Source organism: Desulfobacterales bacterium, assembly GCA_029211065.1.
Taxonomy (GTDB): Bacteria; Desulfobacterota; Desulfobacteria; order Desulfobacterales; family JARGFK01; genus JARGFK01.
In genome coordinates, this window is the sequence record JARGFK010000017.1 from 1 (window position 1) to 56949 (window position 56949).

47 protein-coding genes and 1 pseudogene are annotated in these 56949 nt (G+C 51.2%); 26 read left to right on the forward strand and 22 right to left on the reverse strand.

What is annotated here, in order from left to right; translation table 11 throughout:
• Positions 1–155: 155 nt before the first annotated feature.
• Positions 156–1133, reverse strand: a complete 978-nt coding sequence (locus P1P89_05615) for a quinone oxidoreductase (GenBank protein MDF1590976.1) — start codon at positions 1131–1133, stop codon at positions 156–158.
• 102 nt (positions 1134–1235) lie between these two features.
• Positions 1236–1436: a LapA family protein gene (locus P1P89_05620; protein ID MDF1590977.1), complete on the reverse strand. Its 201-nt coding sequence runs from the start codon at positions 1434–1436 to the stop codon at positions 1236–1238.
• 296 nt (positions 1437–1732) lie between these two features.
• Here P1P89_05620 and P1P89_05625 point away from each other — a divergent pair, with 296 nt between their 5' ends.
• Together P1P89_05625 and P1P89_05630 are read left to right on the forward strand one after the other, a co-directional pair.
• Positions 1733–2215, forward strand: coding sequence for an adenosine-specific kinase (locus P1P89_05625; protein ID MDF1590978.1), 483 nt, complete (start codon positions 1733–1735; stop codon positions 2213–2215).
• A 772-nt stretch (positions 2216–2987) separates the two neighbouring features.
• A complete protein-coding gene (locus P1P89_05630; protein MDF1590979.1) occupies positions 2988–3176 on the forward strand; it encodes a hypothetical protein in 189 nt (62 codons plus the stop codon).
• A 126-nt stretch (positions 3177–3302) separates the two neighbouring features.
• Here the strand turns inward: P1P89_05630 and P1P89_05635 are convergent, their stop codons facing one another.
• The 3 genes from P1P89_05635 to tsaA are packed head-to-tail and all read right to left on the reverse strand — an operon-like array spanning position 3303 to position 7838.
• Positions 3303–5219, reverse strand: a complete 1917-nt coding sequence (locus P1P89_05635) for an NAD(P)/FAD-dependent oxidoreductase (GenBank protein MDF1590980.1) — start codon at positions 5217–5219, stop codon at positions 3303–3305.
• Between the two features lies 1 nt (position 5220).
• Positions 5221–7413 (reverse strand): ATP-dependent RecD-like DNA helicase, encoded by a 2193-nt coding sequence (locus P1P89_05640; GenBank protein MDF1590981.1) that lies wholly within the window; start codon positions 7411–7413, stop codon positions 5221–5223.
• A complete protein-coding gene (tsaA, locus tag P1P89_05645) occupies positions 7407–7838 on the reverse strand; it encodes a tRNA (N6-threonylcarbamoyladenosine(37)-N6)-methyltransferase TrmO (protein MDF1590982.1) in 432 nt (143 codons plus the stop codon). Before tsaA ends, P1P89_05640 begins: the two co-directional genes overlap by 7 nt.
• 143 nt (positions 7839–7981) lie before the next feature.
• Here tsaA and P1P89_05650 point away from each other — a divergent pair, with 143 nt between their 5' ends.
• The 5 genes from P1P89_05650 (at position 7982) to P1P89_05670 (ending at position 12449) form a co-directional block, all read left to right on the forward strand.
• Positions 7982–8512: a hypothetical protein gene (locus P1P89_05650; GenBank protein MDF1590983.1), complete on the forward strand. Its 531-nt coding sequence runs from the start codon at positions 7982–7984 to the stop codon at positions 8510–8512.
• 35 nt (positions 8513–8547) lie between these two features.
• Complete coding sequence (locus P1P89_05655; protein MDF1590984.1) at positions 8548–9621, forward strand: Ldh family oxidoreductase; 1074 nt, start codon at positions 8548–8550, stop codon at positions 9619–9621.
• 223 nt (positions 9622–9844) lie between these two features.
• Entirely contained in the window at positions 9845–10900 is a 1056-nt protein-coding gene (locus P1P89_05660; protein ID MDF1590985.1) for an Ldh family oxidoreductase, read from the forward strand.
• Between the two features lie 166 nt (positions 10901–11066).
• Positions 11067–11813 (forward strand): 4Fe-4S binding protein, encoded by a 747-nt coding sequence (locus tag P1P89_05665; protein ID MDF1590986.1) that lies wholly within the window; start codon positions 11067–11069, stop codon positions 11811–11813.
• 6 nt (positions 11814–11819) lie between these two features.
• Complete coding sequence (locus P1P89_05670) at positions 11820–12449, forward strand: hypothetical protein (protein MDF1590987.1); 630 nt, start codon at positions 11820–11822, stop codon at positions 12447–12449.
• A 109-nt stretch (positions 12450–12558) separates the two neighbouring features.
• Here the strand turns inward: P1P89_05670 and P1P89_05675 are convergent, their stop codons facing one another.
• The 3 genes from P1P89_05675 to P1P89_05685 form a co-directional block, all read right to left on the reverse strand.
• Positions 12559–15069 carry an MMPL family transporter gene (locus tag P1P89_05675; GenBank protein MDF1590988.1) on the reverse strand — a complete coding sequence of 837 codons (2511 nt, stop codon included), beginning with the start codon at positions 15067–15069 and terminating at the stop codon, positions 12559–12561.
• Positions 15070–15133: 64 nt separating this feature from the next.
• Positions 15134–15736, reverse strand: coding sequence for an ABC transporter substrate-binding protein (locus tag P1P89_05680; protein ID MDF1590989.1), 603 nt, complete (start codon positions 15734–15736; stop codon positions 15134–15136).
• Positions 15737–15739: 3 nt separating this feature from the next.
• Positions 15740–16543 carry a VacJ family lipoprotein gene (locus P1P89_05685; GenBank protein ID MDF1590990.1) on the reverse strand — a complete coding sequence of 268 codons (804 nt, stop codon included), beginning with the start codon at positions 16541–16543 and terminating at the stop codon, positions 15740–15742.
• A gap of 641 nt (positions 16544–17184) precedes the next feature.
• On the opposite strand from P1P89_05685, the gene P1P89_05690 reads away from it, so the two are divergent.
• The gene (locus P1P89_05690) at positions 17185–17826 is read left to right on the forward strand and encodes a histidine phosphatase family protein (protein ID MDF1590991.1); all 642 of its coding nucleotides are present in this window, start codon (positions 17185–17187) and stop codon (positions 17824–17826) included.
• Between the two features lie 42 nt (positions 17827–17868).
• Here the strand turns inward: P1P89_05690 and P1P89_05695 are convergent, their stop codons facing one another.
• Complete coding sequence (locus P1P89_05695; protein MDF1590992.1) at positions 17869–18870, reverse strand: methyltransferase; 1002 nt, start codon at positions 18868–18870, stop codon at positions 17869–17871.
• Positions 18871–19117: 247 nt separating this feature from the next.
• On the opposite strand from P1P89_05695, the gene nifJ reads away from it, so the two are divergent.
• From nifJ to P1P89_05730, 7 genes are all read left to right on the forward strand, one after another.
• A complete protein-coding gene (nifJ, locus tag P1P89_05700) occupies positions 19118–22654 on the forward strand; it encodes a pyruvate:ferredoxin (flavodoxin) oxidoreductase (GenBank protein MDF1590993.1) in 3537 nt (1178 codons plus the stop codon).
• 217 nt (positions 22655–22871) lie between these two features.
• Positions 22872–23276 (forward strand): RidA family protein, encoded by a 405-nt coding sequence (locus P1P89_05705; protein ID MDF1590994.1) that lies wholly within the window; start codon positions 22872–22874, stop codon positions 23274–23276.
• A gap of 47 nt (positions 23277–23323) precedes the next feature.
• Positions 23324–24070: an MBL fold metallo-hydrolase gene (locus P1P89_05710; GenBank protein MDF1590995.1), complete on the forward strand. Its 747-nt coding sequence runs from the start codon at positions 23324–23326 to the stop codon at positions 24068–24070.
• A 344-nt stretch (positions 24071–24414) separates the two neighbouring features.
• The gene (locus P1P89_05715) at positions 24415–25728 is read left to right on the forward strand and encodes an ATP-binding protein (protein ID MDF1590996.1); all 1314 of its coding nucleotides are present in this window, start codon (positions 24415–24417) and stop codon (positions 25726–25728) included.
• Positions 25729–25759: 31 nt separating this feature from the next.
• A complete protein-coding gene (locus tag P1P89_05720; GenBank protein MDF1590997.1) occupies positions 25760–28933 on the forward strand; it encodes a DNA methyltransferase in 3174 nt (1057 codons plus the stop codon).
• A 21-nt stretch (positions 28934–28954) separates the two neighbouring features.
• Complete coding sequence (locus tag P1P89_05725; protein MDF1590998.1) at positions 28955–29263, forward strand: nucleotidyltransferase domain-containing protein; 309 nt, start codon at positions 28955–28957, stop codon at positions 29261–29263.
• A gap of 48 nt (positions 29264–29311) precedes the next feature.
• A complete protein-coding gene (locus P1P89_05730; protein MDF1590999.1) occupies positions 29312–32545 on the forward strand; it encodes a DEAD/DEAH box helicase family protein in 3234 nt (1077 codons plus the stop codon).
• A gap of 142 nt (positions 32546–32687) precedes the next feature.
• On the opposite strand, the gene P1P89_05735 is transcribed toward P1P89_05730, so the two are convergent.
• The 10 genes from P1P89_05735 to P1P89_05780 all read right to left on the reverse strand — a co-directional run bounded on the left by P1P89_05735 (position 32688) and on the right by P1P89_05780 (position 44352).
• The gene (locus P1P89_05735) at positions 32688–33632 is read right to left on the reverse strand and encodes a fumarylacetoacetate hydrolase family protein (protein ID MDF1591000.1); all 945 of its coding nucleotides are present in this window, start codon (positions 33630–33632) and stop codon (positions 32688–32690) included.
• Positions 33633–33827: 195 nt separating this feature from the next.
• Positions 33828–34232, reverse strand: coding sequence for a secondary thiamine-phosphate synthase enzyme YjbQ (locus P1P89_05740; GenBank protein ID MDF1591001.1), 405 nt, complete (start codon positions 34230–34232; stop codon positions 33828–33830).
• Between the two features lie 177 nt (positions 34233–34409).
• Positions 34410–34727 carry a TusE/DsrC/DsvC family sulfur relay protein gene (locus P1P89_05745; GenBank protein ID MDF1591002.1) on the reverse strand — a complete coding sequence of 106 codons (318 nt, stop codon included), beginning with the start codon at positions 34725–34727 and terminating at the stop codon, positions 34410–34412.
• Positions 34728–34841: 114 nt separating this feature from the next.
• Positions 34842–35687, reverse strand: coding sequence for an FAD/NAD(P)-binding protein (locus P1P89_05750; GenBank protein ID MDF1591003.1), 846 nt, complete (start codon positions 35685–35687; stop codon positions 34842–34844).
• A 45-nt stretch (positions 35688–35732) separates the two neighbouring features.
• Complete coding sequence (locus P1P89_05755; GenBank protein ID MDF1591004.1) at positions 35733–36773, reverse strand: 4Fe-4S dicluster domain-containing protein; 1041 nt, start codon at positions 36771–36773, stop codon at positions 35733–35735.
• Positions 36774–36858: 85 nt separating this feature from the next.
• Positions 36859–37806 (reverse strand): 4Fe-4S dicluster domain-containing protein, encoded by a 948-nt coding sequence (locus P1P89_05760; protein ID MDF1591005.1) that lies wholly within the window; start codon positions 37804–37806, stop codon positions 36859–36861.
• Between the two features lie 2 nt (positions 37807–37808).
• Positions 37809–38240 carry a hydrogenase iron-sulfur subunit gene (locus P1P89_05765; protein ID MDF1591006.1) on the reverse strand — a complete coding sequence of 144 codons (432 nt, stop codon included), beginning with the start codon at positions 38238–38240 and terminating at the stop codon, positions 37809–37811.
• A 250-nt stretch (positions 38241–38490) separates the two neighbouring features.
• Positions 38491–41529 carry an FAD-dependent oxidoreductase gene (locus P1P89_05770; protein ID MDF1591007.1) on the reverse strand — a complete coding sequence of 1013 codons (3039 nt, stop codon included), beginning with the start codon at positions 41527–41529 and terminating at the stop codon, positions 38491–38493.
• A 2-nt stretch (positions 41530–41531) separates the two neighbouring features.
• Positions 41532–42407, reverse strand: coding sequence for a CoB--CoM heterodisulfide reductase iron-sulfur subunit B family protein (locus P1P89_05775; GenBank protein MDF1591008.1), 876 nt, complete (start codon positions 42405–42407; stop codon positions 41532–41534).
• A gap of 175 nt (positions 42408–42582) precedes the next feature.
• On the reverse strand, positions 42583–44352 hold the full coding sequence (locus tag P1P89_05780; GenBank protein ID MDF1591009.1) for a 4Fe-4S dicluster domain-containing protein: 1770 nt from the start codon (positions 44350–44352) through the stop codon (positions 42583–42585).
• 634 nt (positions 44353–44986) lie between these two features.
• Between P1P89_05780 and miaA the strand changes: the two genes are divergently transcribed.
• The 10 genes from miaA to P1P89_05830 all read left to right on the forward strand — a co-directional run bounded on the left by miaA (position 44987) and on the right by P1P89_05830 (position 54130).
• Positions 44987–45925 carry a tRNA (adenosine(37)-N6)-dimethylallyltransferase MiaA gene (miaA, locus tag P1P89_05785; GenBank protein ID MDF1591010.1) on the forward strand — a complete coding sequence of 313 codons (939 nt, stop codon included), beginning with the start codon at positions 44987–44989 and terminating at the stop codon, positions 45923–45925.
• A gap of 19 nt (positions 45926–45944) precedes the next feature.
• Positions 45945–46277: a hypothetical protein gene (locus tag P1P89_05790; GenBank protein ID MDF1591011.1), complete on the forward strand. Its 333-nt coding sequence runs from the start codon at positions 45945–45947 to the stop codon at positions 46275–46277.
• 137 nt (positions 46278–46414) lie between these two features.
• Positions 46415–47380, forward strand: a complete 966-nt coding sequence (locus P1P89_05795; GenBank protein MDF1591012.1) for a hypothetical protein — start codon at positions 46415–46417, stop codon at positions 47378–47380.
• Positions 47381–47491: 111 nt separating this feature from the next.
• Positions 47492–47884, forward strand: coding sequence for a cytochrome c3 family protein (locus tag P1P89_05800; GenBank protein ID MDF1591013.1), 393 nt, complete (start codon positions 47492–47494; stop codon positions 47882–47884).
• 66 nt (positions 47885–47950) lie between these two features.
• Entirely contained in the window at positions 47951–49234 is a 1284-nt protein-coding gene (locus tag P1P89_05805; protein ID MDF1591014.1) for a 4Fe-4S dicluster domain-containing protein, read from the forward strand.
• Positions 49227–50186, forward strand: a complete 960-nt coding sequence (locus P1P89_05810; protein ID MDF1591015.1) for an RnfABCDGE type electron transport complex subunit D — start codon at positions 49227–49229, stop codon at positions 50184–50186. Before P1P89_05805 ends, P1P89_05810 begins: the two co-directional genes overlap by 8 nt.
• A gap of 1 nt (position 50187) precedes the next feature.
• Entirely contained in the window at positions 50188–50781 is a 594-nt protein-coding gene (locus P1P89_05815; GenBank protein MDF1591016.1) for an RnfABCDGE type electron transport complex subunit G, read from the forward strand.
• Between the two features lie 25 nt (positions 50782–50806).
• Positions 50807–51463, forward strand: a complete 657-nt coding sequence (locus P1P89_05820; GenBank protein MDF1591017.1) for an electron transport complex subunit E — start codon at positions 50807–50809, stop codon at positions 51461–51463.
• Positions 51464–51473: 10 nt separating this feature from the next.
• Complete coding sequence (gene rsxA / locus P1P89_05825; protein MDF1591018.1) at positions 51474–52049, forward strand: electron transport complex subunit RsxA; 576 nt, start codon at positions 51474–51476, stop codon at positions 52047–52049.
• 11 nt (positions 52050–52060) lie between these two features.
• Positions 52061–54130: an FAD-dependent oxidoreductase gene (locus P1P89_05830; protein MDF1591019.1), complete on the forward strand. Its 2070-nt coding sequence runs from the start codon at positions 52061–52063 to the stop codon at positions 54128–54130.
• A 299-nt stretch (positions 54131–54429) separates the two neighbouring features.
• Here P1P89_05830 and P1P89_05835 read toward each other — a convergent pair whose 3' ends face one another.
• Positions 54430–55188, reverse strand: coding sequence for an aldolase/citrate lyase family protein (locus P1P89_05835; GenBank protein MDF1591020.1), 759 nt, complete (start codon positions 55186–55188; stop codon positions 54430–54432).
• The gene (locus P1P89_05840; GenBank protein MDF1591021.1) at positions 55185–55487 is read right to left on the reverse strand and encodes a hypothetical protein; all 303 of its coding nucleotides are present in this window, start codon (positions 55485–55487) and stop codon (positions 55185–55187) included. The genes P1P89_05835 and P1P89_05840 overlap by 4 nt, the downstream gene beginning before the upstream one ends.
• Before the next feature lie 66 nt (positions 55488–55553).
• Between P1P89_05840 and P1P89_05845 the strand changes: the two are divergent.
• Positions 55554–56161: pseudogene (locus P1P89_05845) on the forward strand (helix-turn-helix domain-containing protein).
• A gap of 531 nt (positions 56162–56692) precedes the next feature.
• Here the strand turns inward: P1P89_05845 and P1P89_05850 are convergent.
• On the reverse strand, positions 56693–56949 hold a 257-nt coding region (locus P1P89_05850; protein ID MDF1591022.1), incomplete at its 5' end, for a transposase.

Consider the following 56949-nt stretch of genomic DNA (forward strand, 5'->3'; position numbering starts at 1 on the left):
ATTTTCTTTATGGGGCTTGATACTATATGTTGAAAACTGCTGCTCAATGTCGTCCTAAAAGAGCCGCACCCAAATGATTTTTCCCCAAATGCCTTCAGGCATCATAAAAACAAAGCTAATCCTTGAAAAGCAGTTGCAGAAGATTGAAGATCAAATTAGGGAATCAGAATGGTTGATCCCGTTGTCTTACGGCCTTCAAGATCTCGATGCGCCTGGGCGGCCTCGCTCAGCGGGAAGCTCTGTTTCACAGCAATTTTGACGGCCCCGCTCTCAACAACGCTAAAAAGGTCGCGGGCATGTTCCAGCAAATCTTCCCGCTTTTCGGTATATGTCATTAAACTCGGACGGGTCAGGAATAGTGAACCTTTGAGTCCCAGAATGCCGATATCAATGGGCGCAACCGCGCCCGAAGACTGGCCAAAAGATACCAGGGTCCCTTTGGGTCGTAAACATTCCAGCGATTTCATAAAGGTTGACCGTCCAACGGAATCATACACAACGTCAACCCCTTTGCCGGCGGTGATTTCCCTGACCTTTTCTACAAAATCTTCCTCATTGTAATTAATGGGATGGTCGCAGCCGTTTGTCCTGACAATATCTGCCTTTTCCCAGGAACCGACCGTTCCAATGACGATGGCCCCGATATGTTTGGCCCATTGGCATACAATCGAACCGACCCCGCCGGCAGCGGCATGGATCAGGATGCGACTGCCGACGGCAACCGGGTAGCACCCCCGCAGCAAATAGCGGGCGGTCATCCCCTGAAGCATCATGGCGGCGCCTTGCCGGAAAGAAATATTTTCAGGGAGCTTGACGAGACGGTGCGCCGGAATTCGCCGCACCTCGGCATATGCGCCCGGCGGAACACCGGCATAGGCAATCCGGTCCCCAACTGCCGCTTCCGTTACACCTTCGCCGACTGCTTCAACAATACCGGCGCCTTCCAACCCCAGTATCGCCGGCAGGGCCGGCGACGGATAAAGACCGGAGCGTTGGTATACATCGATGAAATTCAGGCCCACTGCCTCATGGCGAATAAGCGCCTCTCTCGGCCCCGGTTTTCCCGGATCGTAATCTCGCCACTGCAACACTTCGGGCCCTCCATTTTTATCCATGATAATCGCTTTCGTCATGACAGCCTCCTTGTTTAATTGTTTTATGAATAGTTTCCGATGGGATTATAAAAATGCAATCCCTATAGCCTTGAGGGTAAAACGGTGGACTCCGGCGTTATCCTATTTTTTTCGCAAAGCATGCAGGCTGTGAAGCAGCCATCCAATGAGGAATCCGATTGCCAACAACAGAAACATCCATACCAGGCGGGACATCGAAACAGTCCAGAATAAAAAATGTAATTCCACCACAGCGGCATTTTGAATAATGAAAATCAGCGCCAAAGCAGCCAATATGAGGCTCAACCATAATTTAAAGTTCATTCACGGACCTCCTTGTTGGTTTCGATAATATGAATTGTAACACCGAAATCGTTCTCCGGTCCCAGAGACGGCCTGCCCCAGTCGCCATTTCAGACACACTCGCGCCGTTCAGGCTGTTTCATACATCGTTTATAACAAATAATAATCATCCTTAAAGACTATGCCACCGAAAAAATAAAAAAGGGACGGTCCGCATCGTTTCCCGATGCTCCCATCACAACGGGGTTTATAATTGACATGCCCGCCTATTTTTTATTATCATCTCCGGAATTAAGGACAAAAGACAGGAGGGTTATATGGATTTAAAAACAGTCAAAATTGAAAATCCCAATTCCTTGAATCTGATTTTGGGCCATTCCCATTTCATTAAATCAGTCGAGGACATTTACGAAGCCATGGTCAACGCGGTACCCATGCCGAATTTCGGCCTGGCCTTTTGCGAAGCTTCCGATAAATGCCTGATACGTCATACCGGTACCGATGAAGAACTGATAGAACTGGCCAAAAAAAATGCCGGCGCATTGTCCGCCGGTCACAGCTTTATTTTGTTCATGAAAGACATTTTTCCGATAAATGTTCTAAATGCCATTAAAAATGTACCGGAAGTCTGCCGCATCTTCTGTGCAACCGCGAACCCCGTTGAGGTCATTATTGCTGAAACGCAACAGGGTCGCGGAATTCTTGGGGTTATCGACGGGTACAGTTCAAAAGGGATTGAGTCCCAAACCGACATCGATTCCCGAAAGGATTTGCTCAGAAAATTTGGTTACAAGCAGTAAACCCGGCAGAGCCGCCCGCCCGCCGAAGGCTTGCGCTTTTATCTTGTACGAATGTCACTTCATACACCCTTTTTCATTCAGAACCTGAATCCGCCATTGGCTGGATGAAAGCGGTCCAAGATTCGAAGGCTCAAGGGATCACGGTCCGGAAACCCCGCGTGTTTTGTTTGTACATTAGGGGATTGAAGACCAAGATGTTAGGGTATTTCCTTTTGAGCCTTCTTTGCTTCCAGGCTTTTAATCACTTTTGCTTTCCAGCCTCCCCGCTTCATAACCCATTCGCATTTCAATTGAACTATAGACGCCTTTAGCTCTGGGGTTCCTGCCAGGAGCAGGCAGTCTTTCAGGATTATCAAATTATTTGGGCATTGCCAATTATTATATATAAAAACAATTGGTTGAATTATATAATACCTTAAATTACCGGCCTAAACACCGCGAAGGATTTCCCTACAAACATTGTAGTTTTTCATCAACAAATGAAATATAAACCCTTGTTAGCCCTTTCTGTAACGTTCAATTGTTATTTTTATTAATTGGAATACATAGTATAACTTATTATAAATACTGAAATAGTTTTTTTATCAGCCCAACTCGCGGCCCAATAGTCACAATGAGTGGCACAATACTTGCTTTAAATTAAAGCAAGAGTGAACGCTGGCGGTTGATAAACTATCAATCCGGCCGTTAATAAAAGAGTTTAATTTTGTATAACCAACGAGCTATCCAAAAATTATTTATGCCCAAACAGGCAAAACAGGAATCAGAAGCCATGTTGTTTAAACGTTCCGGCGCTGACCGTCGCTCAGAAGTTGACCGACGACAGGTTTACAGCATCGACTACTTCATCCAGGGTGGAGTCGAGCGGCGCAGCGGTTTGGAGCGCAGAAAAAACCGGAGGGAGCGCAGAAAAGGCTGGGTGCGGGTGAATGAATGGATCAGCGTGCCGGTAAAATCCTGATACAGAAAATAGTGTTTCTGGGACTACGCAAAAAAGCAGCTGAATACCGGCTGCTTTTTATTTTTTTCCTTTTTGCCCGGGGTTGTGGCAAAACGGAGCATAATTTAATAAAAGCCTTGTCGTCGGTCATACGGTCCCCCCCGCAACCGTTCCCTCATAAATCGCCTGTTTGATGCTCCTGGGCTCAATGCAGTCGCCAACACGATGGACTTCATAGCCTGACAAAGCGAGCTGTTGGTATAGCCTGTTATCGGGTCGATTGCCCATTGCCATCACCACCCGGTCGGCCGCAATGGAAGTTTCTGTCCCCTCATTTCCGCTGATCTGCACGCCATTATCGAGAATGCGCACCAGTTTGGCGCCCGTCAGCATCGTAACCTTGTTTTCTTCCAGTTTTTTCAGGATCACTTTGCGGGTAATGGTTTCAAGATTGACCGCCATTTCGGAAAGCATCTCCACAATGGTGACATTGCAGCCGAGTTCGGCCAGGTACAGGGCCGTCTCGCACCCACTTGCACCGCCGCCGACAATAACCGTGTTGACCCAATCGGGCTGCCGGCCGTTTTGGATATCATCGACACAAACGACCATTTTACGGTCGACACCTTCTATCTGCGGCAGCAGCGGCATGGCACCGGTAGCCAGAATGACCACATCGGGACTCGCAGCGCGTATCACGTCCGGCGTGGCTTCACAATTTAAATGAAATTTCACGCCGGCCATGCGGTTCTGTTTTATAAGGAATTTAATCAGGTTGGAGATTTCTTTTTTAAACCCGGGGACACTCCCGACAATCAGCTTTCCGCCGATAGCCTCCTTTTTTTCGAACAGGTGGACCTCATGCCCCCTTTTAGCTGCTATCCGGGCGGCATTCAGCCCGCCGGGCCCACTGCCGATCACCAGCACCTTCCTTGCTTTTTCAGCCGGCTGAAAGTTCAAGCGTTTTTCCCTTCCCAGAACGGGATTGACCAGGCACTCGACCCGACCTTTTCGAAAGATGGACGCCATACAGGTGTTGCAGGCAATGCACGACCGTATTTCTTCCAGGCGGCCTGCTTTGGCCTTTTTGGGCATCTCCGGGTCCGCCAAAAGCCCGCGTCCCATGCAGACCAGGTCGGCTGTTTTCTGCCTGATGATTTTATCGGCCAGAAGCGGATCGTTGATCCGGCCGACCGTCATCACCGGAATTTTCAGCGCGTGTTTAATCTTTGCAGCCGAATCCGCCAGGCATGCTTTTTTCATAAACATGGGCTGACAGATCCACTCGGGGGTGGCGTCATTGCCGGCGGAAACCTGCACGATATCAATTCCGGCGTTCACCAGAATTTTCAGTATCTCGATGCTTTCGGCCACCGTCAGACCGCCGGGGACGAATTCCTGAGCGCTGATTTTAAAAGAAATCGGAAAGTCGCTGCCAACCCGTTGCCGGACTTCCCGAACAATTTCCCGGGCAAACCGGGCTCTTTTGACGGTATCGCCGCCATAAAGGTCGGTGCGGATGTTTGAAAACCCCGAGAGAAACTGATTGATCAGATAACCATGGGCCCCATGGATTTCAATAAGTTCAAAACCGGCTTGGTGCGCCCTTTGGGCGGCAGCCCCGAATTTTTGGACCAGCCCATGAATACCGTCAATGCTCAGGGGGGTCACCCGGCACTGAATGGATGGGCAGGGAAGTTCCGAAGGCGCCAGGGGGTCTTGCCCGATGACCCGGGCCGATGTCTGCCGGCCGCTGTGATGGATCTGAAGCGCCGCAACTGCCCCCTCGGATCTGATCGCAGCGCTTATTTTTGCAAACCCTTCAATGAAGCCGTCATCGTAAATCCTGGCCTGGTGGGGGGAAACAATCCCTTCCGGAGAAACCGCGCAGGCCTCGGTGATGACCATGGCCGGCCCGCCGGCCGCCCGGCGGCGGTAATGTTCAACGGTCCGGTCCGTGACCGAGCCGTCCGACTCAAACAGAAACGACGCCAGCCCCGGCATCACGATCCGGTTTTCCAGCTTAAGGCGCCGAATCTGAAAAGGTGTAAACAAGTGTTTCATATCAGCAAAGCCGGGACCTCAGATGGGTAAAACGTTTCTGGGTTTTGTCGTTGCGCACCGCCATGGCCAGTGCTTTGGGGGTCCCCACCATCACCACCAGGTTGCGGCCCCTGGTGACGGCCGTATAGATCAGGTTGCGCTGCAGCAGGATATAGTGCTGGGTTAAGACCGGCAAGACCACGGCCGGATATTCAGACCCCTGGGATTTGTGCACCGACACGGCGTAGGCCAGCATGATTTCATCCAGTTCGGCATAGTCATAGACCACTTCACGTCCGTCAAATATTACGATAATTTCCTGGACATCGGCATAAATTCCGGCAATCCGGCCGATATCGCCGTTAAAGACCTCTTTGTCATAATTGTTGCGTACCTGCATCACCTTATCGCCGGTGCGATAGGTTCTTTCTCCGCGCAGCACCCCTTCCTCCCCCGGATTCAATGCTTCCTGCAGGCGGGCGTTCAGGTTTCCGGCCCCCACCACCCCCTTGTGCATGGGCGTCAACACCTGGATATCATCAACGGGATTCTTGATAAATTCCTTAAACCGGTCGTTGCGGGGGATCCTTTCTTTGACCAGGGTTAGGATAATATCCAAAACCTTTTCCGGATCTTCCTGCTGGATAAAATAAAAATCGCTTTCCAACCGATCATCGGGCGGTTCCATCGACGGGATAATCCCGCTGTTGATCTGGTGGGCAGAGACAATGATCCGGCTGGTTCGCTCCTGGCGGAAAATTTCATTTAATTCCACAACCGGCACACACTTGGAAGCAATGATGTCGTTGAGTACATTCCCGGCCCCCACGGAAGGCAGCTGATTGACATCCCCCACCAGAATCACGGTGGCATCGTCCGGCACCGATTTTAATAAATGGTGCATCAAAATGGTGTCGATCATGGAGGCCTCGTCCACGATCAAAAGATCGCAATCCAGCGGATTTTCAGCGCTGCGCTGAAATCCGCCCTTCTGAAAGCTGAATTCCAGTAGCCGGTGAATGGTTTTGGCCTCCCGCCCGGTGGTTTCACTCAGGCGCTTGGCCGCCCGGCCGGTGGGGGCTGCCAGGGCGATCTGCAGATGCAGCCGGGCGAAAATTTTGATGATCGCCTGGGTGATGGTGGTCTTGCCGGTGCCGGGACCGCCGGTGATGACCATCATCTTGTTATCGAGGGCGCTGCGGACAGCCGCCATCTGATTCCGGGCCAGGGTAATGTGAAGCTGTTGCTGAACCCAGGAGACGGCCTTGGCGGAATCGATTTTACGGATCGACTTGGGCGTGTTCAGCAGCCCTTTGATGCGGCCGGCGACTGCGGTTTCACTGACGTAATACCTGGCCAGGTAAACCGCCGGGTGGTTGCCGGCAAACTCCGCTGTGTTCCGTTTCAAGTCCTCAATCACAACTTTGCGGCCGGCCGCCAGGCTGGAAATGGCCCTTGCAACCACCCCTGGTTCGACTTGGAGCATTTCGCGACTTTTTTGCACCAGCAGCTCATGGGGATAATACACGTGGCCTTCTTCGGCCAGCTGGTCCAGCACATAGAGTACGCCGGATTCGGCCCGCAGTTCGGAATCTTTGCTGAATCCGAGTTTTTCGGCAATGCGATCGGCGATGAGAAATCCGATCCCGGAAATATCGCCGGCCAGGCGATACGGATTTTCACGCACAACGGCAATGGAACGATTCTTGTATTGCCTAAATATTTTGGTGGCATACCCGGTGCTGACGCCCTGGGACTGTAAAAATACCATCACGTCGCGGATTTCACGCTGCTCGTCCCAGGCGGCCTTTATCATGGCAATGCGTTTATTACCAATGCCGTCAACCTCGGCCAGCTGTCCGATATTATGCTCGATGATATCCAGGGTTTTACCGCCGAATCTTTTAACGATGCGTTCGGCCATGACCGGTCCAAGCCCCTTGATCAGACCTGATCCCAGGTATTTTCTGATGCCGAAAATACTGGCCGGAACAACGCTTTTGTAGGCAGCAACCTTGAACTGCTCGCCGAATTTGGGATGCTGCATCCACTCGCCTTTCATCTCGAGGACTTCACCGGGAACCGGCGCCATCAATGCGCCCACAACCGTTACCAGATCGGGCTTCCCGCTCACCTTGACCTTGGCGATGGTAAACCCATTGTCTTCGTTGCTGAAGGTGATTCTTTCGATTTGGCCGGCAAGATCCGTCAGCATGGTTCATCCCCGATACGGATCCATTCAGGGACGCGAAAAGGTGGGGCTGCCTCATTTTTGGAATTGTAAGACTTGATATCAATAACCGGGGTGCCGTCAATGGCGTCGATCCTGTCAATCTCAATCATGTTTTCCCTGATCGCCACAATGCGACAAGTGGTCAGGGCGACCAGATTGGGCCTTATGGGAGAATGGGTGGCAAACACACCGGTCAGGGGGTTGCGTTTGTCTTTGCGGGGATGCACCTGCAGAACGCTGCGCTGCCGGGGGGTGTCGTTTTCATGGAACCAGTAAATCACATAAATATGCGAGAAGCCGTCAAGCCCCAAAAGCGCCGCTTCAAATTTCTTTTGGATCTCAATCTGCGTCGTTTGACCCTTTTTCCTGACAAAACCCACAGGGAATATTTTATAAGAATCAGTCATTATCCTTAGCTAACAGGCAAAAATAATATTTGTTTTTAAAAGGCCGATCAGTTAATAATTATAATCATGATTTGCTCTATTTGACAATCATCAAATCCGAATCGACGGTGTTTCGGAAGAACTACTTTCAGGAGAATAATCTGATGGGCGATACATTTCCGAAATTCAAAGTGGCGGCGGTCCAGGCAGCCCCTGTTTTTCTGGATCGCGAACGGACCCTCGACAAGGCCGTCGCCCTGATCCGCGAGGCCTCCCGAAACGGGGCCGACCTGATCACCTTTCCGGAAGTATTTATTGCCGGATATCCCTACTGGAACCGACTGGAAAATGTCTTTAAGACCACCCCGTTTTTCATCGAACTTCTTAAAAATTCAGTCTGCGTGCCCGGACCTGTCACCGATCGGTTATGCGAGGCTGCCAAACAGGCGTGCGTTCATGTCGTCATCGGCATCAACGAACGGCCGGACAACACCCTGAGAACCCTTTACAACACCAACCTTGTCATCGGCCCTGAGGGAAAAATTCTTCTGAAACACCGCAAACTGATGCCTACCTACGCAGAAAAAGATGTTTTCGCCCTAAAACTCAACCGCACCCCCTGTCTCCCCATCATTGAAGTCGGAAAACCACCGTCATCGATAGACCCCCCATCCGAGGACGAACCGGAAAGTTAAAAAATAGCACCCCTGATTCAGCAAAGGAGTTTCCCATGACGACTGCACGCATTGATCCCCATAAACTAATCGATTTTGCTACCGCCGTGTATACCGGTGCGGGGGTGCCGGCAGACGATGCCGCCCTGATTGCCGATACGCTGGTCCAGGCAGACCTTTGGGGACATCAGTCCCATGGCGTGTTGCGCCTTGGGTGGTATCTGGATCGGCTGCGCAACGGTGTCATGAAGCCCGTGACCCGGCACGAGTTTGTGGTGGATGCCGGCGCCATTGCCGTTATCGACGGCCATGACGGCGTCGGGCATGTATTGACCCGCCAGGCTACGCACGACGCTGTCCGGCGCGCCAAAGCCCACGGCATTGGCGCTGTCGGACTGCGCAACTCCAACCACTTCGGCACATGTATGTATTACACGCTCATGGGCGCCCGGGAGGGTTGCGTGACGATGCTGATGTCCAACGGCGGGCCCGCAATGGCGCCCTGGGGCGGGCGCAAGAAGATCATCGGCACCAATCCCTGGTCTATCGCCGCGCCGGCCGGCTGCTACGCGCCCTTCGTGATGGATATGGCCAACACGGGGGTTGCCCGCGGCAAGATTTATCTGGCCCGACAAAAACGCCAGCCCATCCCCCTGGGCTGGGCAATCAACTCAGCCGGAGAGCCCACCATCGATCCCCAGGAGGCCATCGACGGCATCATCCTGCCCATGGCCGAACACAAAGGCTACGCCATTGCAGCGGCCATCGACTTGTTGTCGGGAGTGCTGACCGGCAGCGGCTTCCTGTCTGCCGTGCACAGTCCTTACAAGACGGCTGAAAAAAGCAACTGCGGACACTTCCTGCTGGCCATCAACATCGAAGCCTTTCAGCCGCTGGCGCAATTCACCGATCGGATGGAACGGTTTGTCCGTGAGATCAAATCGGTCCCGCCGGCAAAGGGATTTGACGAAATATTCTATCCGGGTGAAATGGAAGCGCACAATGATGCCGGCAATCGCAGAGAGGGGTTGGCACTTCCGGACGACACCCTCGCCGACCTCAGGCGGATCGCCGGCGAAACCGGACTTGAAGAGAAGCTGCCTGAACCTAAGGTTAAATCTGAGTCGTAACGCATATCGCCTGATAATCCCTCACAATGAAAGGGTACATCGGGGCAAATTTTTGCTCAAACCCCACCGAAGTTCTGATTTCGTGTTGATTTATTACAACAGACTTGACAGCCTGGGCAGGATATATAATTAGATTATAAAAAATGGCTTTTACAGAAAAGATTTAACGGCATGCAAACGGCCGATTGAAACTAATTAAAATCCTGAGAGGGGGAATGGTTCTATGGGTGATAACCGCGTTTTTGCCATTGAAGCGCTGCGGCAATTTATTGTTCAAGCCTTTGCAGCAGCCGACGTACCTGCTGCTGAAGGAAAGATGGTAGCCGACAACCTGATTCATGCCGATCTTTGGGGAATCGGAACCCATGGCGTCAGTCGATTCCCGATTTATCTAAAAAGAATTCAAGCCGGGGCAGTCAACCCTCGCCCTGAGATCAGGATCGACAATTCCTACCCTGCCGTACTGTCGGTGGACGGAGATAACGGACTGGGCGCAGTCGTTACCGTAAAGGCGCTGGATGCGGCCATAGCGGCTGCCGATAAATTCGGATTATGCGCCGCAGGCATTAAAGGGAGCAATCACTTTGGGGCCGCAGGATATTATTGTGATATGGGCGCAAGGGCGGACTTCATTACGATTGTATTGACGGATGCACCGCCGGCCATTCCCCCCTGGGGCGGAAAGGAACCCTATTTCGGCACCAACCCGATAGCTGTCGGTTTGCCCCGCAAGGGAAAACCGCCTGTGGTGCTTGACTTGGCGACCAGTATCGTTGCAAGGGGAAAGATCATCGAGGCCGCAGGGCGGGGCGAAAACATACCGGAGGGGTGGGCCCTGAACAAGGAAGGAACACCCACGACCAATTCCCGGGAGGCTTTGGCAGGAACGCTTTTGCCCATGGCCGGACCTAAGGGATATGCGCTTGCCCTGGCTGTCGAGCATTTGGCAGGGGTGCTGACCGGAGCCGCTTTTGGCCGGGACGTGGCCTGGCAGTATGGTGATAAACAGTCGCCGGCCAATGTCGGGCATATTATTATCGTGCTGAAAGCAGACGCCTTTATCGGCCTGGACGATTACCATGAGCGCAACGAACGTTTTTTCCGGGAAATTAAAGCGTGCGAAAAAGCGGCCGGCATCAGCGAGATCTATCTGCCTGGAGAACGGGAGCGGATATTAGCGCAGACCTTAACAAAGAGCGGGATAGAAGTGCCCGGGGGTCTCGTGAAGGAATTCGAAACGATTGCCCGCCAATATGGGCTGTCCTTAGCCGGCGCATAGGCACATTTTTATACAACGAAATGATTGATTATACCGCTTTCCATAATAAAGTTCCGAAACAATGAATTGCGGTATAAGCGGTTGTAAAAGAAAACGTTGGGATAACGGAACGTTTTTTTGACAACCGCTATAGAAGCAAGCGAAATAATTATACAGGAGGAAGAAAATGCTCGTAGATCAGGAAAAATGTATCGGGTGCGGCGTGTGTGTCCCCTATTGTCCGGCGGCAGCAATCTCCGTGGTGGATGAAAAGGCATCCATAGATCAGGAAGCCTGCCTGGAGTGCGGCAACTGCTTTCGAAATGATGTGGTTCCTTGTCCGACAGAGGCTTTTTACGAGAAGCCGGGCATTTACGAGGAGCCCCGGGGCATACGCCGATTTTTCAGCGATCCGACCACGACGCACTCGGTTACGAAAGTCCCGGGTAGAGGCACTGAAGAAGTCAAGACCAACGATGTGACCGGCAGGATCTGTCGGGGAGAAATCGGCGTTGCGGTGGAATTGGGACGGCCGTGTCTGGGCACCAGCATGACGGAGTTTGAAAAGATGACCACGGCGCTGGCGGCAATAGGGGTTGTCTTTGAAGAGGCCAATCCGCTGACCCAGCTCTTGATCGATAAAAAAAAGGGAATAATCGATCCCAAATATAAAAATGAAAAGCTTGTTTCCGCAATTGTTGAATTTTCTGCGCCGATAGAAAGACTAACCAAAATAATGGAAACAATCAAGGAAGCGGCCAAAAGCCTTGATACCGTTTTTTCTTTGGATCTGATCTGCTGCTTTGAAGCGGACGGCACCCTGCCGGTGCTGCCGGTTCTTCAAAATATGGGTATCAAACCGCGGGTGAACTCCAAGGTCAATCTGGGACTTGGACGGCCCTATAAAATTATCAGACAACCGCAGGAGGTTTAATTCATTATGACACACACATTGCATCGCCGCGGCACGGACGAGTCCCTGAAAAACGATTATGTTCTGCTGGTGACCGCAGCCTCCGGCATTAATCATGTCGGATCATTGGATAAACTGCGCAAGGTTCTTGAAGTAATATGGGAGGTGGGTCCCGCGAATGTGGGGTCACAGCATCTGGGAACAATCCTTCAAGGTTACAGTCTTGAAGAAATCAAGGCTGCATTAAACGAAGTTCCGCGCATTCGCTGTGCTTTCTCCAGCAAAGAGAAAGTACGCGAAATAATCCGCCGTTTAAAGGAATTGGACCTGGGGATATCCGTTACCGTAGAAGGACCTACAACAGATATCGTTGAGATGAGCAACGAAATGGAGATCAAGCCGCATTCGGTGAATTTATCCCTGGATATCTGGGGGAAAAAGGAAGACCTGCCCTCCGAAGAAATTCTGGAGTTTGTCACCATGTGCGGCCACGGACTTGTATCCCAATATTTGGTGAAGGAAGTAACCGAAGACGTAAAAAACGGCAAAAAAACCCCGGAAAAAGCTGCAGTGGAAATCGGCATACCGTGCGTATGCGGCATATATAATCCGGACAGGGCAATAGAGCTGTTGCAAAAATACGTTCCCCAAAAGTAGTTTTTGCCCGGCTACTGCAAAAGGCCGCTGAAGATATCGCTAATGTTAAAGAGGGGGAACCTGACAGGATGCGTTTGGTTCCCGCCGGCCCGGCGCCAGCCTTAAACCTTTAAACCTCCCCCTCCGGTCCAAAAGGCTTTAAGCCCACTATCAGGCGGGGCAGGAGGGTTAATGCCGCCACCAGGGCCACGGTCATGGCAAATCCCGTTAACAAACCGAAATAGATCGTCGGGATAAAATTGGATAGGGACAGGATCGAAAAGCCTATAATGATGGTCAGGGAAGTGTAGAACATGGCATTGCCGATGCTGCCGTGACACCGGTACATGGTATTCAAATAGCTCCGGTTTTTGGCAAATTCGCGCTTAAATCGATAAATGTAGTGGATGGTGTTGTCCACGGCAATGCCGATGCTCACAGCCACGATCGTAATGGTCATCATGTCCAGCGGGGTTCCGGTCAGCCCGAGAACACCCAGTACCGACAGCGAAGAGATCAAGTTGGGAATAATGGCAATAATCGTTATTTTCAAGGAACGAAACAGCACCATGAACATGGCCATCAGCAGCAGGACCGTTAGACCGATGGTTTTGATTTGGGAATAAAAGAGACTTTGCAGCATGTTGTTATAAAGTACGATCATGCTGGTCAGGCGAAACTGGTCCTTTTCCAGAGAGAGTTTGTTTAGCAGATCCGATTGAACTTTTTTTAAAAAAGCATCCCGACGAAGTGTTTCCAGTGAATCCACAATCCGAATGGAAATTCGCGCCTGATTATCTTTTATCGACACATAGGGGTCCACCAGGATTTTCCTGGATTCTTCGGGCAATTCGTTGAACAAAAGGGCCAGTTCAAAATTATCCAAAGACCGTCCGTCAAAAAGCTGCGAGGCGACCTTCAACATCGTGGCCAGGGACAAAACCTTTCCGGTCTCCTCCATGCGATCAAGATGGTCATGGATTCTTTCGATAAGCGCCAGTTTGTCTTGTGTAAACCAATACCGTTTCGTATCCTGCGCAGTGGTTTCCTTGAATTCTTCGAAGGCGTTAAACTCGTTATCTTCCTTAGCGCCGCTGACCGCTTCTGACGGATTCGGCGTTATGTCCTTGAAGTTGACAACGACATCCAGCGGATAGGTGCCGCCCAGCTCACGATCAATAAACTGCATGCCCCGGTATATTTCCGTTGATTTTTTAAAATAATTGATAAAACTGTTTTCCACCTCAAGACGCGAAACCCCCCAGCCGATCAGCAGCGTCATCACCAGGGCCGTGGCAAATATCATTTTGCCGTATTTTTCAGTGATACGCGCAAAAAAAGAGGTGATGAAGACCCCGAAGGGCCTTTCGATGTCGGGCGCCGTCTTCGGCAGGCAAAGCAGACCGGCAGGGAAGAAGGTGAAGGTGACGGCCAGCGAAACACAAAGCCCCATGACCATCATCCACCCGAAATTGATGATCGGAAGAATGTCACAAACCAGCAGTGAGCTGAAACCCGCGATGGTGGTCAGGCAGGAAAACAGACACGGCAGAAAAATAACCCGGACACTCTCACGTATCAGGTCCCTGTTTTCAATTTCAGGCTGGTTCCTTAGAAGTTCACGATAGCGCACAATCAGATGGATGGTAAAGGACATGGTGATAATCAGCTGCAGCGATATGAAATTGGAAGAAATGACGGTTACCTCCCAACCGAAAATTCCGAGAAAACCGATCATGACAACCGTCGAAAAAGCGCAACAGGACATGGGCAAAACGACCCAGCGCCATTTCTTAAAAATAACACCCAGCGTAAAAACCAAAAAAAACAACATCCCAAGGCCAAAAACCTTAAGATCGCTCTTTATATAAGAAATCATGTCGTCAACGACCATCGGAACCCCGCCCAGAAACAGAGCGGCCTCGGAACGATGACGGTCCATAATCTTCCGGACCGTCACAATATCTTCATGTTGCAGCGTTCGCCTTCGGTCTTGATGCTGTTTGTATTGCGCCGATAACTTTTCCAGCTCGGAAGCTTCGGCCGGCGTCAGTGTTCCTTCGTATTTTTTTTCATGCAACTGTGACCGCCGATTCACCACCGCCTCATATTTTTCCTCCCGGGCATAATTAATGACCAGGGCCGTTGTCTTCATGTCCGGGCTTACCAGCATTTGTTGATATATGGGACTTTCCGCAAATTCTAGCCGAGCCAGTTCCAGCTCCACATCCGCTGATTCGAGGTTTTTGACGGCGCTTCTGATTTCTTTAAGGGAAATCGGCGGACTCCTGAGCAGGGGTACGTCCAGGATCGTAATAACAGAGGCCACCCTGTCCATCTGCTTCAATTCATCCCGTAATTTTTTTAAATTACCCAGCACGCGGTTGGAAAAAAGATCTTCATGGGGGGTGTAAGTGAGCAACAGAAATTCGGCGGTTTCATAGCGGGAGATTATTTTGCGGAAATAGCGCAGGTCCTCATCGTGTTCAAGGATCAATGAATCCGCGGAAGCGTCGAGCCGGAAATCCCTGGTAAAATATCCTAGTATGGCAAAAACCGCCAGGAGTATCAAAATCACGATTTTGGGCCGGCTTAAAACGAGCTTGCTGTATAACCCCAGGAACGAATGGCTATTTGACATCAGTTGAGATCCAAGTCATATGGGTTGCCGTCAGTTTGTCGGAACAAGATATGTCGCTTTTTCCTTATTTGGAAGATTCACTTTCGTTTTGCACTATCTTTTCCTTCAACTTGCGAATGAGATCGGCGCTGGAACCCTCTTTTAATATCTGGTTGTATTGAAGCCCGTATGATTTAACAATACTCACATCCTGTATCTCAACATCGTAGACCCGCCACTTGTCGCTGCTTTTATACAGCTTATATAAAATTTTAATGGGTTCGTCTTTTGTTGCCGCGCGGGTCAGCATATAAACCTTTTTTTCCTCCTGGACCGGTTCCTCAAATGAAACCGTTGCGTCAACCGCCAGTTCCAGCTGGTTGAGATAAATGCCCTGCATCTGTTTAATAAACAGATCCGTAAATTCCGCTCTTTGCTGTTCATTCAAATTGGTCCAGTGTGTTTGGCCCAAAGTGAGTTTTGCCATCAGCGGCAAATTAAAAATCCGGTTGACCACATCCATAACCTGTTTTTTTTTGTCTTCCTTGCCTAAATCACTGGTGCGGACAATCTTTAATACCTTGTCGACGTTTTCCCGGATCAGTTGGCCCACTTCCTGAACATCGCTGGAAAGTACCGGCTGAGCAAAAAACGCTAAAAGGAAAATGAGCAAGCATATTTTTTTCATATATTACTCCCTGATTCTGGCATCCCGGTTTTGTTTATAGGAATCTCTCATCAACGTATAGGGATCCAGGGCTTCTTTTTTTAAGTTTTCATAGACACCGATACGCAAGGATGTCTTATTGACGGTCTCCAGAATAAAGGCGCCCCAAAATATCGGGTTTACGACCTGGCTGCCCTGGTAAATAAAATTGATGGGGTGTAAAAACGTATCCGGTACAAGCCCCACGGTGTCCCGCAGATTGGATGGTCCCAATAAAGGCAACTGCAGGGGGGCCCCGTCACCTGCGCCATAATGACCGAGGGTTTGGCCGAAATCCTCTTCATAAGGTTTGAGGTCGCACCATTCATCGGCCGGGTCAAAAAGCCCCAAAATTCCCACCGTTGTATTTACCACAAAACGTGCGGTTTCTATCCCCACTCGCTTTAGTTTTCCCTGGAGCACGTTATTAACAAACCGGACAGGAAAGCTCAAGTTTTTAAAAAATCGACTAATGCCGACCCTTCCCCCTTCCGGTATAACGGCCCCATACCCGCTTGCCACCGGTTTTAGAATCCAGAAATACAGCTTGTCGTTAACGTTAAACATGAAACGATTATAACCGCCCAAAGGGTCGGAAACATCTTTTTCCTGGGTGTCCAGCGTTACATCGCCGAATTCTTTTTCAAATGCGTTAAAATCTTCCGCCCCCGTTTTTTCCTGAGCAAAGATATAACGATCGGGGATAAGATTCATCCTGTCGCTGCTGTTATCATCCTGGCTGCAACACTCTTGATATTCCGCTATGGGGCTGAATGAAATATCGGACATGGTGTTTCCCGGACCATTCTGATCTGCCCAAAAAGAGGCGCTGACAAGATGTCTTTCGGCGTTATCTGGCGTTTGAGTTGATGTTGAGTCAAATACCGATGAAACATCTGTATTCGGAGAAAATGGCTCATTTTTCAGTCTCTCTGTTCCACTTCCAACGTCCGTATAAATCGTGGCAGCTTCATCCGAGGAGTGCCCCAAAGACTGTGTTGACGATTTAATTCCCGTTGCAGCACACCCGGTAAAAACAAGCGCCAATAAAAGGGAAACGGTAAAGCAAAGCTTTTTCATTGACATTTGATTAGGATTTGAGGCCACAGTTGAATCTCGTATTATGATTTAAGCAAATCGGAAAAAACAAACAACCAGCTATGTGGTGATATTTTGTCTCGTTCCAGCTGATGGTTATCCGTCAGACTTCTTACTATAAGATAAAATGTAAGTCAATTTACCGTTGCCGTCGGCAAGTCCGGCTGAAGTGACAATTGACACCCCGACGCATGTCTGATATTTGGAATTTTTCATGTTCCGGCCAAGGCGGTTTTGTCATACGGTCGGCCTGGGCGATATGCCCATACAGTTTTAAAGACACCCCGCATAAAAGAAACTTATGAAACGATTAACACGCATCATTAGAGATTATGACGACACTATATATCACCCGCCACGGCGAAACCTTATGGAACACGGAACGCCGAATGCAGGGCCACAAAGACTCGGAACTCTCTGAATTGGGCCTGCAGCAGGCCCGATGGCTGCAAGAAAGGCTTACAGTCATTCCTTTAGATGCCGTCTACAGCAGTCCCTGTCTGCGAGCGGTGCGAACGGCTGAAATCGTCTGTAACAGCCGCGAAATTGAAATAGCCCGAGAACAGGGACTTATCGAAATCGGTCTGGGGGTCTGGGAAGGGAGAAATATCGACGCAGTAGCGCGCTTATACCCCCAACAGAGTGCGGATTTCTGGAATGCGCCCACCCGCTTCCAGCCCACAGAAGGCGGCGAAACTTTCAGGCAGGTACAAAACAGGGTGGTTCAAGCAGTTGAAGAGATCGTCCAAAAACACCCCATTCAAAATGTGCTGCTGGTATCGCATGCCGTAGTGCTGAAAACCCTGATGGCCTTTATAGAACAGATTCTCCTTGATGAATACTGGCAACGACCCTTTCTCACCCAGGCATCGCTCAGTGTGGTTAAAGCCTGCAACGGCTCATTCCGTATCGTACTGGCCAACGACACTTCGCACCATGATTTCATCCGCAACCGCAATGTTAACACCTGGTGAAACTCCGACCAAACGCATATTGAAATTCGGAACGCCCGGCTGCTAAGGAACGATTCCTGAAATCAGTCCGGAATCATTAGGAGAATCAAAGGGAATGCGCTTTATTTCTTTTAGCCCGGCTTCGGCCAGCATGTCCATAATTTCTTTTTCCGAATAGGCCTGCCCGTCATCGGTTCCCAGCAGCATATTCAGGGAAAACAGCGCCGGAAAAAGCGGACCGTTCATTTCATTGTTTAAAATGAAATCATGCACGATCAGCATGCCGCCGGGTTCCAGCACCACCGCTGCCTTTTGAATGATCTGCCGGCATGTCTGCGGCCCCTCCCCGTGAAGAATATGCGACAGCCAGGCTGCGTCGTAGGATCCTTTGATGCGTTCTTGCGCCACATAATCGCCGTCCATGAATTGAATCCGGTCCGCTAAACTGAATTTTGCGATGGTCTTTTCGGCAAACGGCCGCGTGGTGGCAAGATCATAGACTGTGGCTTTAAGCCCGGGGTTGGCCTGACAATAATGGATGCTGTAAGTTCCCGGCCCGCCCCCCAGATCAAGCAAATGCCTTCGGCCGGAAAGTTCTATGGTTTTTACGATGCCCGGAGCCACACTCATCGCCATGTTGAACATTCCCATCAAAAAGGCCTCCCGCCATTCCGCATCGCTGAAAGAAGCACGCGTCCTTACCGCCCGGCCGGTCAAAACCGCCTTGTCCAGTTGAAACCAGGACTCCACCAAATGGTAATGGTGCATAATGATAAAGCCGATATAACGGGGCGACTGTTTCGAAAGAAATGCCGCGCTGGCAGGAGTGTTGGCATAAGCCCCCCCTTTTTTCTCCAGCAGGCCCATGGCGGTCAGGGCGTTCAGCAGCATGACCAGCGCCCGTTTGTCCGCCGATAGTTTTTCGGATAAGGCTTCGGCGCTTTTTGGTTCATCCCCCATCGCCGTAAACACGTCCAGTTTCACGCCGGCATGCAGGGTGCACGTCCGCCAGTAGCTCCCGGATATCTCCAGCAGTTTTCCCGGATTCATTTCCTGAACAGTCATTTTTTCCACCATTAAATACTTTGAATTATTATCAAATTAAAATATGGGCCGGAATATAGACCTCTTATCTGTTACAATAAGTCCCCAAAAACCACAACAATAATTTGGCAAATTTATCCTTTACACAAAATTAAAAATGGTATACTGGTAAGACCTTTTGCAGGACAATAGATTTTTTGTCACCGTTATGTGACACGGTTATTAAATATACTATTTAAGTGTAACTTTTTTAAAAAGGAGTCGTCTTATGGCAAAAGAAATGCAGACAATTGACGGAAACACAGCGGCATCCCATGTTGCTTATGGCATGAGCGAGGTGTCCACCCTTTACCCCATCACCCCCTCAACCTCGATGGGAGAGATCGTTGACCAGTGGTCCGCCCAGGGCCGCAAAAACATATTTGGCCAGACCATGGATGTGCGCCAGCTTCAGTCCGAAGCAGGGGCTGCCGGCGCCGTGCACGGCTCTCTGGCCGCCGGCGCGTTGACAACCACATTTACCGCCTCCCAGGGGCTGCTGCTGATGATCCCCAACATGTATAAAATTTCCGGCGAACTGTTGCCGGGCGTTTTTCACGTATCCGCCCGCAGCGTGGCAACTCATGCCCTTTCCATCTTTGGCGACCACTCGGATGTGATGGCATGCCGCCAGACCGGTTTTGCGATGCTGTGCGCCAATTCGGTGCAGGAGATCATGGACCTTGCCCTGGTCGCCCATCTGGCCGCCATCGACTCGCGGGTGCCCTTTCTTCATTTTTTCGACGGCTTTCGAACCTCAAGCGAAATCCAGAAAATCGATGTGATTGATTATGCCGACATGGCCAAGTTGGTGAACCACGAAGCCATCGAAGCTTTTCGAAAACGCGCCATGAACCCGGAGCATCCGCATTTGCGCGGCACGTCCCAGACGCCGGATGTTTTCTTTCAGGCCCGGGAAGCCGCCAACCTGTTCTATCAGAAGGTTCCCGGCATCGTCATCGACAACATGAAAAAAGTCGGCAGCCTCACCGGCCGAAGCTATAAACTCTTCGACTATGTTGGTGATCCCAAGGCCGAAAACATTGTCGTGGCCATGGGCTCCGGTTGTGAGACCATTGAGGAAACCATCAACCACTTGAACAAAGACGGCGCCAAGCTCGGCCTGGTAAAGGTCCACCTGTTCCGCCCCTTTTCCGCGGCGCACCTGTTCGAAGCGCTTCCCCAGACCGTCAAGAACATTACGGTCCTCGACAGAACCAAGGAACCCGGGAGCCTGGGGGATCCATTATATATAGATATCATTACGGCATATGCACAAAGCGGCAAAAAGATCCCGGTCATTTTAGGCGGGCGTTACGGTTTAAGCTCCAAGGATTTCTCGCCGGCCATGGTCATTGCGGTTTACGACAACATGAAGGCGGACAAGCCGAAAAATCATTTTACGGTGGGGATCAATGATGATGTCACCCACACATCGCTGAAAGTGGGCGAAAATATCGACACCGCCCCCGAGGGAACGGTTCAGTGCAAATTCTGGGGCCTGGGCGCCGATGGAACCGTCGGCGCCAACAAGAGCGCCATCAAGATTATCGGCGACAACACCGAAATGTTCGCCCAGGGCTATTTTGACTATGACGCCAAAAAATCCGGCGGCATCACGGTTTCGCATCTGCGGTTTGCACCTACCCAGATCCGTTCAACCTATTTTGTCAACAGCGCCGATTACGTTGCCTGCCACAAGGCCAATTATGTGAACATTTACGATGTCCTCGAAGGAATCAAGCCCGGCGGCACCTTTGTGCTCAATTCACACTGGACGCTGGAAGAAATGGAAAAAGAGCTCCCGGCGGGCATGCGCCGAACCATCGCTGAGAAAAAACTGAAATTTTACAACGTGGATGCTGTCAAAATCGCATCGGGCATCGGCCTGGGCGGCAGAATCAACATGATCATGCAGACCGCCTTTTTCTATCTGGCAAGAGTCCTTCCCATCGACAAAGCCGTTAAGTATCTGAAAAAATCAGTCCATAAAATGTTCGGCAGCAAGGGCGATAAAATTGTCAACATGAACATCGCCGCCATCGACCAGACCATCGACAACCTTATTGAAATCAAATACCCCGAATCCTGGAAAAATGCTGCCGGCGAAAGGCCGGCAAAGCCTGCCGCACCTGAATTCGTAGAAAAGGTCATGCGTCCGTCCCAGAGCCAGAAGGGCAACACCCTGCCCGTCAGCGCCTTTTCACCGGACGGCGTGTTCCCCACCGATACTTCCAAATATGAAAAACGCGGCGTGGCCATCATGGTGCCGGAATGGATCAAGGAGAACTGCATTCAGTGCAACCAGTGTTCCTTTGTCTGTCCGCATGCAGCCATTATCCCGATCATGGCGACGGAAGAAGAATTAAAAGGCGCCCCAGCCGAGTTTGAAACCAAGGCTGCGGTGGGCAAAGAACTCAAAGCCTACAGCTTCCGGATTCAAGTCAATACGCTGGACTGCCAGGGATGCGGAAACTGCGCCGATATCTGTCCCTCCAAGAAAAAAGCGCTGGAGATGAAACCCATCGAAACACAGACAGCGGTCCAGGTACCCAATTATGACTTTTCGGTCACGGTTTCTTACAAAGACAACCTGGTAAAACGCGACACCGTCAAGGGCAGTCAGCTTCAGAAACCGCTCTTGGAGTTCTCGGGCGCCTGCGCCGGCTGCGGTGAAACGCCTTATGTCAAGGTATTGACCCAGCTTTTCGGCGACCGCATGATTATTGCCAATGCCACCGGCTGCAGCTCCATCTGGGGGGGTACGGCGCCGTCGGTTCCCTATAGCGTAAATAAGGAGGGACACGGCCCGGCCTGGGGCAACTCCCTGTTTGAGGATGCGGCTGAATTCGGGTTCGGTATTGCCGTTGCCACCAAGCAGCGCCGCAGAAAACTGGCCGACCTGCTGAAGGAAGCGGTTGCCGCCGACATCCCGGCTGAGATGAAAACCGCCATGAACGGTCTGCTGGAAGGGATCAACGATGCAGAGGCGTCTAAAAAATACGGCGACGAGCTAAAAGCCCTGCTGGCAAAAGCCAAGCGCAGCCCCTTGCTGGACAGCATTTACAAGATGAACGACCTGTTCACCAAAAAGTCGATCTGGTCGGTGGGCGGCGACGGCTGGGCCTACGACATCGGCTACGGCGGCCTGGACCATGTGATTGCTTCCGGTGAAGACGTCAACATTCTGGTTCTGGATACGGAAGTTTATTCCAACACCGGCGGCCAGTCCTCCAAGGCGACCCCCACGGGCGCAGTGGCCAAGTTTGCTTTTTCCGGCAAAAAAATCGGCAAAAAAGATCTGGGCCGCATTGCCATGACCTACGGTTATGTCTATGTCGCTTCCATTTCCATGGGCGCCAACAAGCAGCAGGTATTAAAGGCCTTTATGCAAGCGGACGCGTATCCCGGACCGTCCGTGGTAATCTGTTATGCCCCCTGCATCAACCAGGGATTGAAGAAAGGCATGGGGAAAACCCAATTGGAAATGAAACTGGTGGTCGATTCCGGTTACTGGCCGCTGTACCGGTACAACCCGCAATTGGAAGCGGAAGGTAAAAATCCGTTCAAGCTTGAATCAAAAGCGCCTGACGGAACTATCGAGGACTTTCTGGCCGGCGAAGTACGGTTCTCTTCGCTTGAAATGACTTTTCCCGAAGAATCGAAGCGGTTGCGCGCCCAGATTGGAGAAGAAGTTGAACGCCGCTACCAGATTCTAAAGCAGATGGACGATCCCACCGCTATCTGTAATACGGCGGAAAAATAATACTGAACCCGCTTTTTTGTCCTTGACAAAAGGCCGCCTGCAAGAGCAGGCGGCCTTTTGTATTTATCAAATACCGACTAACCGTAAAATTTTGTTGACGAGATATGTTTTGTTACATATCCATGATTTGAATTGTGACGCTGGTGTTAAATCCCGCGATATAAAGATCAAAAGGGGTTATCTGTTTCAATGACGATTTAAAAAAAGGAGATTTTTTATGCTTCCCGCAGCAAAAAGCATTGTAAAGACCGAAAAAGCCCCCGGCGCCATCGGGCCGTATTCCCAGGCGGTCCGGGCCGGTTCCATTGTCTTTGTCTCCGGACAACTGGCATTATTGCCGGAAACCGGAAAACTGGTTGATCACGATATCCAGGCCGAAACCCGACAGGCCGTCACCAACCTGAAAAACATCCTCATCGCAGCGGGAAGTTCTCTGGATCATGTGGTCAAGACGACGTTGTTTATCAGAAAGATGGATGATTTTTCCAAAATCAATGAGGTTTACGGAGAATTTTTCCTGTCCGATCCTCCGGCCCGTTCCTGTGTCGAGGTTTCTTGTCTTCCCAAAAATGCCAATATCGAGATCGAAGCAATCGCTCTTTTAATCTCACAAACGGATTAAATGAAAATTTTTATCAAGCTATCAAGAAAAACGCTGAGGAGGAAACCATGACTTCCCAAGAGATCGAGTTCACCGTGGCCTATGACGATGTCCCCATAGACCCCCTTGTAGAAACTTCGCACGGCTTCTCGTGCCTGATTGAGGGAATGGACAAGACCATCCTCTTCGATACCGGTGGTGATGGCCATCTGCTTCTTGACAATCTTCGGAAACTGAACAAGGACCCTAATCATATCGATATCCTGGTTCTGTCCCACCAGCATTGGGACCACAGCGGCGGCTTGTTTACCGTGCTGCGTTCCATAGGACCCGTCGCAGTGTACATGACGAAGGCCTTTCCAGACTCTCTCGCTTCTCACGCGGAAAGGCTCGGCGCGGATGTCACAATTGTCGACGGTCCGATCGAGATCATTCCCGGTATCCACTCGACGGGACAGATGGGAGGCGACGAACTTGCCAGGGGACGGCGGGAGCAGTCACTCGTATTGGATACCGCCGACGGCACTGTTGTGCTGACCGGCTGCGCGCATCCCGGAATCGTAAATATCGTTAACCGGGCAAGAGATCTCCGCTCGGGAAATATCGCCTACGCGCTGGGCGGGTTTCACCTAAAAGATACGGACGATCCCGCGGTGAAAAATGTCATCGGTGAGTTAAAGGCGCTGGGCATCAAGAAAATGGGTGCCTCCCATTGCACCGGAACGCGTCAGATCGAGATGTTCCGAGACGTTTGGGACATGGACTTCATCCCGTTCGGCTGCGGGGCGACGCTTCGGCTGCCGCTCCGGCAATGAGAATCCGATCTCGGCATCGACGGCCGCAGCGAAACGACTATATCGCATCCTTGAAAAACAGAAGTGTGAAACTATATATTCTGCCCCTTACAGTTTTTCTTGAACGTCTCGTATCTTAAAGAGTAGAGGGGAAACAAGCGCCACAGGCCCCTACCAGTCAGTCAGACATATATCAGGTTTTCCGATGGACTGATACTTTGAGAGTTTGAAGTGCTATCTGAAAATATAATTTTAAACACCTGCCGGATTCATCCAAATAGCCTGAAAGCCTTTGCTGGGGAATAGCATAAAATGAGTTGACAGGTAAACAATTTCACTTTAATCTGTTTACCGAGGTAAACAAAATGAAAAAAGATGCCTTGCTCACCATCATCGCTGAATGGCTGGAAGAGTGGGAGATGCCGTCGCTGATTCCACGGAATCAGCCGGTTATAGAGCCCGCCGACATCAAACGCATTTTAGCCATCGTAGGGCCCAGACGGGCGGGCAAAACATACTTTATGTACCAGCTTATTCAGTCCCTGCTAAGGAACAGCCGGCATTCGAAAGAAGACATCCTTTTTCTGGATTTCGAAGATTATCGGCTGGGCGAATTGACCGGGAATGCCATGGACACAATTTTCACGGCCTTTCATCAGGTTGCGGGACGATATCCTCTTTTTCTTTTCTTTGATGAAATCCAGAATCTTCCAGACTGGAGCCGTGTGCTTCGTACGCTTCACAATCGGGGGCAATTCAAGATCATCGTTTCGGGCAGCAATTCGGAGTTGCTTGGCAGTGAAATCGCAACCGAACTCCGCGGACGTTATGAAGATATTCTTATGCTTCCCTTTTCTTTTCAGGAACATCTTCGCTTCCGGGATATTGTCCCTACCCCGGCTTCGCTTCGCACGGCGGCCCGCGGCAGCATGCTGGCTGCTTTTGATGACTATGTAAAACACGGCGGATTCCCGGAAGTTGCCATGGCCGGCAGCGAGATGGAACGACGGAAACTCCTCCAGAGTTATTTTAAAACGGTCTTCTACAAAGATATACTTGAACGGTACAATATTAAAGCGCGGTATGTTCTTGATGCACTGATGAACGACATGCTGGAAAATTACGCAGGGCTATTTTCCATCAGCCGATTCGAAAAGCAAATGAAAAGCAATAATCTCGCCGGCAGCAAACGCACGATTGCCAATTATTTTCATTACCTCACCGAAGCGTTTTTCGTCATTGCCCACGAAAAATTTTCCTTTTCGCCACGGAAAAGGAGCATGAATCCGAAAAAGGCGTATCTGACCGATACCGGTTTTGCCGCCATGGGGCGTCCCTTTACAGAAAATCGGGGGAGAATTATTGAAAATATGATTGCCATTGATTTGTTCCGTCGCGGAATGGAAACCTACTACTTCAAAAATAGAAACGAATGCGACTTTATTATCAAGCAGGGCCGCAAGCCCACGCAGGCAATACAGGTCTGCTGGGAGCTCACCAGTCGGAATGAGAAACGCGAGATCGCCGGTCTCGTGGAGGCCTGCACTTTCCTGGGGCTGACTTCCGGCACCATACTGACATATGCTCAAGACGAGGCGCTTGAGAAAGACGGATTAAAGATATCCGTTCGGCCGGTATGGGAATGGCTGCTGGAAGCCGACATGAATAAAATCAATTAATCCGCAATAGGTAAATGGGGATCAAGTAGACATGAATTCTTTTGAAAAGCTTAAGGCAAAGCTCTCCGAGCTGTTCCAGCTTGACCAGGCCGACCTGGACTTCGGCATTTACCGGGTCATGAATGCGCGGCGGGACGAGGTCAACCGGTTTTTGGAAAGTGACCTTCTGCCCCAGGTCCGAAAAGCGTTCAAGCAATATCAGTCAGCCGATAAGGCAACGCTCAAGCAGGAACTGGATAAAGCCATTGAAGGCGCGCGTGCACTGGGTATCGAACCGGAAAATGTTCCAAAGGTAAAGGAACTCCAGGCTGAATATGAATCGTCCGCTGTTGATATTGCGGCTCTGGAGAACGAGGTCTACGACCACCTCTTCAGTTTCTTCAGCCGCTACTACGACGGGGGCGACTTTATTTCGCTGCGCCGTTACAAAAAAGGAGTTTACGCCATTCCTTACGAGGGCGAAGAGGTCAAGCTTCACTGGACCAACCACGACCAGTACTACATCAAAACATCTGAATACTTCCGGGATTATGCCTTTAAAACCCCAAGCGGGCATTGCGTGCACTTTAAGATAATTGAAGCCGATACGGAGAAGGATAATATTAAGGCGGCCAACGGCAACGACCGGCGTTTCCTTTTGCATGGCGACAAGCCGGCAGCCGAGGAAAACGGCGAACTTATCATCCGCTTCGAGTACCGCCCGGATGATGAAAAACGCAGACAGGACGCCATCAACGCCAAAACCTCCGGACGCATCTTCGCAGACCTGAACGATAAGAAACGCTTGGATTGGAAGGAACGCCTGGATGTTATGTGGAAACGGGTCGACGGCAAGGAAACCGACAAGACCATTCTTGACAAACACCTGTTCGACTATACCCGGCGAAACACCTTTGATTATTTCATCCACAAGGACTTGGGCGCCTTCCTTCGGCGGGAGCTTGATTTTTACATTAAAAACGAGGTTATGCGGCTGGACGACATCGAGGAAGAGACCGCACCGCGCGTGGAACAGTATCTTTTAAAGATAAAGGTCATCCGCCAGATTGCCCATAAAATCATCGCCTTTCTGGCGCAGATCGAGGATTTTCAGAAAAAGCTCTGGCTCAAGAAAAAATTTGTGATTGAAACCAACTACTGCGTGACCCTCGATCGGGTGCCGGAGAAACTTTACCCTGAAATTACCGCCAATGAGGCTCAAAGAGAGGAATGGGTTCGCCTCTTTGCTATTGATGAGATCAAAACCAAAAGCGGTCAGCTTAAGATCAATGAGAAGACGACAGTTGTGTACTCGGAACCGCTGACGGTGGAGTTCCTGAAGGCAAATCCATTTCTGGTAATAGATACGGAGTTCTTTAATACGGATTTCAAGGAAAAGCTGCTTGCAAGTTTTGATGATGTAGAGGATCAGTGCGATGGTGTGTTAGTGCGAGGGGAGAACTTTCAATCACTTAACATGATGCAAAATATGTATCGAGGGCAAGTAAAATGCGTTTACATTGATCCACCATATAACACGAGTGCCTCAGAGATTATTTATAAAAATGATTTTAAACATTCATCTTGGTTGGCATTTATTACCGGCCGGCTTCTGGCAACGGAAAGTCTAATGTGTGGAGAAAGCATTCTCTGTATAACCATCGATGATTTTGAATTTTCTAAGCTTTTCACTTTCATGGAAGGCCGGTATTCAAGAGATAGGCTCCTTGGTGTTGCAGCCATCAAGAACAATCCTTCTGGCAGAGCTACGCCTAAGGGATTCTCCATTGCACATGAATACGCCATATTTTTGTCAAAAGGGGAGCAATCGGCTGTTGGCAGGCTTTCACATACAGAAGAACAGGTTAGTAGGTACAAATACGAAGATCAAAAGGGACGATATGAATGGGTTAATCTTAGGAAGCATGGTGGAGCAAATGCCAACCGTTCAGCAAGACCGAAGCTGTTCTACCCAATTTTTGTATCTGAAGAGGTTTTACGCTTTCCAAAAGCTGATTGGGATGTGAAATCTAAATCATGGATTCTATTTGAGAAACCAAACAAAGATGAACAAGTTGTTTGGCCAATAGATGCCAAAGGCGGAGAGAAAACATGGAAATTAGGAATTGATACTGCAAAAGCTTCACTTGATGAATTAAGCGTGAGGAGAGACCAACAAGGTCAATTAGGTGTATACCGAAAAGCGAGAATAAGAACAGAAGGAACATTGCCAAGAACTCTCTGGGACAAAAAAGAGTATTCGGCTACTGAATACGGGACTAATCTACTTACAAATATACTTGGGTCATCTCAGGTTTTTTCATTTCCTAAATCACTATACGCGGTTAAAGACTGTCTGCTTGTCGCTGGCGCGGATCCTGGTGCTGTAGTTCTTGATTATTTCGCCGGTTCCGGTACGACTGGCCATGCCGTTATCGACTTGAACCGTGAAGATGAAGGTGGTCGCAAGTACATCCTCGTTGAAATGGGAGAGCACTTCGATACAGCCTTGAAACCTCGTATTCTGAAGGTCGTCTACTCAAAGGGTTGGAAAAACGGCAAGCCTGTTTCACGCGATGGCGTAAGCCACATGTTTAAATACATCCGTCTGGAATCCTACGAAGACGCATTAACTAATATCGAACTTCAACGTAACGATCACCAGCAACTGCTCCTCAATAAAGCTGATGGCTTTCGGGAATCTTATATGTTGAAATACATGCTCGATGTAGAATCCCGGGGCAGCCAGACCTTGCTCAACATAGATAACTTCGACGATCCGTGGAACTACCAACTGCTCGTGGGCGCGGGATCGGTGGGTGAGACAAAACCCGTAAATGTGGACCTGGTCGAAACATTTAACTGGCTTCTGGGTCTGAAGGCAACACGCATCGAAAGGATCAACAGTTTCCAGTTGGTCAAAGGCGAAAACCCGGCGGGTGAAAAGGTCCTTGTCATCTGGCGCAAGATTCGGGACCTTGACGAGAGGGATCCCGCAAAGATTGCTGCTGCACGGCAGAATGCCAACATTGAGCTTGAGGCCTTTTTCAAAAAGCAGCAATACAACAGGCTCGATTCCGAATTTGACATCATTTATGTCAATGGCGACAACAACCTCATGAACGTGCCGCTCGATCCGGATAAAAAAGGCTTGGAGCCGCGCTATAAGGTGCGGCTGATAGAAGAGGAATTCAAGCAGCTTATGTTCGATGTTAAGGATATATAATAAAATTTATGGAGGTAAAATATGAGCATCGCCGGTGATACCAAAGAAAAAGTGAAGCGGGAAGTTGCCGCCGTATTATCCGGTTTCTCCGAAGTGCGGCGGGTGGTTATTTTCGGCTCATTCGTGACCTCCGAGCATCCGCATGATCTAGACATCGCCGTGTTTCAGGACTCGGACGAGGGCTATTACCCTCTCGCCAGAAAGTATCGCCGAACCCTTCGGAATATCGCACGGATCATTCCTCTGGATGTCATACCTGTCCGACCGAACCCCGATCCGGGGCCTTTTATGAAAGAAATTGAAAAAGGCGAGGTGATTTATGAAGGATGAAACACGAAGGGATTTTGTCCATAGCATCATAGAGTCCGGGAAGGTGTAATGATGGCCCGAAGGGAAACATCACCCCGTCGTCCCGCTCACCGGTCTCCCCATCTCAAATTCGATCACCGCTTGGTACTGGTCAACTGGATGCTCGACTTATTTGATATGGCCACCTTCGACGACATGGGCAAACACCTGCGCGATCCGGCGTTTGAGGGTTTCAATGAGGACGGCGTTTCGCGTTTCCACCAATGTTTGAAACTCATTTTCGATCTTCCGGAATTACCGCGCGATATTCTTTTGGTTTACGACGGAAACATTGTCCGGCACTGGAGACAGATTACAGATAAAAGAAATGCTGATGGTCAAAACCTGTATCCTAAGTATTTTCAGTATTTGTGTCTGCTGTTTACTGAAATCTACCTGGACCGCTATTTCCGTGATCCCGAGGGGCTCCTGGCTGATCTGAATGCCTATGCAGAACGTTTCAACGCCGGCGATACCCTCCAGCAAAAGGCGATGGGCCAACTATTTGCAGCAGGCCTGCCGAAGGACGCCCAAATCAAGACCTATACGCCGCAGGACCTGCGGAAGCTTGCTTTTTGGAGCGCCACCGGTTCAGGCAAAACGCTTCTCATGCACGTCAATATCCTGCAGTACCTGCATTACCAGAAGCTGAACGGCCGGGACGGCGACATCAACCGGACCATTCTGCTGACGCCGAATGAGAGTTTAAGTTTTCAACATCGCGATGAATTCAGGCTGTCCGGTATATTCGCCGATCTCTTTGATAAGGATGCCGGAGGATTGTTTTCGAGGAGCAGCGTTGAAATTATTGACATTCATAAGTTGCGCGAAACCACCGGGGAAAAGACCGTATCCATTGACGCCTTTGAAGGCAACAACCTTGTTTTGGTGGATGAAGGCCATCGGGGTACAAGCGGCGCGGAAGTCGGCCACTGGATGCAGATGCGCAACCGGCTCTGCGAGAAAGGCTTTTCTTTTGAGTATTCCGCCACTTTCGGGCAGGCGATGAAGGCAAGCGGCAACAAAGATCTGGCCCATGAGTACGCCAAGTGCATCCTCTTCGATTATTCGTACAAGTATTTCTACGGTGACGGTTATGGCAAGGAATATCGCATTCTCAACCTTGAAGACGACTCGAATAAAGAACACCGGCGGCGGTATCTGACGGCCTGTCTCTTGGCGTTTTACCAGCAGCAGAAGCTGTTTCTGGACAGGCGAGATGAACTGCGAAGCTTCCTGATCGAAAAGCCCCTCTGGATATTCGTAGGCGGAAGCGTCACCAAGACGCCGAGAAAGAGGGACGTTTCGGACGTGGTTGACATTCTCCTGCTCCTTGCTCGTTTTGTAAGGAATCGCAGCGAAAGCATCCGTTACATAGAAATGCTCCTTAGCGGCAATTCAGGTCTCCATGATGCCAAGGGGCGCGAGCTTTTTAAAGGGGCTTTCACCTACCTCGGAAAACTCGGGCTTTCCGGGGAACAGGCTTATCAGGACATCTTAATGGTCCTTTTCAACACGCAGGTAACCGGTGCGCTGCACGTGCGGCGGCTCAAGGCAGGAGGTGAAGCCGAAGGCGAAGTTGCTTTGCATATTGGCGAGGACAATGACCCATTCGGATTAATTAATGTCGGCGATTCATCGGGTCTGTGCAAGCTTTGCGAAGAGCACGCCAAGGATTTGGCGGTGTCGGATAGTGAATTTTCTGATTCGCTTTTCCGTCGCGTAAATTCCGGTGATTCAACACTAAACGTACTGATAGGATCAAAAAAATTTTCAGAGGGCTGGTCGAGTTGGCGCGTGAGTACCATGGGCCTCATGAACATCGGCAAGAAGGAAGGCTCGCAGATTATCCAGCTTTTCGGCCGCGGCGTCCGCTTGAAGGGATTTGATTTTTGCCTTAAACGAAGCCATCGCATTGTCGGTTTCATACCGCCAAAGGACATGGAACGCTTGGAAACACTCAACGTATTCGGAATCCACGCGGATTATATGCGGCAGTTCAAAGAATATATGGAAGACGAAGGGCTCCCGGCCAATGAAGACCGCATAGAATTTGTACTGCCGGTGGTTAAGAATCTCGGCAAGAAACCACTGAAGACAATCCGCCTAAGGGAAGGCGTTGACTTCAAAAAACAGGGACCGAAGCCAACCCTTGAGATACCGGATGAACATCTCAAAAAAAACCCTCTTATCATTGATTGGTATCCAAAAATTCAGGCGCTTGCAAGCGCCCGGGGTCAGGCGGCACTTGATGCGACCGCACCGAACGAAGCCTGGTTCACCGAAGAGCACCTTGCATTCCTTGACATCGAGAAGCTCTATTTCGATCTTCAAAGGTTTAAGAGCGAGCGCGCCTGGTACAACCTGAACCTGAGTATGGACAGGATACCGGAATTTCTCATTGATAATAGCTGGTATGTGCTCCATATACCGCAGGAAGAGATGGAAGCGCAGTCATTTGAGCAGGTGCTTCGGTGGCAGGAGATTGCGTCAATGCTACTCCGTAAATACTGTGACCGGTTTTATAGGGTCAAAAAGGCCGAATTTGAAAAGGATCATCTTGAATACAAGGTGCTTACCGAAAACGATCCCAACTTCATTGAAAACTATATGTTCATGGTCGATCAGTCGAGGCAGGACATTGTGACCAAGCTTGCGGAGATCAAAAGTATCATTGAAAGGGGGGAATTACGAAACATCGAATTTCAGGGATTTGCCACCGTCATGCTGGGACAGCATCTCTATCAGCCGCTGATCTATGTGAACAGCGCTGTCATAGAGGTGAAACCCGTGTCTCTGAATGAGGGCGAGCGGGATTTCGTTCTGGATCTCCAGCAAAATTGCTCGCAGAACAAGGATTTCTTTAAGGGCAAAGAGCTCTACCTGCTGCGGAACATGTCTCGAGGAAGGGGAATTGGATTTTTTGAAGCGGGAAACTTCTATCCGGATTTCATCATGTGGTTGCTCGCGGATGGGAAACAGTACATCAACTTTATCGACCCTAAAGGCTTGCGCAATTTGAAAGGTCCTGACGATCCTAAAATCGCGTTTTACAAGACAATTAAATCCATAGAAGATGATCTCCGGTCTCAGGATTCAATGATTACGTTGAATTCCTTCATCGTTTCCAATACCCGTTTGCCCGAGGTCGGGTGGTGGGACGGTGGTATGACAAAAGAACAGTTCGATGAACAGCACGTTTTCTTCCAGAAGGAAGACAAGGATACTTATATTGAAAAGATGCTAAGGATGACGGTTGCGTAAGAAATGGATGCGTATTCAGGTGGAGTGCGACAAAGCTACAGCACCGGAGTAAACATGAAACAGATCGAAAACAGCAAAAAAGGAGGCATCTTTGGATGCCTCCTTTTTGGATTTTAATCCCGTATTCGCCGGCAGGCTGATTTTATTCTTTCGTAATGGGATTTCGCATGACCCCGAGTTTCTCGATCTCGGTTTCCATGATATCCCCGGGGTTCATAAATGTCGGCGGCTTGCGATCCTTGGCCAGACCGCCGGGCGTGCCGGTTGCCACCACGTCGCCGGGTTCCAGTGTAAAAACTTGCGAGCAGAAGGCCATGAGCTGGGGAACCGTGTGCACCAGCTGCTTCGTATTCGATTCCTGCAAAACCTTGCCGTTCACCTTCAGCTTCACGGAAAGATTGTGCGGATCGGGCAATTCATCGGTCGTCAGCAGAAAGGGCCCCATCGGGGCAAAGGCGTCAAAGCTCTTTCCCCTGAGATTTTGCCCATCCCGCTTGGTCAGGTCGCTGGCGCTGACGTCATTAAGCGCCATGTAGCCGGCAATGTAATCGTAAGCCTTTTCTTCCGGCACATGCTTGCAGCGCTTGCCCACAACAAATGCGAGCTCCGCTTCATATCCCAGGCAGATGGTCATGGCCGGCCGGGGAATCGGATCATCATAGGCGGCCACCGCATTGGCAAACTTGGCGAACAGCATGGGTTCTTTATGGGGCTGCATGCCGAGCTCCTTTAGAAAATCGTGATAATTATGGCCCACGCAAATAATCTTGGAGGGCTTTAGAACCGGCGCCAGCAGTTTAACCTGATCCAGCGGAGAAACGATATTCAAGCCTCTTACCTGACTCGATTTCGCCCCCTGGGACGCGACCCAGCGCAGCGCTTCCCGGGCGGCCTGCATGGATTCGCCTTCACCTTCCAAAAACCGGACGGTTTCCGGCGGAACCATGAGAGCCGCCTTCTGACGCGCCCGGCCTTCTCCCCGGCTCTCCAGCACGGCCTCACAGGCCAGATTCAAATCAACAACTTCATTTTCATTCAGGGAGCCGAGCCTTGCATCCCCGGTCTTTTGAAACATTACCAACTTCATGGTCATCTCCTTTGAATTTTTTGTATGACAGTGAAATTATTAAAATATTGGCAACTGCGCGTGGTACCAGCCAAAGCGGTATGCCGACAGTGTTGCGGTCAGAACCAAGTATAGTCACGAAAAAATCAGAAACAACCCGGGCACCACTGCGCTATGGGCAGCATAACGCCGCCGGTTTAGGGACGAAGCGGGGGACTATGCCGGGAATTTAAACAGACGAACATGCAGCTTTCGGGTGCGCGGACCGTCAAATTCACAAAAAAATATGCCCTGCCAGGTTCCCAGCTGCAGGCTGCCGCTTTCAATGGCGATCATTTCTGAAGCGCCCACTAGGGTCGCCTTGACGTGGGCCGCTGAATTTCCCTCCAGGTGCCGGTAGCCCGCCTCCCAGGGAACGATTTTATTCAACACCATCAGAATGTCCGACCGGACGCTGGGGTCCGCGCTTTCATTTATCGTAACAGCCGCCGTGGTGTGGGGCACATACAGCATGCAAAGCCCGTCGGCAACCCCCTGTGAACGAACCAAGTGCTGTATTTCAGCGGTGATGTCAATCAGTTCCGTTTTTGCTTTGGTTTTTACCGTTATCGAAGTTTTCATAAATATCCCACGACCAAATCGGCTTTTGAAAAGGGTTATAATTGAAACGGAATTGTCCGGCGGCTGAATCGGAAAGTATTGTTGGCAACCATATACCAGCCCCCCTAAAAAAAGAGGCCCTGCGATTTTCGCAGGGCCTCTTTACGGTCTTATAAAGGTATGTACCGACTTGTGGTGTTACACGCAGCCGGTCGGTTTGGGGAGACCGGCCATCTTGCATGCGCCCTTGCCGGGTCCGGACGGAAACAGTTCGTAGATATGTTTCAGCTTAAAACCCGTTACCTTGGAAAGTACCCGGACCATCGGCGCAATTCCGTTTTTCTTGTAATAGTCCTGGAGTACATTGAGGACTTGCCAGTGTTCTTCCGACAACTCATCAATCCCTTCTTCTTTTTTGACAAATTGAACCCATTCGGGGCACCAGTTTTCAAAATTGTCAATAAATCCGTCTTCATCTATAACAAACTTTTTTCCTCCAAAATCAACTTCTGGCATTAAACAACCCTCCTTTTATGGAATAATTATATATTGGCTTGCCGCCTTATCAGGCTTTGATTTTATATCGTGCTTATCTATACGATAGAATCCTCAATGTCAATATGAAATTTATCAGTATTCCCTGGGCATCCCGTTGAGCTGGGCCAGGGTAAAAACCGGGCCGTCCTTGCAGACAAATTCCTTGCCGATATTGCACCGGCCGCAGATGCCGATGCCGCATTTCATCCGCATCTCCAGGGACATGATGATATGGTCGTGCCCGTAATTGAGCTTGTCCAGAACCGGCTGGGTAAACTTGATCATGATCGGCGGTCCGCACACGATCGCATAGGTGTCGGCATTCCCGGGCGGGGCCTTTTGCTCGGTAATGGTGGGGACAAATCCCACATTGTATTTCCAATCCGGGTCATCGCTGGCATCTACGGTAATGTGAACGTTGATGTCGTCACGTTCTTCCCAGGCCGCCAGTTCTTTCCGGTAAAGGAGCATGCCGGGCGACCGCGCCCCGTAGATCACATGGATATCCTTAAAATCCTTTCGGTTGGCCGGGTCCAGCATGTAGACAATGGAGGACCGCAGGGTGGTAAAGGCAAAACCGCCGCCGATAATGACAACGTTTTTTCCTTTCAGCCTCTCCCAGGGATACCAGTTGCCCAGCGGGCCCCGGAGGCCCATGATGTCCCCCGCCTTCATGGCGTGCAGATAAGACGACACCAGGCCGACCTTGTTGACGGTGAACATGACAAATCCCTTCTCGGTGGGAGACGACGCAATTCCGATGGGGATTTCGCCCTTGCCGGTCACGGAGAGCTCGGCAAACTGCCCGGCCTGGTATGCAAATTTCTGCTCATCTTCAGGATTTAAAAAAACAAAACGGAATGTTTTAAGATTTTTATCTACGGTTTCAGTGATGATTTCATCAATGCGAACCGGATATGGCAAATATGGATTGAGCACCGCATCCCCCTTCACCCGGAAATTTTACCGGGGCAACACGAAATGTTACCGGCAAGTTTCGTAACTGTTCATCAGTTCACAGACGCGTCGGATATCAATATTGACCGGGCACTGGCGAATACACCGGCCGCAGCCCACGCATTGAATGCCGCTGCTGTATTTATCTAAATAATATTTAAGTTTGTGCATAAACCGCTGCCGCACCCGCTTGGTCTTTGTATTTCGCGGATTGTGGCCGGACCCGTGAAAGGTAAAGAGCGGATACATGCAGCTGTCCCAGTTGCGCATCCGAAGGCCCGACTTTCCGCTGACCTCGTCCTGAATGTCGAAACACCAGCAGGTCGGACAGACATAGGTACAGGTCCCGCAATTGATGCAGCTAAAGGCCACTTCGTCCCAAAAAGGGGCGTCAAACAACTCCGGAATGGTCTTTTCCGCCAGCCGGTCGGTTTGAACGGCCGTGCGGATTCGGCTCTCAGCCTCGGTTTTCAGCGCGTCGATGGGGCCGCTGTCAGCCGCTTCGCCCCACCCTGCAGTTTTCAAAAAACTTTCCCCTTTAGCGGTAATCGCCTTTGCCAGAAAAGCGTCCGTCTCTTCCACCAGCAGGACATCCAGCCCTTCCTCGCCAAACGGACCGCAGCCGGCCGTGGTGCAGAAACAGGTCTGACAGGGCTGCCGGCAGGCCAGCCCCACCAGGGTTGTGCCCTCATAGGCCCGCACCCAGTAAATATCCCGGTATTCGGGCGTGTCAAAATTTCTTTTTACCAGCAAAAAAGCGGCCGCATCACAGGGCCGGATGCCGAGGATCGCCATGGGCATGGTATTGCCGGCAACCTCTTTCAGGATATGATGGTCTTCCTTGTTTTCATCCAGGGTGTAGTGAAACATCACCTCTGTCTGGGGATAAATGATCGCTTTGGGGGACAACCGGGTATTCTGAAAATTAAAATCCGGGAGAATGCCTTTTTCCAGCAGGTCAAAGTTGTGAAACCCGTCCGCTTTAACCGGACCGTACAGGCGATACCCGCTTTTCAATGCCTCGATTCCTTCGGTCCACTTTTGCTTGTCTATTCTTACACCCTTCATGTGATGCACCCTTTATCTCAAAGCGGTCACTTGTTAGCAATGGCGCCTTGCGCCAAACAGCCCTGGACGAACGACAGCCATGAATTTATTTGATAAATTTATCCGGATCATCGGGTCTATAGGTATCCAGCGGCGGTCTGACCTCCAGCGACAGGCCCGCCTCCCATTTGAACAGCGCCAGACAGTCTTTTTCCAGTTTTTTGGTCAGGAGCCGGACCCTGATCCCCACCGGGCAGGCCCGTTCACAGGCGCCGCAGTCCGTACAGCGGCCGGCGCAATGATACGCCCTTAAGAAATGAAATGTTCTGACATCGGTCGGGTCCTGGCCTTTGCCGACCCACTGGGGCCGGGATTCATCCACAAAGCAGGTGGGGCAGTAGCACAGGGGGCAGGCATTGCGGCAGGCATAGCAGCGGATGCACCCGGCCAGCAGCTCGTCAAAAAATTGATATTTTTCTTCCGCCGGCAGCCCTTCGATCCGGCGGACGTCCGCATACCGGTCCACGCCCTCCTGCTCCTTAACCGGCTCTGCCGCCAGTTCATCGTATTCCACCGGATTGCGGTGGCTGCAGGTGGTGCAGTTGTCCTGGAGCACGTCCGGTTTTTTAAAGGTCTTTTCAGTTTCGCCCCCCTTGACCACGATCCCGTCGCCCGTCTCAGCAACGCTCTCTATTTCAGCATACAACATCCCGGCAATTTTCCGCCGGTCGATCATCCCTTTGCAGGGGACCCCGATAATATAGAGCTGCTCCCTTTTGATCTTGTTTTCAATGACATGGGTGACAATATTGCGGGAATCGCACCCCTTGGCCACAATGCCGATTTTTCCCTTGCGGTCGGCCAGGTAATTCGCCAGATTGATGCCGCAGTTGCTGTCCCACACCAGATTTTTCACATCCTCGGGCTTTTGGACGAAGTGCGGTTCATTCATCAGCGGCACGGTCCCCCTGCGAAACCCGATCACCATTTCGACCGTGCCTTCCTTTAAAATCTTTTCGGCTATTTTCCGGATGGTATCAATGTATTCCAGCATGTTTAAGCCACCTTAGCCATGTTCTTTACAAATCGTTTATTGGGACCCAGGGCCTTGACCGCCTCCGTGACCCTTTTGACCACATCGACAAACTTGGTCGACTCGGCCGAAGAAATCCAGGAGAAATGAATGCGGCCGGGCTCAATCCCCATGTATTCCGCCAGGTTTTCAAAAAGTGCGAACTTGCGTCGAGCGTAATAATTACCTTCCAGGTAATGGCAGTCGCCGGGATGTCAGCCGGACACCCAGACGCCGTCGGCCCCCTCGCGCAGGGCCGCCAGAAAAAATTTGGGGCTCATGCGGCCGGCACAGGGAATGCGAATCACCCGGATGTTGGCCGGATAGGACATCCGGCCGACGCCGGCCAGATCGGCGGCGCCGTAGCTGCACCAGTTGCACAGAAAACTGATGATTTTAGGTTCCCAATCGGTCATGTTGTCTCCTTCGACTGTATGAAATTCCAACCCCCGGGATCATTGCCCCGGAGAAACAATGTTTGCATTACATAATCCTTGGAATATTGGAATGATGGAAAATTTGAAATAGGAAGCAGAAGTCGCCCTGCCAAACCCAATATTCCAACATTCCATTTTTCCCCCGTCCCATCGCATGCGATCACCGCAGAGACTGTTACCTTTATGCTGGTCCTGAATGACAGGTTTTACAAAAAGTTATTCTAACCTATCAAACCGCTTCGCGCAAAGAAAAAATCTGCGCGAAGATCTGGTCATTGTCAAACCCCCTTAACCGAATGGCGCCGGAGCGGCAGGAGGCCACGCACAGGCCGCAGCCTTTGCACAAGACCGGATTGATCTCGGCCTTGCCGGTAAAGGGGCCCTTCTGGATGAAGGACGGGGCCGAATACGGGCAGAGCGCCACACAGGCGCCGCAACTGCTGCAGCTCATCGCATCCGTATGCGCCACCGTGCCGCTCATCTGGATGGTTTTTTTGGCCAGCAGGGTTACCGCCCGGGTGGCCGCCGCCTGGGCCTGGGCGATCGATTCGTCCAGGGGTTTGGGGGCATGGGCCAGGCCGCAGATAAACACGCCGTCCGTGGCACAATCCACCGGCCGGAGCTTGACATGCGCCTCCATAAAAAACCCGTCGTCATTCAGGGTCACCTTGTACTGCTGGGCCAGGGGATTTTCCCTGGGCGGGGTAATCGCCGTCGCCAGCACCACCATGTCCGGGCTGATCTCCATCCGGCGCCGCAGAATCGTATCCGTAAACCGGAGTTTCAGGTTCCCGTCTTCGGCAGCCACGTCCAGCCCTTTATCAAAGTCGTGGCGGATAAAAATAATGCCCCGGGCACGGGCCTCGCGATACAGATCTTCGCGCAGCCCGTAGGAACGCAGGTCCCGGTATAGAATAAACACGTCCATGTCCGGGTTCAGTTCTTTCAGCTTAAGGGCGCTGCCGATGGAATGGGTGCAGCAGACCTTGGAGCAGTAGGGGCGCTCCGGGATGCGCGAGCCGACGCATTGAATGAAAAGCGCCGTCTTTTTCTCTTTCAGGGCCGGATCGTTTTCAATAAATTTTTGATCGAGCTCAAGGGCCGTCAAAACGCGCGGATCCTTTCCGTAAAGATACAGGTCCGGTTTCAGCTCGGTTGCACCCGAGGCGATGATCGTCACCCCGTGGGTCAGCTCATGCGCTTTGTCGCCGGTCTTGATGGTGGTCTTAAAATTTCCCACAAAACCATCCACCTTCGTGATTTCGGCATTCAGATAAACCTCGATCTTTTCATCGGCGGTTACCGCCCGGGTCAGTTTTAGAAGGTTCTGCTGGATATCTTCCCTTCGCCAGGTCTCATACAGGTGCCGGGCCTGTCCCCCCAGCCGGTCCGCCTTCTCGACGATGATGGCGTAAAAACCCTGCTGTGAAAGGGTTTGGGCGGCCGTCATTCCCGTAAAGCCGCCGCCGATGACCAGGGCGGTCTGATTGATCTCCAGTACCGGTTCGCTCAAGGCTTCCAGCAGGGCCACCTTGGCCACGGCCATGCGCGTCAGTTCCTTGCTTTTTTCAGTGGCCTCGGCCGGAATGGCGCCGTGAACCCATGAGCACTGGTTGCGGATATTGGCCATTTCAAACAGGTATTTATTGATGCCCGCATTGGTTACGGTTTCCTGAAAAAGCGGTTCATGGGTTTTAGGCGTGCAGGCCGCCACCACAATGCGGTTCAGGTTCTTTTCCTTGATCAGCTTGGCCATATTGTTCTGGGTGTCCTGGGAGCAGCTGAACATGTTCTCCTCGGCGTAGACGACATAGGGAAGCGTCCGGGCGAATTCAACCACCCCGGGCACATCCACCACGCCGCCGATGTTGGTGCCGCAGTGGCAGACAAAGACCCCGACCCGGGGCGATTCCCCCCGGGTGTCCGTCTGGACGGGGATTTCCTTTTTCTTTGTCAGGGTCCAGCGCGATTCGATCAGGCTGCTGCCGGCCATGCCGGCGGCTGCGCTGGATTCGATCACCGAAGACGGAATGTCTTTGGGCGCTTCCACGGCGCCGCAGACATAAATACCGGGTGCTGAGGTTTGGACCGGCGTAAAGCTGCTGGTAACGACAAACTGGTACGGATCCAGGGCGACTTTCATCCGGTTGGCCAGTTCCACCGCCGATGGGCTCACCCCCAGACCGACGGACAAGACCACCATGTCAAACGCTTCTTCCACCCGCCGGCCGGACGCGTCGATGTAGCGGATGAGCTGTCGGCCGTCGTCGGACTGGGGAACAATATTCGTGATTTTCGACTTGATAAACCGAACGCCGGCGTCCTTGCTGCGGTTGTAATACTTTTCGAAATCCTTGCCGTGGGTGCGCATATCCATATAAAAGATGGCCGTATCCAAAGGCGCTTTGCTGTGCTCTTTGGCCAGCATCGCTTCTTTAACGGCATAGGTGCAGCACACCGACGAACAGTACCCCCTGGCGCCGATATGCACATCGCGGGACCCGACGCACTGGAGCCAGGCGATTTTTTTAGGCTCCTGCTCGTCGGACGGCCGAACCAGGTGGCCGCCGTAGGGCCCGGAGGCCGAAAGGATGCGCTCAAATTCGAGGCTGGTAACGACATCCGGGGATTTGCCGTACCCGTACACATCATGGCCCTTGGGATCATAGGCTTCACAGCCGCTGGTGATGATGACCGATCCGACCTCAAGGATTCTTTCGCTTTGCCGGTCTTCAAAATTGATCGCATCCGTGGGACAGAATTTTTCGCAGGCCTTGCACTTTCCCTTTATCAGATAGATGCACTCCCGGGGATCGATGGCGTATTTCAGGGGAACCGCCTGGGCATACCGGACATAAACGGCCTTGCGTTTTATCAGGCCGCTGTCATACTCGCTGGTGACTTTTTTGGGGCACTTTTCCGCGCACAGACCGCAGGCAATGCACTTTTCAACATCCACATAGCGCGGGTGCCGGGTAACCGTCACGCTGAAATTTCCGGCCTCCCCGGAGATGCCCTGTACCTCTGAAAGCGTCAGCAGTTCGATATTAATGTGCCGGCCGACCTCGACCAGCTTGGGTGAAATAATTCACATGGCGCAGTCGTTGGTGGGAAATGTCTTGTCCAGTTGAGACATCACGCCGCCGATGGAAGCGGTCCGCTCAACCAGGTAGACATAATATCCGGAATCGGCCGCATCCAGTGCAGCCTGCATCCCGGCAATCCCGCCGCCGACAACCATAACCGAACCAATCTTTTGTTGAGACATTTTTACTCCTGCACGAAATAAGCTTCGATACCGCTGATATCCATTTTATTCATGTCTATTCCCAGCGCCCGGCGGTCAATCCCCATGGCAAGCCCCAGAAGCTGCGGGTAAAGGATCGCGGGGAGATTGTCCACCCCGCCGCGGTCCGCCGTCATCATCTGTTGAACCGCATCAAACTGCATCTGGCAATAGGGACAGGCGACGGACAGATAGTTTGCACCGGCCGCTTTGGCGTCCGCCAGTTTTCGCGCGGTCAGGTCCATGGAAAGCTCATCGTTGCTTCCCAAAAGCGGCGCCCCGCAACATTCCAGCCGGGTCGCCCAGTCGATGCTTTTGCTGCCGGTGGCCGCCACCAGTTCGTCAAAAACAACCGGCGCCACCGGGTTGTCAAACTGCATGATGTCGCTGGGCCGCAGCGCGTGGCAGCCGTAATGGGTTGCAATTTTTAAATTTTTGAATGTCCGCGTCATTTTTTCCTTTAAGGCCGGCAGGCCGATATCGTGATACAGCACCGACAGAAAATGCTTGACAACCATCGTCCCGCTGACAGCCAGCCCTTCTTTTGCCAGAAACGCATTGACTTCGTTGCGCAGGGCCGCGTCCTCCCTGAGCACGTGGGCGGCCTTTTTCAGGCTGCCGAAGCAGCACTTGCAAAGCGTCAGCATGTCCACCCCCTGTTGCTCGGCCAGGGCTATATTCCGGGCGGACAACATCAGGTACAATTTAAAATCGATATTGCGGATGGGGTAGCCACAGCATTTAAATTCAGGCAGGTCCACCACCTCCACCGCGAGCCTGTCCAGGACCGCCCGGGCCGACAATTCATATTGTTTGACGCGGGCCGGAATATTACAGCCCAGAAATAACGCAAATTTCATATCGGATTCCCATCATCTAAGTACAGGTTTTCGTAAATTCACACGCGTATTCTGCAACCTGGAATTTTGAACACTTTCTTGAAAAATCCCCCTTGCCCCCTTTATTAAAGGGAAGTCGGGAGGGATTTTAAAATGTTATTGTAATCATCAAATAGAGTACTAAACCTTTTTTGCATCAGTTGATTCGATCTTCCCCGGAAGCCCGTTGGGCTTCCTTTAGCGCCAGGTTTTTAAGCTCATAGAGCACATCGGTTACCTTGACGCCCTGGGGACAATGCTCCTGGCATTGATAGCAGGTCAGACAATTCCACAGCATGTTTGACCCCATAGCCAGGTCCTTTAACCCGAGACCCACCGAACGCATGATCTGGTGCGGCAGAAGTTTTAAAACCGCCTGGGGGTTTTCATAGTTTTCCACAACCGGGCAAACCGTGCTGCAGTTTTCACAGGCAAAACAGTAGGCATAGGTGTTGGCCTGTGACGACGCATCGGCCTGCCCCTTCAAGTCTTTATCCAGGGTATTCAAGGCGACGACATGGTCGGGCGCATCTATCATTTTAAAATTGGCCGCAACCGCTTCGGCGGCAGCCGTCAGCGGCTGTCTATACGTTTCAGCATCCAGGCCCTGCCGGTTCAACCCCCGGTAAAAAGAAAACGGCGTGAGCATCATCGCAACCGGGAGCCCTTTGTGAATGAGCTCCTCGCGCACATTAAACCACAGTTCGCGTAAATTGATTCCGGCCGGGCACACCACGGTACAGCGATCACAGTTGGTGCACAGGTAAATACCCTCTTGAATGGCCCGCAGTCCCTTTTCATCAAGGGTTTTATCGGCGGCATAGGCTTTTAAAAAAATCAGTTTTTCCGAAGGAAGAATGTTGGCATTGTTTAACCGGTCAAAAGCAGGCGCAACCGAACAGCGCAGGCTGCAGGTGCCGCAGTGGGTGCAGGCATCCAGCTCCATGACCTGGCGGGTGGCGATATTGGCCGGGTGGGACTTTTCCTTATCCATGACCGCCCCGGCCATCAGGCTGACGGGACTGGCGATGATATGAAACATCTTGCTGAACGGCAGATAGGCCAGCCCCAAAAAACAGGCCAGGATATGAATGGTCCAGAGGATGTCGGCCGCACCGGCGCTGTCCAATCCCAAAGCGATCGGTCGCATTGCTTTGGCGGCAGCAAACCCGGTAAAGGCCCATTTCGGTGAGGAATGACAGGCGGCGCAACTCTCCTCATGGATTTCACCGCCCTGTTCCAGGACCGCTTCGTCAAAGGGCGCCTCGACTTCTTCAGAAACCACCCCGAACTCATAGACCCACAGGCTCTCCAGCGCCTTGACCTGTTCGTCGTCATCCAGGCTGCTATAGCTGTCCACCATGGCGCGAAATACCGTTGGCGACGTGATTTTGACACCCTCCAGCAAAACCCCCGAAATCATGATAACGGCCACAATCAGGATCGCATAAAGATCCATGGCATTGGTTTTCAGCCGCGGCACCTTTAAGATAAACCGGCGATAAATGGCGATGGCAACCCCCACGATCACCATCAACCCGAAAAGGTCGCGCAGGAACATGAACGGGTTCAGGGTGCTATAATAATCGCTGAAAATGTTAACCGTAATCAGCTTGTCCAGGGCATGCATCAGGAGCAGCAGCATAAATCCGGCAAAAATGAGCATGTGCATCAGCCAGCGCAGAAAATCCTCTTTGAATATGCGCATCTGCAAGAGCACTTCGACGATAAAAACCCTGATCAGCGTGAATACATCCCGGCTAAAAAAAACCCCCACGATCCCTTTGGCCGCCTCTGAGAACCGTGTAGCTGCAGAATAGTTGTCCGCCTGCATTCCGATATTGCGGCGAAACCAGGTGGAAATTTTGTAAACCAGGCCGAATCCAAAGATGATGAGCGCAGCTGTCAGCGCCAAATTAAAAAACATATGAGAATTCCTTTATGCGATAATATCAGCAGCTTTTTACGGAAAAATAATAATAGTTTTTAATTAAAAAATCGTGTTGTTGTCAACCTTTATTAGATGAAATATTTGGCCATTTACTTCCAGAATATCATTAATTTGCCGGTTTTTTTGTGAAGTGCTGAGCAGGGTTCCGGCTGCCAGTGCCGTCACCCTGCTCTATCGAAATGGAGGTATCGAAATGCCCCTCATGGAGCCCTTGAAACGCTTCCTTGGCAATAAAAATCAGAAAGCATTAAGTCTGCAGTTGTTCTCGCAAAACATGTGCCCGGTTGTACAGAAAAAAAAGATGTCGGCAAGCAGAACACCCACCCATCGATCAACCATTTGAAAATATAAGCAATTCATAAATATCTGTCGCTAACTGCCAGAATGACGCAAATGATGCCGCCTCATTTTCGGCCCAATTTGATGACAGTCTTGTATACTATTTGTGGACAATCCGGTTGTGGTGGCAAGAAAATCATTTCTAAGTCTTTAAAATTCTTAAAATTGGTGGCTAACTCCGAAAATATTATATTTAATATTGATCTTATAGGATTATATATGGTCTCTTTGTGGTGGTTCTAACAAAAATTTACGATTGAAACGGAACTGAATGAATCGGGATAAATCGAAACCGAAAGTGATCGTCATCTGCGGCCCCACCGGCAGCGGCAAAACCGCTGCCGCCATTGAGTTGGCCGTCCGGTTTAACGGACAGATCATCAGTGCCGATTCCATGCAGATTTACCGCTTTATGGATATCGGCACCGCCAAACCCACCCTCCTGGAGCAGCAGCAGGTTCAACACCACCTGATAGATGTGGTGACGCCGGATGAACCCTTCAATGCCGCCCGCTTTGCCGATATGGCCCAAAGCCTCATCAGCGGGCTTCAAGGGAAAGGATTCGTTCCCTTTGTAGTGGGCGGAACCGGCCTTTACATCAAAGCCCTGCTAAAAGGGCTGTTTCCGGCCGAACCGGTTGATCCGGCCCTGCGCAGCCGCCTGAAAAAAGAGGCCGCCGCCCATGGCGCCGCATTTTTACACCGGCGCCTGGGGGAGTGTGACCCTGAAGCCGCCGGCAGAATTCATCCCAATGACACCTACCGGATCCTGCGGGCGCTGGAAATCTATGAATCAACCGGCCAATCGATTTCGCAGTTTCAGTCCGATCATGGATTCAGCGAGAAACCTTTCTCTGTTTTAAAAATCGGGCTGGACACCGACCGGATTGAATTATATGAAAGAATCAATGGGCGGGTGGACCGTATGATCGCGGCCGGCTTGCTGCCGGAGGTCAAAAACCTGCTGGACCGGGGGTATGCCCCCACCCTTAAATCCATGCAGTCCATCGGCTATCGCCACCTGGTCGATTTTCTTGAAGGCCGCCTGTCCTGGCCCGAAGCCCTCAGAACCTTTAAACGCGACACCCGGCGGTATGCCAAACGACAGCTGACCTGGTTTAAATCCGACGGCGAAATCAACTGGGTAGCGGCTGAAGACACAACCCGCATGATGGATCTTGCAAATAACTTTTTAACGGATGCATGTTAAATATCAAAAGGAGGCGCTTATGGCATCGAAAGTTGTCGTCATTCTATCCACCGGTGAAAAGGAAAAAGCATTTACCGGCATGATGTACGCACTCAACGCCCAGAAAAATAAATGGCTCGATGAGGTCAAGGTGATCTTTTTCGGCCCCTTTGAAGATTTGCTTTGCCGGGACTCGGAAGTCGCCGATTTTGCATCGCAACTGCTCGATTATGAAACACCCGTCGCCTGCAAACGACTGTCCGACACGGCCGGCATCAGCGACCGGCTCAAGGAACTGGGGTGTCAGGTGGAATATGTGGGAACGATTATTTCAGACTACATTAAAAAAGGGTATATTCCCATGGTTTTTTAGCCGGCGCGTGATTTGATTTTTGCCGGATTCTCATTTATATGCTATTTTACTGTTGATCCTTTCGCCCAGGGTTCTGATAAACGGCCGCAAATGCCGCCACGGTCCAGTAGAGAACAAAATCTTTTGGTGATAAAGTGATGATTCCCCGACCCGCTACATTTTTGCGTTGTCATTCACATATCTTGTTACCATTCTTTTTTCTATGTTTTGTCATTTTTTTCCCGATACTGCAGAATCTGTCTTATGCCGGAGCAGTCATCCAGATCGATGCCGACACACAGTACGATTTTGCCGAGCAGTATTTTTTAAAAGGTGAATATTCACGGGCCGTGGATGAATACAAACGGTTTGTCTATTTCTTTCCCGGAGACGATCGTGTCGAACGGGCCATGTATCAGTGCGGCATGGCCTTTTATTCAGGCCGGCGGTATGGGGATGCCATTGCCGCCTTTCATGCGGTTATTGATAAATTTTTTGTCAGCGAATGGGCCGTTAAATCCTATTTCATGGTCAGTGAAAGCCATGTCCGGCTGAACCAGTTCGGCGCTGCCGCCATAAACCTTCACAATTTGATTGCGTTGTCGAAAGACGCCGATATTAAGGATGAAGCCAATTACCGCCTGGGATGGATCTATGTCGACACCGCCTCATGGGATAATGCCCGGTTATATTTCGACAAAATAAGCCCGCCCAACCGTGAAAAATTCAGACTCGAACGGCTTTCCGCCGAACTGGCCCGGGAAGCCGGCATCGCCCGAAAGAATCCCGCCCTGGCCGGCGCCCTTTCGATTGTCCCCGGCGGCGGCTACATCTATTGCGAACGGTACCAGGATGCCCTGATCGCATTTTTGCTCAACGGCGCCCTGATCTGGGCGGCAGTTGAGTCTTTTGACAATGACAGCCCTGCCCTGGGCGCACTCCTCACCTTTGTTGAAGTGGGGTTTTATGCCGGCAACATCTATGGCGCCGTCGGCAGCGCCCACAAGTACAATCGCGCCAAAACAGAACAATTTATTGAAAATTTGAAACAAAACACAAAAATTGACCTTTCAGGCGATCTTGAATCAAAATCCATCCGGCTTTCCCTGCGATTTACCTTCTAGCTGAATAAAAAATACTTGAAAGCCTATTGCCGTTGTGTTAACCGATTTCTTTGGTTTTCGTTTTGCGCCCACGGTTTGGTCAATATCAAAAACGTTGAAAGGACTGTTTAGATGGTTTCAAAAAAAGAGCTGCAGATGGCTTATGGACTGGCTATCGTTTTGTTTATTGTGGGTGTCGTCAGCTACGCCGCGTTTCCTGCAAAAACGCCGGACCGCCCGGTAAGGCTCATGTTTCAGAGCATTGCCGGAAATGTCCTGTTCGACCACAAGACCCATACAGGTGCCTCGGGCTACGGCCTTTCCTGCCGCGATTGTCACCATACCCTGGAAGCAGGCGAAACAGAGGCAACGGCCTGCATCGAATGCCACGAACGTGAAAGCGAAGACCCCAGTGTGCCCAAGCGATCGGATGCATTCCACACGCAGTGTACCAAGTGCCATAAGGAAATCGAAGCTGGCCCTCAGGAGGGTCCTGATGGCTGCGCGTCGTGCCATGTCAGGTAACTTTGTATGATTTAGCAGATGTTATGCGCTTTCATTTTATACTTTTAACAACAAAAGGTTGAAACCATGCTAAAAAAATTATTTGGCGGTTTGGCAACGCCCCGGATTGATTACATTCCCCTGGAAGGCAGGCTTCCCGTACCGGTCAACATTTTGCTGCCGCCTAAAGTGACCCTGGTCCTGGATATTGCCATGGATGCTAAAGATGCGATTTTACCCAAAATCGGCGACACGGTCAAAACCGGCCAGAAATTGACACTTGTCGAAGACGGTCGCGTGTACGCCATTTCTCCGGCAACCGGAACCATCTCTGCCGTCACACCTTTCCGGGGTGAAATGGGCCAGGTCGGCACAGCCGTTTTGATAGATACCGCCAAAAAAGAAGATCCCGACGATCAGTTTGCCGCTGCCGCCCAGGAACCCGCGCTGGCTTCCGCTGCCGCTTTTCTGGCCGGTCTTCCCGGCAACCCGCCCTTTAAAGTGTTCGGCGATCCGGAAAAATCGATCCATACCATCGTCATCAACGGCGCCGACGGGGACCTGCTGGTTGCCACCCAACAGTTTGTCGTTCAATCCCGGATAGACGCCATCGCCAAAGGTATCGCCGTATTGAAAAGAATCACCGGCATTGAAAACGTAACCCTGGCTGTTCCGGTAAACGTCATGGGCGGGTATGGTTCCATTGGCGCGGAGGTAAAATTCGTTGACACGGCCTATCCTTCGGCCCTGCCGCATATGATCCTGAAAGACGTCCTGGGCAAGGTGATCCCGGCCGGCAAAGGGGCGGAGGACTTAGGCGTCTGCATCTTTAATGCCGAAGCCGTCGCGTCCATCGGGCGCGCCTATGAAGACGGCAAAATCCCCTTTCAAAAGCTCTTGACGGTCATTAAAAAAGACGGCAGCAAAGGTCTGGTCTCCGCCCGGATCGGCACACCGGTTAAAGATATATTAAAGGCGGTCGGCGAGACCGTCGCCGACAGGGACCGGGTCATTCTGGGCGGCCCGATGACGGGCGTTTCGATTTATACCCTTGATTATCCGGTCCGGCCGGATACCGATGCCCTCATGATCCAGGATAAAGACAGCATCCCCTTTGTGTCCGATTATCCCTGCATCAACTGCGGGGAATGCCTGCGTGTCTGCCCGGCCAAAATTCCCATCAACATGCTGGTTCGCTTTCTGGAGGCCGGACAGTACCAGGAAGCCGTCGATCTGTATGACCTTTATGCCTGCTTTGAATGCGGGTTGTGCAGTTATGTCTGTGTTTCCCGAATCCCGATTTTTCAATATATCCGGCTGGCAAAATATGAGCTCAATCGAATCGAAACAGCGGAGGTAACGAATGTTTAACCAGAAGAAATTCATCGTATCCCATGCACCCTTCTGGCACGATGAAAGCAAGGTTTCTGTTCGCTATTATAACATTTTAATAGCGACCCTGCCGGCCGTCATCTTCGGCATCATACAGTATGGCATGCCGGCAGTGGCAGTGGTCTCGCTGTCCGTTTCCTCTGCGATCTTCTGGGAACTGCTGATGAACCGTTTGACCAAACGCCCCATCACCATCACAGACGGCAATGCAGCGCTTATCGGCATGTTATTTGCCATGCTGCTGCCGGCAACCTCCCCCTGGTGGCTGGTGGTCACCGGCACCTTTGTGGCGATCGTCATCGGCAAGCACATCTATGGCGGTATCGGCGCCAACCCCTTTAACCCGGTCATGGTGGGAATCGCCATACTGACCCTCTCCTGGAAGGGTTTTTTGAATTTTGACCAGGCCCTGCTCAATTATGACCTTGGTTATAGTATGGTTTACCCCCTGGCCGCACTTAAAAATTTCGGGACGGTTGCAATCGGGGCTTTCAGCCCGGGAGACCTTTTACTGGGCCGCCAGTCCGGCGGAATCGGCGCAACTTTTGGACTGGGTCTTATCATCGGGGGCATCTATCTGATGCTGAGAGGTTTTATCCGCTGGGAAATATCGGTATCGTTCCTGGCCGGCGTGTTCATCACCGCCCTGATATTTCACCTGTTTGACGGCGCCCGCTTTGGCGGACCCGTTTTTCACATTCTGACCGGCTATACCCTCATCGGCGCTATATTTCTGGCCACCGAAGATTCGTCCTCTCCGGCGAACCTGATCCCGATGTTTATCTATGGCGCCGGCGGCGGGATCTTAACGATGTTGATCCGAAATATTGGTATTTTTCATGATGGGGTTGTTTTTGCAATCCTGATCATGAATATCTTAAACCCTCTCCTGGACAAAATCCGGCCAAAAGCGATTGGAAAGGTTGTATAACATGCGTGAAATGATAAAAATGATTGTTGTACTAACGGTCTTAAGCGTTTTTTCCGGCGGGCTGCTGGCTGCCGTCCGAAATGGAACAATGGATAAAATCGAAAATCAGCAGCTCCAATTCGTCAAGGGCCCCGCTATCAGTGCGATTTTAGAGGGCGCCTCCAACAATCCCATCTCCGACAGGTTCAAGTTAAAAGATGCCGAATCAGAACGAAGTTTTTTTGTCGGCGTTTTTAACGGCGAAGCCAATGCCGTCGCCTTTGAGAGCTTCGGCAAGGGGTTCGGCGGAGAACTGGGTGTCATGATCGGCGTCAATACCAAGGACGATAAAATTGTCGGCGTCGGTATCACCACCCACAGTGAAACTCCCGGGGTCGGCTCCCGGGCAAAATCAGACCCTTCTTTCGCGGCCCAATTCAAAGGGGTCCCTTTGGCCGAGGAATTCAAAGTCAAATCCGACGGCGGTCAGGTGGATGCGGTCAGCGGTGCGACGGTGACATCGCGTGCCGTTTCTGCTGCCCTGACGGACGCCGGCAAGGTATATCAGCGAATGAAACCTCAACTTTCTGAAAAATTAAAAAGTTTTACAAAATAGAGCAGTATCCACAGGGAGATTCAAGATGGCAAAGACGATTGTTCAGGAATTTACAAAAGGGCTTTGGGATGAAATACCGCCGTTTCGACTCGTGCTGGGTCTGTGTCCCACCCTGGCGGTAACCAAAACAGTGGAAAACGGTATCGGCATGGGAGTGGCCTTTACCTTTGTGCTGGTATGCTCCAATATCCTCGTATCGGCACTGCGCAAAGTCATTCCGCCGAAAGTCCGGATTGCCTGCTTTATCATCATCATCGCCACATTTGTAACCGTGGTGGAGCTCCTGATGCAGGCCTATGCCTATCCGCTGTTTCTCAAGCTGGGCATTTTTATCCCGCTGATCGTCGTAAACTGTATCGTCCTGGGGCGCGCCGAAGCCTTTGCCTCCAAAAAAGGGATTGCAGCCTCATTTGTCGATGCCATGGGCATGGGAATCGGTTTTACCCTGTCGCTGATTGCCCTTGGCTCCCTCAGGGAAATATTCGGCAGCGGCACCTTTACGCTGGGCTCCATGTCAGGCGCCGTCCTGAGCAAATTCGGACTCGGAACCCTCTCTTTCTGGGAAACCCCCTTGCAGGTTTTCGGCCCGTCCTTTCAACCGTTTCAATTCATGGTCGAAGCCCCCGGCGCCTTTGTCTGCCTGGGCCTGATGCTCTGTATCATGAATCTTTTCAAAAAATAGGAGAATATCCATGGGCGACTATCTAGTCCTGGCGATCAGCTGTATTCTGGTTAACAACATCCTGCTGGCGCAGTATCTGGGCAACTGCCCTTTCCTGGGAACATCCAAAAAAATGGAAACCGCCATCGGCATGGCCATGGCGGTGGTCTTTGTTCTGGTGCTGGCCGGCGTTTTTACCTGGATTACGGAAGCATACGTATTAAAAAAATTCGGCCTGGAATATCTGCGGACCATCGCATTTATTCTCGTCATTGCCGCTCTGGTTCAGTTTGTCGAGATGTTCCTGAAAAAGAGCATTCCGGCGCTGTATGCCGGACTGGGCATCTTCCTGCCGCTCATCACCACCAACTGCGCGGTCCTTGGCGTGGTGCTCATCAACGTCAACGAAGAGTATAATTTCATGCAGGCCCTGGTGTCGTCTTTTGCCTATGCCGTCGGTTTCGGCCTGGCGCTGATTCTGTTTGCGGGCATCCGTGAAAAGATCCTGCTGGCCCGGGTGCCGCGGCCGCTGCTGGATACATCCATCGGCCTCATTACGGCCGGCATGTTCTCGCTCGCGTTTTTCGCTTTCAAGGGGATGGTATAAGGGAGGTATGTGTGACCGAAGCTATCATTTTCATGCTGGTCCTGGGAGCAGCCTGCGGTTCGCTCTTGAGCGTCGCTTCTAAAATATTTTATGTCTATGAAGATCCTCGCATTGCCGAGGTAGAAGGCTTTTTAGCCGGCGCCAATTGCGGCGGATGCGGCTACACCGGCTGTGGGGCTGCTGCCGCCGCAGTGGTGGGTGGAAAGGCCAAACCGAGCGTCTGCATGGTGGGCGGGGCAGAGTCGGCCGCCAATGTCGCCAGTGTCATGGGGCTGGACCCCGGATCGGTGGAACCGCTTAAATCCTTAAACAGTTGTGACGGCGGCAACCGTGCTGATGACAATTTTTATTATATGGGCGTCAACACCTGCCAGGCCCTGGCCGCAATCTACGGCGGCAAGCGCGTGTGCCGCATCGGCTGCCTGGGGTTTGGCGACTGTGTCAAATCCTGCATTTTCAACGCCATCGCCATGGAGCCGGACGGCTATCCGGTGGTTGACGAGCAAAAATGTGTCGGCTGCGGCGCCTGCGAAAAAGCGTGCCCGAAAAATATCCTGGATGTCAAAACCATGTCCGAACGCCTCTTGCAGCTCAACCGGGAAGACCAGGCCCTGGCGCCCTGCCAGCAGACCTGTCCGGCGGAAATCGACATCCCGGAATATATCGCCCGGATCAAGGCCGGCGATTACAAGGGCGCTGTGGATACCATCCGCAAACGCAATCCGCTCCTGCTGGCCTGCGGCCGGGTCTGCCCGCACCCCTGTGAAGACTACTGCCGCAGGGGACTTGAAGACGAAGCGGTCTCCATTAACCAGTTAAAGCGATTTGCCGCCGATTTTGAAATGAATTCCGGAAAGCGCTACCCCATCACCTGCGCACCGGATACCGGCAAAAAAGTCGCGGTCATCGGCGGCGGCCCGGCTGGTTTAAGCTGCGCCTATTTTCTGCGCCGGGTCGGCCACGGCGTTACCATCTTTGAAGCCATGCCGAAACTCGGCGGCATGATCCGCTACGGCATCCCGGAATACCGGCTGCCTAAGAAGGTGCTGGAATGGGAGGTCGACAGTATTTTAAACTTGGGCGTCCAAGCCAAAACCGATGTGAAGCTGGGGCGCGACTTTACCATGAAATCCCTTCTGGAAGAAGGCTTTGACGCCGTCTTTCTGGGCATCGGCGCCTGGCAGGACTATGCCTTGAAGGTGGACGGCGAGGATCTGAACGGCTGCTTTACCGGCATCGACTTTCTGGCACGGATCGGCCTGGGTGAAAAAGTTCCCATCGGCCGCAAGTGCGCCGTCATCGGCGGCGGCAACACCGCCATTGACTGCGTGCGCACGCTGGTGCGGCTGGGTGCGGAAGAAATCACCATTGTGTATCGCCGCACCCGCGCGGAAATGCCCGCCAACCAAGTTGAGATCGTCGCAGCCGAACACGAAGGCGTCAAGTTCCATTTTCTGGCAGCCCCTGTCCGGGTCATTGGCGACGACCGGAAAAAAGCGACGCATCTGGAATATCTTAAAATGGAGCTGGGCGAACCGGACGCCAGCGGTCGGCGCCGGCCCGTGCCGGTTGAAGGGTCTGAAACCCTGATCGAGGTCGATATGCTGATTACCGCCATCGGCCAGGGACCGGATGTGGGCTTTGTGAAGACCGACAAGGATCTTGAAGAACTTAAAATTACCCGCTGGAATACCATCGACGCCGACCCGGAAACGCTCCAGGCCAACATCCCCAATATCTTTACCGGCGGCGATGCCGCCACCGGCGCCTCGCTGGTGGTGGAGGCCATCGGCGGCGGCAGAAGAGCGGCCCGCTCGATCCATCGGTTCCTGGCCGGCGAAGACGTCACGGCCGTTTCCAAATCGCTGCGCAAAAAACATATTCCGGAATCGATCTTTAAAACCGTTGCAGGCGTTGTACCGTCCCCCCGGGCCAAAATGCCCGAGCTGCCGGTGGATGAACGCATCAAGTCCTTTGTGGAAGCCGACCTGGTCCTGAGTGAAGCATCCGCCCTGGGCGAAGCCAACCGCTGCCTGTCCTGCTGCCGGCTGTGCTACAACAAAGACAAAGCCGCGGCCTGATATAAGGCTTTACGTCCGAATCGCGTATCAGTTACATATTGCCCTAAAAAATCCGGAGCCCGCTGCAGTCACCATGCAGTGGGCTCCTATTTTTTTAAGCGTCAAACTTGATAAAACTGTAAAAAGTCGAAACTGCACACTTGTCGACATTACCGCGAAGGCGAAGATCCAGTGGTTTCGCCACGCTAAAGCGTATTTGGATGTCTGCTGAAGTTTATCCCGCATTCGATGCGGGGCAGGCATGACGGGGATTGAGGGCTTTTTACGAATAAGTCAAATTTTACATTCATCAACTTTTATTACGAAGACAGGCAACTTATCTTTTTGGCATCTTCCCGGCAGCGCTCTTCATAATACTGCCGCTTGAGCTGATACCATTTTAATTCGTAGTCAAAGGCCCGTTGAATACCCTCCTCCAGGTTAAGCGCCGCCTTGCCGTAATCCCCGAAAACGACTTTCAGCGTCTCAAAACCGTCCACCATCCCTTCGAGCCTTTGTAAAAACGGAGCTGTTGCGGGTGTTACGCCACCGCCTACCATGCATCGGATCGAGCGCTGTCGCAACGTGGCAAAAAGCGCTCGCGCCATTTCCAGAACTTGCGGTGCGTTGACGTCTTTTATGTTCATGGAATTGCATAGGTCCGTACGGCCCAAGACCACGGTGTCCAGCATCTTTACATTATAGGTCGATGTGATCTCTTCGATCCGCCTGCAGCCATCAACCGTTTCAATGTTGATCAGATACTTGACGTCCTCTTCTGGCGCAAAGGTCCGCTCGCACAACTCCAGATATTTTTCCAGGGCGAATCTTGATTCGATCATGGGGCCTAAAATCGCCGTAGCCCCCAGCATCTTTGCCAGCCGGATATCCGTCAGCGCCTCGCCGCCCCCCAGTTTCACCACAATGCCGACACCGGCGCGCGCGGCAAGTTCAACGATTCTCAGCTGTTCAAACAGTTGAATATCTTCGGTTTCAAAAGACGCCTCAATGGCCGTAATGCCGTGGGTTTTCTTCAAATCCTTTAATATCCGGGTCATTTCTTTTGTTAATGATTTCATATTAGTCGGCTCCTCTGTTTAACCTGATTCATCACCCCACCGGCTTTAACCGAATCGAGGTCTATCTGACATAAGGGAGAAACAACTGGAAATATAAAATTTTGAGTCTCGTTTTTAACGCTGTATTCTTTTCCCTCTTTTAGTTCAGTGGTATCAATGGACAATCGGTCCCCCTGTTTGATCCTTTCATAGTCTTTTCCATTCACAAACACCAGCGGCAGAAGCCCCCAGTTGACCATATTGGCCAGATGCAGGCGGGCAAAATCTTTGGCGATAACGGCCTTGATCCCTAGTGTCACGTCAACCTTGTAATGTCGTAAAAAATGTGGTAAGTATGCTTCATAATCAACCCGGGAGGATTGGATATGAAGAAATACATCGTGACGCTTACCGAAGAGGAGCGTAAAATGCTCGGCGAGCTCGCTTCCAAGGGTAAGCATAAATCACAGAAGATTCTGGACGCATTGACTCTGCTTGGGTGCGATGAGGGAGAGTTCCAGGAAAAACGTTCGACTAACGAAGAAATATCCCGCGTACTGAACACAAGCATGAGAAAAATTGACCGTGTGAAGAAGCGATTTATTGAGGAAGGTATCGATGTTGCACTCAATAGGAGAAAGGGAAGCCGCATCTATGTTAAAAAGGCAGACGGAGACTTCGAAGCCCACCTGGTTGCCTTGAGTTGCAGCGAGCCACCTGAGGGTTTCGCACGATGGTCTCTGAGGTTGTTAGCCGACAAGGTTGTCGAACTTGCCTACATAGACAGCATTTCTCATGAAGCGGTACGCCGCGTTTTAAAAAAAACGAAATCAAGCCTTGGCAGCACAAGGGGTGGGTAATTCCACCGGAGCAAAACGGCAGCTTTGTTGCGAATATGGAGATGGTGTTGGATGTTTACAAGCGTCCGTTCGATCCACTTTATCCGGTTGTTTGCATGGACGAATCCCCAAAGCAGCTGATTGGTGAAACCAAGGGGTGCTGTCAAGTTTTTTGTGTAAAATTTTTATCAGCCAGTTTTTTGAAGAATGGCAGATTCTTGCGCACTTTTCCGATAGGGTTTGATTTCCAGTGTAACTCCATTTTAAGGCAGATAAATGCCAGGAGAGTATAGCAGGCGTTCTCCCCGGCTACGATCTCCATCGGCTTTGTTCTGCGTTTAAATTCCTTGTTGAGGCGTTCAATAATGTTCGTGGTCCTTAAAGAAATCCACTCTTCTTCGGGGCAGATAAAAAACGTCAGGCACGCTTCTATGGAGTTTTCCAGACATTTGACGGCAGAGGGAAGATCCAACAGCCCGGGGTCGGACCACGGTAACTTACTATAATACCAGGGAAAGAATCCTAAAATAGGCCCTAAAACCGTCTAAAACGATGCTTTTTGACCCCAAAAAGGACCGTTTAAGCCAAACAGTATTTTGTTAAAAATCCTTAGACCAGCAATTTTGTACCCAAAAACGGGTATCCTTTAGGGTCGGTCCAAGCTAACATACTGTATTTTTAAGGTTTCAATCCCAAACATAGGTGTTATCAGGGGCTATATCGCTCTTTTTGGCCCCCAAAAGAGCGATATAGGAACTTTGCGTTTCTCGAAGTTGAAATGATTCTCCTGATTCAATGCGCCTGCGCCCTAACGCCATTCCACCCATCAAGGCTTTTATATTCCCGATAAAGCGCTCGCTGCCAACGGCAATGCTGTCGGTCCATTTATCTTCACGAAAATTGTCGCCATTTTCCAAACGACTCTCAACCCATTTCCGATGAG

What these genes read in the sequence shown, in the direction of transcription:
- P1P89_05620 (MDF1590977.1), bottom strand. Translation starts at nt 1,436, where the DNA reads ATGAACTTTAAATTATGGTTGAGCCTCATATTGGCTGCTTTGGCGCTG.
- P1P89_05780 (MDF1591009.1), bottom strand. Translation starts at nt 44,352, where the DNA reads ATGTTTTTTAATTTGGCGCTGACAGCTGCGCTCATCATCTTTGGATTC.
- P1P89_05795 (MDF1591012.1), top strand. Translation starts at nt 46,415, where the DNA reads ATGATTCCCCGACCCGCTACATTTTTGCGTTGTCATTCACATATCTTG.
- P1P89_05800 (MDF1591013.1), top strand. Translation starts at nt 47,492, where the DNA reads ATGGTTTCAAAAAAAGAGCTGCAGATGGCTTATGGACTGGCTATCGTT.
- P1P89_05710 (MDF1590995.1), top strand. Translation starts at nt 23,324, where the DNA reads ATGACTTCCCAAGAGATCGAGTTCACCGTGGCCTATGACGATGTCCCC.
- P1P89_05815 (MDF1591016.1), top strand. Translation starts at nt 50,188, where the DNA reads ATGCGTGAAATGATAAAAATGATTGTTGTACTAACGGTCTTAAGCGTT.
- P1P89_05615 (MDF1590976.1), bottom strand. Translation starts at nt 1,133, where the DNA reads ATGACGAAAGCGATTATCATGGATAAAAATGGAGGGCCCGAAGTGTTG.
- P1P89_05760 (MDF1591005.1), bottom strand. Translation starts at nt 37,806, where the DNA reads ATGCTGGAATACATTGATACCATCCGGAAAATAGCCGAAAAGATTTTA.
- P1P89_05685 (MDF1590990.1), bottom strand. Translation starts at nt 16,543, where the DNA reads ATGTCCGATATTTCATTCAGCCCCATAGCGGAATATCAAGAGTGTTGC.
- P1P89_05740 (MDF1591001.1), bottom strand. Translation starts at nt 34,232, where the DNA reads ATGAAAACTTCGATAACGGTAAAAACCAAAGCAAAAACGGAACTGATT.
- P1P89_05720 (MDF1590997.1), top strand. Translation starts at nt 25,760, where the DNA reads ATGAATTCTTTTGAAAAGCTTAAGGCAAAGCTCTCCGAGCTGTTCCAG.
- P1P89_05755 (MDF1591004.1), bottom strand. Translation starts at nt 36,773, where the DNA reads ATGAAGGGTGTAAGAATAGACAAGCAAAAGTGGACCGAAGGAATCGAG.
- P1P89_05735 (MDF1591000.1), bottom strand. Translation starts at nt 33,632, where the DNA reads ATGAAGTTGGTAATGTTTCAAAAGACCGGGGATGCAAGGCTCGGCTCC.
- P1P89_05695 (MDF1590992.1), bottom strand. Translation starts at nt 18,870, where the DNA reads ATGACTGTTCAGGAAATGAATCCGGGAAAACTGCTGGAGATATCCGGG.
- P1P89_05715 (MDF1590996.1), top strand. Translation starts at nt 24,415, where the DNA reads ATGAAAAAAGATGCCTTGCTCACCATCATCGCTGAATGGCTGGAAGAG.
- P1P89_05745 (MDF1591002.1), bottom strand. Translation starts at nt 34,727, where the DNA reads ATGCCAGAAGTTGATTTTGGAGGAAAAAAGTTTGTTATAGATGAAGAC.
- P1P89_05790 (MDF1591011.1), top strand. Translation starts at nt 45,945, where the DNA reads ATGGCATCGAAAGTTGTCGTCATTCTATCCACCGGTGAAAAGGAAAAA.
- P1P89_05665 (MDF1590986.1), top strand. Translation starts at nt 11,067, where the DNA reads ATGCTCGTAGATCAGGAAAAATGTATCGGGTGCGGCGTGTGTGTCCCC.
- P1P89_05705 (MDF1590994.1), top strand. Translation starts at nt 22,872, where the DNA reads ATGCTTCCCGCAGCAAAAAGCATTGTAAAGACCGAAAAAGCCCCCGGC.
- P1P89_05640 (MDF1590981.1), bottom strand. Translation starts at nt 7,413, where the DNA reads ATGCTGACGGATCTTGCCGGCCAAATCGAAAGAATCACCTTCAGCAAC.
- P1P89_05655 (MDF1590984.1), top strand. Translation starts at nt 8,548, where the DNA reads ATGACGACTGCACGCATTGATCCCCATAAACTAATCGATTTTGCTACC.
- P1P89_05835 (MDF1591020.1), bottom strand. Translation starts at nt 55,188, where the DNA reads ATGAAATCATTAACAAAAGAAATGACCCGGATATTAAAGGATTTGAAG.
- P1P89_05650 (MDF1590983.1), top strand. Translation starts at nt 7,982, where the DNA reads ATGGGCGATACATTTCCGAAATTCAAAGTGGCGGCGGTCCAGGCAGCC.
- P1P89_05775 (MDF1591008.1), bottom strand. Translation starts at nt 42,407, where the DNA reads ATGAAATTTGCGTTATTTCTGGGCTGTAATATTCCGGCCCGCGTCAAA.
- P1P89_05635 (MDF1590980.1), bottom strand. Translation starts at nt 5,219, where the DNA reads ATGAAACACTTGTTTACACCTTTTCAGATTCGGCGCCTTAAGCTGGAA.
- P1P89_05820 (MDF1591017.1), top strand. Translation starts at nt 50,807, where the DNA reads ATGGCAAAGACGATTGTTCAGGAATTTACAAAAGGGCTTTGGGATGAA.
- P1P89_05675 (MDF1590988.1), bottom strand. Translation starts at nt 15,069, where the DNA reads ATGTCAAATAGCCATTCGTTCCTGGGGTTATACAGCAAGCTCGTTTTA.
- tsaA (MDF1590982.1), bottom strand. Translation starts at nt 7,838, where the DNA reads ATGACTGATTCTTATAAAATATTCCCTGTGGGTTTTGTCAGGAAAAAG.
- P1P89_05625 (MDF1590978.1), top strand. Translation starts at nt 1,733, where the DNA reads ATGGATTTAAAAACAGTCAAAATTGAAAATCCCAATTCCTTGAATCTG.
- nifJ (MDF1590993.1), top strand. Translation starts at nt 19,118, where the DNA reads ATGGCAAAAGAAATGCAGACAATTGACGGAAACACAGCGGCATCCCAT.
- rsxA (MDF1591018.1), top strand. Translation starts at nt 51,474, where the DNA reads ATGGGCGACTATCTAGTCCTGGCGATCAGCTGTATTCTGGTTAACAAC.
- P1P89_05670 (MDF1590987.1), top strand. Translation starts at nt 11,820, where the DNA reads ATGACACACACATTGCATCGCCGCGGCACGGACGAGTCCCTGAAAAAC.
- P1P89_05725 (MDF1590998.1), top strand. Translation starts at nt 28,955, where the DNA reads ATGAGCATCGCCGGTGATACCAAAGAAAAAGTGAAGCGGGAAGTTGCC.
- P1P89_05680 (MDF1590989.1), bottom strand. Translation starts at nt 15,736, where the DNA reads ATGAAAAAAATATGCTTGCTCATTTTCCTTTTAGCGTTTTTTGCTCAG.
- P1P89_05730 (MDF1590999.1), top strand. Translation starts at nt 29,312, where the DNA reads ATGATGGCCCGAAGGGAAACATCACCCCGTCGTCCCGCTCACCGGTCT.
- P1P89_05805 (MDF1591014.1), top strand. Translation starts at nt 47,951, where the DNA reads ATGCTAAAAAAATTATTTGGCGGTTTGGCAACGCCCCGGATTGATTAC.
- P1P89_05630 (MDF1590979.1), top strand. Translation starts at nt 2,988, where the DNA reads ATGTTGTTTAAACGTTCCGGCGCTGACCGTCGCTCAGAAGTTGACCGA.
- P1P89_05660 (MDF1590985.1), top strand. Translation starts at nt 9,845, where the DNA reads ATGGGTGATAACCGCGTTTTTGCCATTGAAGCGCTGCGGCAATTTATT.
- P1P89_05810 (MDF1591015.1), top strand. Translation starts at nt 49,227, where the DNA reads ATGTTTAACCAGAAGAAATTCATCGTATCCCATGCACCCTTCTGGCAC.
- P1P89_05690 (MDF1590991.1), top strand. Translation starts at nt 17,185, where the DNA reads ATGACGACACTATATATCACCCGCCACGGCGAAACCTTATGGAACACG.
- miaA (MDF1591010.1), top strand. Translation starts at nt 44,987, where the DNA reads ATGAATCGGGATAAATCGAAACCGAAAGTGATCGTCATCTGCGGCCCC.